The sequence below is a fragment of the Pseudoxanthobacter sp. M-2 genome (assembly GCF_046156265.1).
In the GTDB taxonomy this organism is placed as follows: domain Bacteria; phylum Pseudomonadota; class Alphaproteobacteria; order Rhizobiales; family Segnochrobactraceae; genus CAMDHY01.
Genome location: NZ_JAWDIR010000043.1, coordinates 56443 through 112092, shown reverse-complemented (window position 1 = coordinate 112092; position 55650 = coordinate 56443). Strand labels below are relative to the sequence as shown.

Below are 55650 nucleotides of genomic sequence, written 5' to 3'. Positions count from 1 at the left end.
AGGACCCGTTTGGCGGCACTTGCCGCCTCAGCCGCGATCGCCGGCCTTCTCGCCGGCGGCGCCCAGGCCGCCGACCCGATCAAGATCGGCGCCTCGCTGCCGCTCACCGGAAACTTCTCCGTCAGCGGCACGAAGCACCAGCAGGGCTACCAGCTTTGCGTTGATCTCATCAACGCGAAGGGCGGCGTCGACGGCCGCCAGCTCGATCTGATCGTCTCCGACAACCGCTCCGACACCGAGACGGCGATCAGCCAGTACGAGCGCTTCGTCAACGCCGACAAGGTCGACATCCTGTTCGGCACCTTCTCCTCGAAGCTGTCGTTCCCGGTCTCGTCGGTGCTCGAGAAGTACGGCATGGTTCACCCCGTCCCCGCCGGCGGCGCTCTGCGCATCTGGTCGCAGGGACACAAGAACATGTTCTACTTCCAGCAGGACGTCGCCGAGTTCATGGGCGGCTCACTGACGGAAATGATCGCCGAGCGCATCCCCGAAGACCAGCGCCCGAAGACGGCCGCCCTCGTCAAGGCTGATGACTTCTTCGCCAACGGTATCGCGGCTGGCCTCGCCGGTGGCACCGTGTCGAACCCCGGTGGCGGCGTCGTCGCCGACCTCGCGCCGGGCTTCCTGAAGGAGATCGGCGTCGAGCTCGTCATGGAAGAGACGTGGCCCGAGGAAGGCTTCTCCGACTGGCTGAACCTCGCCAACTCGATCAAGCAGGCGAACCCGGACCTCGTCATCGGTCTCACCGCCTCGGCGGAAGAGGCGGTGCAGCTGACGCGCGCCCTGCAGACCGTCAAGGCGCAGCCGAAGTACCTGTTCTTCAGCCAGGGCACGCAGTCGGAGTACAAGACCGGCACCGGCGCTGCGGCCGAAGGCGTGATGATGCCGACCTCCTGGCATCCGGCGGTGGCCTTCGTCGGCGAGCTCGCCGGCGAGACCTTCACCAACGGCGACTTCGTGGCTGCCTTCACCGAGAAGTTCGGCTTCGCGCCGGACGAGGACTCCGCCATTCCCTTCGCCGTCTGCCAGGGCATGGAGCAGGCGATGCGCGGTGCCGCATCGACCGACAACGCCAAGCTGTCGGAGTGGCTGCACGCCCGCACGAAGGCCGAGCCGGTCAAGACGGTTCTCGGGCCCTTCTCGTGGGACGAGCGCGGCGTGCCGGAGGACCGCTCGGTCCTCGTGGCGCAGTGGCAGGGCGACGACCTGAAGTTCATCTATCCGACGAACGAATTCGAAGGCGTTGCGGAAGTCATCTTCCCGAAGCCGCAGTGGTGAGCCGCTGACGCGCTGACAACCAGAAGACTACCGGTGCCGCCCGCGGGCGGCACCGGACGACGTGATCGGCCGCTCGGCGGCGAAGGATCGGCCCGAAGCGTCGCCAGGGGCGGCGCTGGCCAGGGCCAGACCGCCGTCGAGACGGCACAGACTTTATCCGACGCGCCACCGCTGGTGGCACTGGCTCTGCGATGACCGACGAGCGCCGGCGGCTGGACCGCCCGCGCCCGCTCTGGTGCGCGCATCAAGGGAGATTTCGATGCTCGAGGTGCGCAGCCTCTGCAAACACTTCGGCGGCATCCGCGCCGTCGACGAATGCTCGTTCACCGTCGAGCGGGGAAAGATCACCGCGCTGATCGGTCCGAACGGCGCGGGCAAGACGACGGCCTTCAACTGCATCTCGAAGACGCTGGCGCCAACCAGCGGCGAGGTGTGGCTCGAGGGCGAGCGCATCGACCACCTGCGCGCCCACGCAATCACCCGCCGCGGCCTCAGCCGCACCTTCCAGATCACCCGCAACCTCGAGGACCTGACGGTGCTCGAGAACCTCGCGGTGCAGTCGCGCGTAGTCGGCCTGAAGGCGCTGTTCGGCCCGGCGATCAGCCGGCAGGAGCGCGAGAAGGCGTTCGAGATCCTCGACTTCCTCGGCATCACGCGGCTCGCCCACGAGGAGACGCGCTCGCTCTCCTACGGGCAGAAGAAGCTGATGGACTTCGCCGCGCTGCTGATGAGCGACCCGAAGATCATCCTGCTCGACGAGCCCGCGGGCGGCGTCAACCCGCGCCTGCTCGAGGAGGTGGTCGGCCACATCCGCAAGCTCAACGAGCGCGGACTGACCGTGCTGATCGTCGAGCACAACATGGAACTGGTGATGAGCCTCTCCCACCATGTCGTGGTGATGGCGCATGGCCAGGTCATCGCCCAGGGCCCGCCGAGCGTCGTGCAGACCGACCCGCTGGTGCTCGAGGCCTATCTTGGCGGCGCTGCGCCGACCGCCACTCCGGAGGTGGCCCATGTCTGAGTTGCTCGAGGTTCGCGACGTCGTCGCCGGCTACGGCCGCGGCCCCGCCATCCTGACCGGCACGTCGCTGACGGTCCGTCCCGGCCAGGTGCAGTGCATCATCGGCCCGAATGGCGCCGGCAAGTCGACGCTGCTGAAGGCGATCTCCGGCCTTTTGCCGGTGCGCTCCGGCGAGATCCTCTTCGAGGGCGAGCGCATCGACGGGCTGCGCCCCGACCAGATCCTGCGCAAGGGCATCTGCTTCGTGCCACAGGAGCGCGCCCTCTTCCCGCGCATGAGCGTGCGGGAAAACCTGCGCATGGGCGGCTACGTCATCGACGACAAGAAGGTGCTGGAGAGCCGCATCGAGGAGGTGCTGCAGCAGTTCCCGATCCTGCGCGAGCGTGCCCACCAGCGCGCCGGCACGATGTCGGGCGGCCAGCAGCAGATGCTGGCGATGGCGCGCACGCTGATCGTCAAGCCGAAGATCGTCATGCTCGACGAGCCGTCGCTCGGCCTCGCCCCGAAGATCGTCCAGCAGATGTTCGAGATCATGCACATGCTGAAGGACCGCGGCATGACCGTGATCCTGGTCGAGCAGAACGCCATCATGGGCCTCAACAACTCGACCTGGGGCGCGGTGCTCGACCTCGGCAAGACGCTGTTCGAGGGCCCCGCCCCCGAGGTGCTCGCCGATCCGCGCATCAAGGAACTCTATCTCGGCAAGGCCAAGGCGGCCGCCTGAGGCCAAGTCCCGTCCGGACCGCCCTCGCCCACCCCGGCCTCCCGCAAGGAACCGACTTCCATGAGCAACGTCATCCAGATCGTCATCCTGGGCCTCGCCCTCGGTGGCGTCTATGCGCTGATGGCGTCCGGATTAACGCTGATCTTCGGCGTGATGCGGATCGTCAATCTCGCCCATCCCGTCCTGATCATCGCCGGCGCCTTCGTCACCTTCTGGCTGTTCCGCCTCTACGGCATCGACCCAATCCTGGCGATGCCGATCGCCGCCATCGCGCTCTTCTGCGTCGGCGTCATCCTCTACAAGCTGATCTTCGAGAAGGAGGCCGCCAGCGCCAAATACTCGGAGATGACGGTGCTTCTGACGTTCGCCGTCGCGATGATCTTTGACGGCCTGCTCGGCTGGCTGTTCACCAACACCCAGCGCGTTACGACGCCGAGCTACGGCACGGACGCGATCTTCATCGGTGACGTGTTCATCCCGACCGGGCAGCTCTATGCCGGCGTCGCCAGCCTCGTCGTCATCGGGCTGCTGCTCTTGTTCCTGCAGTACACCCGCTTCGGCTACGCCATCCGCGCCACCACGCAGAACCGTGCGGCGGCACAGCTGATGGGCGTCAATGTCGGCCTGGTGTCGCTCGTCACCTTCGGCATCGGCATCGGGCTTGCCGGCGCGGCGGGATCGCTCGTCAGCTTCATCTTCTCCTTCTTCCCGGCCAAGCACTGGGAGTGGATCGCCATCCTGATGTCGCTCGTCGTCCTCGGCGGCATGGGCAAGCTCGGCGGCGTCATCGCCGGCTCGCTGATCCTCTCCGTCATCGCCGCCTTCGTCGGCGCCTACATCGGCTCGACGTGGTCGACGATGACCTTCTTCCTCGCTTTGTTCGTCATCCTGCTGGTACGGCCCCAGGGCCTGTTCGGCGACAAGATCGAGGAGGCCTGACCGATGGCCGTGCAGCAACTCGACGTCGACAACGTCATCGAAGCCCGCCGGGAGTATAACGCGGGCCTCGCCTCCCTGGACAAGGGCAAGCGGGTCTGGCAGTTCCCCGTCCTGCTCCTCCTCGTCCTCGCGCTGTTCCCCATCCTGCAGGTGATGGACGGCTACAACTACGTCCTGCATCTGATGCTCTACACGTTCATGTACGTGGCGATGGCATCGAGCTGGAACATCCTCGGCGGCTACACGGGATACATCTCCCTCGGCCACAACGTCTTCTTCTGCATCGGCGGCTACTTTTCGGGGATGATCCTCGCCTATTTCGGCGTCTCGACGCTGATCACGGCGCCCCTGGCCGGTCTCGCGGCGGCAGCCGTGGGCTTCGTGATCGGCTGGATCACGCTGAAGATGCGCGGCCCGACCTTCATCATCTCGTCGATCGCACTGCTGATGGTCGCGCGCATCCTCTTCGACAACTGGCACTTCGTCGGCGGCTCGAACGGCATCACGCTGCCGCAGCTTGACCTGGACGCCCAGTGGATGAAGGTGCCGTACTACTACGCCTTCCTGATCATCGCCGCGCTGACGGTGTGGACCTCCTACAAGATCAAGCACTCGAAGTTCGGTCTCGGCCTGCGCGCCATCTCTCAGGACGAGGTGAAGGCGGAGAGCGCCGGCATCAACACCCGCCTCTACAAGGTCGCGGCCTTCGCCATCTCGGCCTTCTTCGTCGGCATGGCAGGCGCCGTGTGGGGCGAGTACCTCACCTACATCCGCCCCAACATCTTCCTGGTCATCCTGGTCGCCGCCAACCTGGTGCTGATGTGCATCCTCGGCGGCAAGGGCACGGTCGCCGGGCCGATCGTCGGCGCGATCCTGCTGATCGCCTTCAACGAGCTGTCGGTGGTCTATCTCGGCTCCTCCGAGCTCAACATCCTCGGCACCGGCGTCGTCATGCTGCTCGCGCTGATGTTCTTCCCGACCGGCATCATCGGAACGCTGGCCGCAAAGAAGAAGCTGCCGCGCTTCCTCGACTGGGACTGACCAGTCGCCGCAACACGAGCCGCCGGCGACCCGCCGGCGGCCGACCCGCCGGGACGAGACACCATCCATGCCCGAGTTCGTGCTCTACAACGCGCCGCAGTCGACCTGCAGCCAGCGCGTCCGCTTCGTGCTCAACGCCAAGGGCCTTCCCTTCGAGGAGCACAAGCTCGACCTCTTCGCCGGCGACCAATTGAAGCCGGAATACCTCGCGATCAATCCGAACGGCGTCGTTCCGGCGCTCGTCCACGAGGGCGTGCCGATCATCGATTCGGCCGTCATCATCGAGTACCTGGACGAGGTGAAGCCCGATGTGGCGCCGCTCCGGCCGAAGGGCCTGAAGGACATCGCGTCGATGCGCTCGCTGATGCGCTTCATCGACGAGGTGCCGACGCCGGCGATCCGCGTCCCGTCCTACAACCTCGCCTTCCTGCCGCACTTCCAGAAGATGACCGAGGCCGAGTTCCAGGCGCTGGCCGACTCGAAGCCGCTGCGCCGCGAGTTCCTGCTGACGATGGGCCGCACCGGCTTTCCGCAGGCGGAGATGGACGGCGCCATGGGCCGGCTTTCCCGCGGCGTCGCCCGCATGGACGAGACGATCCGGGCAAGCGGCGGCCCGTGGCTGATGGGGGACCAGATCACGCTCGCCGACGTGGCGGTGATGCCGGTGATCGTCCGCATGGACGACATCAACCTCGCCACGATGTGGGACGACAAGCCCGCGGTCGCCCGCTGGTTCGAGCTGATCCGCGCCGAGCCGGCCTACGGGCCGACCTACTATCCGGGCTCGCTCTTGACCGAGAAGTACCCGCATCTGCGCGAGCAGCTGAAGAAGGCGGGGTAAACGCCGCCCCGTCACCGTGAGGGCCTTATGGCCCTTGAAACGAAGAACGGCCGGGCGCGATGCCCGGCCGCTTCGATTCCGCAGCCTGGCTCGAAGCGAGCCGGCCGACCCGTCACTGCGCCTGGGCGCCCCCGCTCTGCAGCATCAGCTCGAGCAGCGGGCGGACCGCGTCGGCGCAGGCCTGCGTCGAATCCTCGTCGGCGCACTTGATCATGATGCGGCCCTCGCCAGGAGCGGTGAAGACGAAGCTCGCGCCCTTGCTCGGCCGCATCATCATGCCGTGATGGCCGTGCGGGCCGCCGCGCGGATGCATCTTCTTGCCTTCGCCGCGCATGCCCTCGCCGCGCTTGCCCTGGCCGCGCGCCCAGTCGGGGCGGCCGCGATCGCCGGCTGGGCCGGTGGCGTCAGGGGCTCCAGCCGAACCCTGCGCTGCGGCAGGCGGCGCGGCATCGCTCTGGCCGGGCGTCGAGGTGTCGGTCTGAGCGGCGGCCATGCCGGCCGAGAGCAGCACCGCTGCTGCAGTGATCGCGAGCGTCTTCATGGAGTGATCCTCGTATCTGGGGTCCATCGTGCTGGCTCGGACCCAGGCCCCTGCCCTGTTCCCGGAACGCCGCCGGCGCCATTCCCCTACGTCGGTCACACGCAGCCGCTTCCTTCCCCGGCAACGACGCGGCACACTCGGCCCATGAGCGACATCCTTCCAGGCCCTCGCGTCCACCCCTTCTCCATCGGCGCAGCGCCGGCCCTCGTCGTCTCCGACGGGCCGCTGACCCTCGCAGCACCCGCGGAGGAGTTCGACAACGCCCCGGCGGATGCCGTGACGGCGCTCGCCGGGCGCCACGGCCTTCCGCCCGATCGCCTGCCGCTTGCGCAGAATGCGCTCGTCGTCGTGCTGGACGGCCGGCCGATCCTGTTCGACACGGGAACAGGTCCCGAGCGCCCCTTCGGCCCGGACACCGGGTGCCTCATCGAGAGCCTCGCCCTCGCCGGCCTGCGGCCGGAAGACATCGCGGCGGTCGTGCTGACGCACATCCACTCAGACCACGCCTGGGGGCTCGTCGGTGCCGACGGGGGGCCGGCCTTCCCGAACGCCACGGTCCACGTCGCCGCGGAAGAGCTGGCGTTCGTGGCGTCTGCGCCCTCCACAGGTCCCTATATCGGCGTTCACCGGGCCGCCATCGCAGCCTGCAGCGGCCGCCTGCGCCCCTTCGACATCGGCGGCGAGATCCTGCCCGGGCTCACGGCGTTGCCGACACCCGGCCACACCATCGGCCACACGAGCTACCGCGTCGGCGAGGGCCGCGACGCCGTCGTCGTGTTCGGAGACCTCCTGCATCATCCGATGCTGGCGGAGCGGCCGGACCTCACCTACCGCTACGATCACGATCGCGATCGCACGGTGGTCTCCCGCCGCGCCCTGCTCGCGCGCTGCGCCGAGGCGGGCACGCGGGTCATCGGCTACCACTTCCCATGGCCGGGACTAGGTTCGATCGTGACCGCCGACGAAAGCTACGCGTTCGTGCCCGACTGACGGCCTCCGGACATGCGAACGCCGGCGGTGGGAGGGCCGCCGGCGTCGCGTCGTCGAGGCATCGACTGATCGTGGCGCGCCACCCGCGAGCGGCGCGCCGGGGTCCCTATTACTCGGGAACTTCGAGGCCCGTGGGGACCTTCACGCCTTCGCTCTCGAGCTTCAGCCCGGAGAGCAGCGCCTGTGTCTCGAGGAGGGCGGAGAAATCCTCCTCCAGATAGGCCTTCGGGTCGGCCTTCAGCGAGGCGGCGCCGAAGTGCGCCTGCAGCGCCTCGCGGGTCGTCGCCGTCACCGGCATCGGCACGCCGAGTTCGCGGCCGGCGGCGAGGCCGAGGTCGAGGTCCTTCTTCAGGAGCGCCGGCGTGAACGTCGTGGTCCAGTCGAGGTTGACCAGCGCGTTCGACTTGTAGCGCGTGAAGATCGAGCCCATCACCGAGTTATTCATGAAGTCGAGGAAGGCGTGGCGCGGCACGCCGGCCTTCTCGGCCAGGACGGTGATCTCGACGAGGTTCTGCGTGACGACGCCCAGCATGACGTTGTGGGCGATCTTGCAGATGCGGGCGAGTTCGCCCTCGCCGACATAGGACACGCCGTTGCCGGCGATCGTCTCGATGTAGGGCTTCACCACCTCGTAGACGTCGGCCGGGCCGGACACGACCGAGGAGAGCTTCCCGGCCTTGACGCACTTGCCGTTGCCGCTCACCGGCGACGCCATGAACTGCGCACCACGCTCGCCGAGCCGGCGGCGCATCTCGACGGACTGCTCGACGGCGATCGAGGAGCAGTCGACGAAGATCTTCGGAACCGGGCTGCCGGCACCGTTCAGGACGCCGTCCGCGCCGAAATAGACCTGCTCCAGGTCCTTGCCGGTGGAGACCATGGTGAACAGGATGTCGACCCCGGCGAGGTCGGACGGCTTGTCGACGATGGTGGCGCCCTTCTTGGCGAGCGGCTCCGCCTTCTCGCGCGTGCGGTTCCAGACGTGCACGTCGTGCCCGCCCTTCACCAGCCGCTCGGCCATCGGGTAGCCCATCCGGCCCATGCCGATCCAGCCGATCTTGTGCCTGTTCACCTGCATCACTTCCCTCCAGGGGCTCTAACGCTGCGCTTCCTCGACAATTTTATTGCCGACGGTCGCGGATGTGGTTCCGGTTCGCCGGGGTGCGGTGCGATCAGCCGCCGGCGGGTTTCTTGAGGCGACGGCGATCGTCCCGCTCGTCACCACTATGCAATCGTTTGCATTCCGATTTCAAGTGATTTTCCAAGCCGCCCGCGAGAATCTCGCAGGGCGGTCCGGTGCCGGGCGGGCGTCGGCCGATGGGCCGGCTCAGGCGAGCTCGGACGCCCAGTCGCGGGTCTCGATGACCTGCTTCAGCTTCGCGAGGAAGGCGGCCGAATAGGCGCCGTCGAAGGCGCGATGGTCGAACGACTGCGCCAGCATGCCGACTGGTCGGACGACGACCACATCGCTGCCGTCGACCTCGATCGCCACCGGCTTCTTCTTCACCGCGTCGGTCGAGAGAATCGCCACCTGCGGCGGATTGATGATCGGCGCCGTGAACAGCGTCCCGAACGAGCCGTTGTTGGAGATCGTGTAGGTGCCGCCGTTGTAGTCGTCCGGCGTCAGCTTGCCGGCCTTCGCCTTGTCGATCTGGCGCGCGAACGCCTTGACCAGGCCGACCACGGTGAGTTCGTCGGCGTTCTTCACCACCGGCACGACGAGACCGTTGTGCGACAGGTCGACGGCAATGCCGAGGTTGATCTCGTTCGGCACCTCGAGGCCATCGCCGTCGAAGCGGGCGTTGACGAGCGGGAAGTCGGCGATCGCGATGCAGACCGCCCGGGCGATGAACGGCAGGTAGGTGAGCGACAGGCCGTGGCGCTCCTTGAACGCCCCCTTCCTGGCGTTGCGCACCTTGTCGACGTTGGAGAAGTCCGCCTCAGTCGCCTGGAAGACGTGCGGGATCGTCGTCCACGACTGTGTGAGACGCGTTCCGGTCATCTTGCGCACGGTGTTGAAGGTCGTGCGCGTGCCGGGCTTCGCCGGCTCCGGCGCCCGTGCCGCGGCCGGGGCGGCCGACGGGGCAGGAGCGGAAACGGGGGCTGCGGTCGGCGCCTTCGCTGCGGCGGCGAGGACGTCGGCCTTGCCGATGCGGTCGCGGCCGGCCGCCTTGGCGGCGGCCGACAGCGTCGCGGCGTCGAGGCCCTGCTGGGCGGCGAGGCGGCGGGCGAGCGGCGTCATGCGGACACCGTTGGCGGTCGCCGCAGCCGGGCCGAAGCCGGTGGTCGGCGTCCGCACCTCGTTGAAGACGTCCATCGGCGCGGTCTTGATCGGATCGGCGGCGGGAGCCACCGGCATCGGCGTCGCAGGCGGCGCCGCGCCGTTGCTCTTTGCGGCTGCCGGAGCCGGTTCCGCCTTCGGCTTCGGGGCAACGACGTCGCCGCCGATCACGCACACCACGGTGCCGACCGGTACCGTCTCGCCAGCGGCGACGCGGATGTCGGACAGGACGCCGGCGCCGAGCGCCTGCACTTCCATCGTGACCTTGTCGGTCTCGATCTCGAACAGCGTCTCGCCTTCGGCGACGGTGTCGCCCAGGTTCTTGAACCAGCTGGCGATCTTGCCCTCGGCGACGGTCTCGCCGAGCTGCGGCATCACGACGTCCATGCTCTGCCTCTCCTCACGCCCCTGGACAGTTGCCTGAGACCTCGGGACTGGATTCCCTCCCCGTCACGCCCCGGCCTCGCCGGGGCGCCCGTCCGCAACGCAGGGTCCCGGGGGACCCTTGCGCCGCGGCGTCGGAGCCGCCCGGCCTGGCCGAGCGACGACGGACTGATCGACCTAGTTCGGCCTTACCACTCGACGGAGACGTACTGCGTCTCGAGGAACTCCATGAGGCCCTCGTGACCACCCTCGCGCCCGATGCCGCTCTGCTTGACGCCGCCGAACGGCGCCGCCGGATCGGAGACGAGGCCGCGATTGAGCCCGATCATGCCGAACTCGAGCTTCTCCGACAGCTTCAGCCCGCGCTTCACGTCCTTCGTGAAGAGATAGGCGACGAGGCCGTACTCGGTGGAGTTGGCACGCTCGACGACATCATCCTCGCTCGAGAAGCGCGTCAGCGCCGCCACCGGGCCGAAGATCTCCTCGTGGAAGCAGCGCGCATCGTCCGGCACGTTCGTCAGCACGGTCGGCGGGTAGAAGTAGCCCGGACCGTTCGGAAGGCTGCCGCCGGTCAGAACCTTGGCGCCGCGCGACACGGCGTCGTCGACGAGTTCGACCACCTTGTCGAGCGTCTCGCGATTGACGAGGGAGCCGACGTCGACGCCCTCCTCGAGGCCGTTGCCGACCTTCATCGCGCCCATCTTGGCGGCGAGCTTCTCGGCGAAGGCGTCGTGCACCTTGTCGTGCACGAAGAAGCGGTTCGCCGCCGTGCAGGCCTCGCCGAGATTGCGCATCTTGGCCAGCATGGCACCGCCCACGGCGGCATCCACATCGGCGTCCTCGCAGACGATGAAGGGGGCGTTGCCGCCGAGCTCCATCGCCGGGTTGACGACGCAATCCGCGGCCGACTTCAACAGCTTGCGGCCGACTTCCGTGGAACCGGTGAAGGAGATCACCCGCACCCGCGGATCGTGCAGCATGGCGTCGACGACGGCGCCGGAGCGCCGCGACGGCAGCACGTTGACGACACCCTTCGGCACGCCCGCCTGCTCGAGGATCGGGATCAGGGCGAGCATCGTCAGCGGCGTCTCGGAGGCGGGCTTCACCACCACCGGGCAGCCGGCGGCGAGCGCCGGGCCGATCTTGCGGGTGCCCATCGCCGCCGGGTAGTTCCACGGCGTGACGAGCACGCCGATGCCGGCCGGCTTGTGATGGACGAGGATGCGCGCACCGGAGGCGGGCGAGCGCATCACCTCGCCGACGTTGCGCACGGCCTCCTCGGCGAACCAGCGGAAGAACTCCGCCGCGTAGAGGATCTCGCCGCGCGAGTCCGGCAGCGCCTTGCCGTTCTCCAGCGTGATCAGCGCCGCGAAGCGCTCCTTGTCGGCGACAATCAGCTCATAGGCCTTGCGCAGGATCTCGCCGCGTTCGCGCGGCGAGCGCCCGGCCCAGTCGGCGAACGCCGCCTGGGCCGCGTCGACGGCCGCGATGGCGTCCTCGACCGTTCCGCTCGCCACCGTCGCCAGCGTCTCGCCCGTCGCCGGGTTCTCGACGGCGAAGCTCGCGCCGTCGGAGGCGTCGCGCCACTGGCCGCCGATATAGAGCTGCGTCGGTACGCCCTTCAGGATGTCTTCCGTCTTCATCATCAGGCTCCCAGCGTCCTGCGCACCCGCTCCGCGATCCGGTCCGGCGTCGGCAGGACGATGTCCTCCAGATTATCAGCAGCGGGCAACGGAATGTGAGGCGTGGTGATGCGGACGATCGGGCCGTCCAGGTCCCAGAAGCACTCGTCGGCGGCGATGGAGGCGATTTCGGCGCCCCAGCCGCAGAGCCGCGGGTTCTCCTCGACGGTGAACAGCCGGCCCGTCTTGACCAGCGAGCCGAGGATCGTCTGGGTATCGAGCGGCACCAGCGAGCGCACGTCGATCACCTCGGCGTCGATGCCGAACTCCTTCTGGAGCTTCTCGGCGGCGGCGAGCGCCCGCGGCACCATCAGCGCCAGAGCGACGATGGTCGCATCCTTGCCCGGCCGGACGATCTTCGCCTTGCCGAGCTGGTCGACGATCTCGCCGTCCGGCACCTCGCCCTTCGTCGCGTAGAGCGACTTGTGCTCGAAGAAGATCACCGGATCCTCGTCGCGGATCGAAGCGGCGAGCAGTCCGACGACGTCGAGCGGCGACGACGGGGCGACCACCTTGAGGCCGGGGATCATCATCGCCCAGTTCTCGACCGACTGGCTGTGCTGCGCGCCGAAACGCGAGCCGGCGCCGTTGCCGGTGCGCACGACGAGCGGGCACTTCACCTGGCCGTTCGTCATGTAGCGCGACTTCGGGAACTCGTTGGCGATGTAGTCGAAGCACACCGCCAGGAAGTCCGAGAACATGATCTCGGCGATCGGGCGGAGGCCCGTCATCGCCGCGCCCATGGCCGCGCCGAGGATCGCCTGCTCGGAGATCGGCGTGTCGCGCACGCGCTTCGGACCGAACTCCTCGTAGAGCCCGACGGTCGCCTTGAAGACACCGCCGGCCTTGGCCACGTCCTCGCCGAGGAACACGACGTTCTCGTCGCGTCGCATCTCCTGGGCGATGCCGCGCGCGACCGCGTCGCGATAAGTCAGTTCCGCCATGCCCAGCCCCCGTCGGCGTAAACGTCCGTCGTCATGATCTCGACCGGCGGGATCGGTGCGGCCTTGCACGCCTCCGTCGCTGTCTCGACCTTCTGCTTGGTCTGCTGATCGATCGCGTCCACGTCCGCCTGCGGCACGCCGAAATCGGCGAGGCGCTGCTTGTAGACCTTGATCGGGTCGCGCTTCATCCACTCCTCGAGCTCGCCCGGCGGGCGATACTTCGCCGGGTCGGCGCGCGAATGGCCGGAGTGGCGGTAGGTCATGCACTCGATCAGCGACGGCCCCTCGCCGGCCCGCGCCTTGGCGAAGGCAGCCTGCGCGACGCGGTAGACCGCATCGGCGTCGTTGCCGTCGACGATGATGCGCTCGAGGCCGTAGGCCGAGGCGCGGTCGGCGGCGGGATGCTCGACCGCCGTCACGTCGCCGATCGGCGTGTATTCCATGTACAGGTTGTTCTCGCAGACGAAGACGACCGGCAGCTTCCACACCACCGCGAAGTTCAGCGCCTCGTGGAAGGCACCGATGTTCGTCGTGCCGTCGCCGAAGAAGCACACCGACACGTCGTCCTGGCCGAGATACTGCGCCCGCCAGGCGGACCCGCAGGCGATCGGCAGGTGGGCGCCGATGATGGCGTAGGAGCCCATCACCCCGTGCTCGACGCTGGTCAGGTGCATCGACCCGCCCTTGCCGCGCATCAGGCCGTTGTCGCGCTGCATCAGTTCGCCGAGAACCTTCTCCATCTCGACGCCGCGGGCCAGCGTGTGGGCGTGGCCGCGATAGGTGCAGAACGACTTGTCACCCGGCTTCATCGCCACCGCGAAGCCCGCCGCAACCGCTTCCTGCCCGAGCGACAGATGGCTCGTCCCCTTCACGAGGTTCTGCAGGAACAGGTCGAAGGCGCGCTTCTCGAAATCGCGGATCTCGACCTGCACGCGATAGAGCTCCATCCGCGTGTCGAGGCCGATATCGTCGTTCTTGACCGGCTTGCCCGGTGCGTTCACGGCGGATCTCCCTTGTCCGTTCAGAGTCCGGTTTTCTTGGCGGGAGGACGATGCCTCCCGTTTGCGTCTCGTCGCGGCGACGCGGACCCCACCGGGGACCGATCAGCCACCGTCCGTTTCGGTGCCATCCGGACCGCTCGTCCGGAAGACCCCAAGAGCGCCGCGCGCGAAAGGCATTCGATAGCGCGACGCCTGGAGCGTGCATCCCCGGGGACGCGCCCGGGGATGACGGTCGAGAGGGCGACGGGGCGCCCTCCCCCGCTCAGTAGCGGTTGGCGATCGGCAGTTCCTCGGCGGGGAACAGGCTGATGACCTGGCAACCCTTGTCGGTCACGACGACCTCTTCCTCGATGCGGGCGGCCGAGTAGCCGTCCGTCGCGGGGCAGTAGGTCTCGAGCGCGAACACCATGCCGGTCTTGATCTCCATCGGCCGGTCCATCGAGACCAGCCGCGAGATGATCGGCCGCTCGTGCAGGGCAAGGCCGAGGCCGTGGCCGAACTGCAGGCCGAACGCCGCGAGCTCGTTCGGGAAGCCGAACTCCTCGGCCTTCGGCCAGACGGCCGCGACCTTGTCGGTGGAGACGCCCGGCTTGATCAGCTCGATCGCCTTGTCGAGCCACAGGCGCGCCTTCGAGTAGGCGTCGCGCTGGCAGTCGGTGGCGCGGCCGACGTTGAAGGTGCGGTAATAGCAGGTCCGGTAGCCCTGGTAGGACTGCAGGATGTCGAAGAACGCCTGGTCACCCGGGCGGATCAGGCGATCGGTGAAGTTGTGCGGGTGCGGATTGCAGCGCTCGCCGGAGATCGCGTTGATCGCCTCGACGTCGTCCGAGCCCATCTCGTAGAGCATCTTGTTGGCCTTCGCGACGATGTCGTTCTCGCGGACGCCAGGCTTCAGCTCTTCGTAGATCATGTGGTAGACGCCATCGACCATCGCCGCCGCTTGGTTGAGCAGCACGATCTCGTCGATGTTCTTGATCTCGCGGGCATCGAGCATGACCTGCTGGCCGTCGACCAGCTTCAGGCCGCAGTTCTGCAGCTCGAGCCACATGCCCGGCTCGACGAGGTCCACGCCGAGCGGCATGTCGGCGACGCCGGCCTCGACCAGCAGCGCCTTGATCTCTTCCGCGTGGCGCTTCATCAGGCCCGCCGCCGGCGGCACCGTGCCGCGCATGCCGAGCATGCCGGCGCGGAAGTTCTCCTGCGGCATCCAATCGCAATAGAGCTTGTGGTGGACGGCGGCCGAGCCGAAGTCCCACAGGATCGGCTCGTTGTCGCCGGCGAGCAGCGCGAAGCGGCAGAGCTTGTCGCGCTCCCACTCGCCGATCTTCGTCGACGTCACGTAGCGGATGTTGTTCACGTCGAACAGGAGCAGCGCGCCGAGGCCGGAGGCCTTCAGGGCCTGCTTCGCCCGCGTCATGCGGTAGCTGGTGAGCCGGCGGAAATCGACGCGCGTCTCGAAGTCGACGCCCGAGTGACCATGCGCGGGGATCGCGCGATCCCAGCGCCAGTGCGGCTCGAGCGCATGCTTCAGGGCCGTCTCGCCGTCGACCAGACGCGGCTTGAGAACCATCTCGTTCATCCGGGCATCTCCTCTTTCGTCTCCGGCCGCGCCACGGCGCTCGCCGGGCAGCGGTTCGCCCGCCAATGCAATCGTTTGCAAGTATCTCCCGGCGCATATGGAAGTCAAGCGTCGGTGCGTGCATTCCTCCGTCGCAGCGACCGACCTTTTCGCATGGCTCGCATCAGCTTGTCGCGTGCCTCAGCACCTCGGCGGCGAAGGCCTCGATCTCCGCGGCCGCCTTCGAGCCCGGCGCCGTCTCCATCACCGTGCGCCCTTCGCCCATGCTCGCCGCGAAGGCAACCCGGCTGCCGATGGCGACCGCAGCCGCCGGGTGACCGAGGTCCCGGATCGCCTTCACCATCTCGCCCGTGAGGGACGCCCGGCCGACCGCGCGATTGACGATGATGAGCGAGCGCGTGCCCTCCTTCTGCACCTGCTCCAGTGTCGGCCGTGTCGCCCAGAGGTCGACCGGTGTCGGCTGCACCGGCACGCAGACGAGATCAGCCGCTTCGATCGCCGGCCGCGATTCGGAGTCCGACTTCGGCGGCGTGTCGACGACGACGAAATCGTGATCACGCGCCAGCGACCGCGCCTCGCGACGGGCACCCCATCCGCTCGCAGTGCGGAAGACGAGGCCGGTCTCCCCCTCCCCCATCGACGCTTCGCGCCGCTCGAACCATTCCCCGAGGCTTCCCTGCGGGTCGACGTCGAGGATGGCGACGCTGTTGCCGGCGCGGAGCAGCGCCACCGCCAGATGGGCCGCCATCGTCGTCTTGCCGGAACCGCCCTTCTGCTGCGCGAACGTGATGATGCGTCCCATGGGAATCCGATCCTCCGTCGACGGTGGGCGAGCCTGCCATTCTCACAACAACAAAGGTGCTCAATCTGGACGAATGCAACCGGCTCGCATGCAAGTGGCCGGCCGGCCGCTTTGCAAGCGTTTGCGCCGCCTCTATACTCGTCACATGACTCGCAACGGCTCGGTGGAATGAAGAAGCGCGTTACCCTGAAGGATGTCGCCGAGGCCGTCGGCGTGCACGTCTCGACGGTCTCTCGGGCGCTCGACCCGAAGACGCGCCACCTCATCACCGCCGAGGTGGCGGAACAGATCCTCAAGGTCTCGACCGAGCTCGACTATCGCCAGAACGCCGCCGCCTATTCGCTCAAAACCAACCGCACGCGCACCATCGGCGTCGTCGTCCCCGACATCACCAATCCGGTGTTCCCGCCGATCATCCGCGGCATCGAGGACCGCCTCGCCGCGAGCGGTTATGTGGCGATCCTCGCCAACACCGACGGCAATCGCCGTCGCGAGGTGAGCATCACCCAGACCTTCCGCGCCCGTGGCGTCGACGGGCTCATCATGGCGAGCGTCGAGCGCGACGACGAGGCGATCTCGCGGCTTTCGCAGGACGGCCTGCCGATCGTCACGGTCAACCGCCAGGTGGACGATCCCGGCATCTCCTCCGTCGTCAACGACGAGGACGCCGGCATGAAGCTGATCCTCGGCCACGTCGCCGGGCTCGGCCACCAGCACGTCGCCAACATCGCCGGCCCGCAGGCGCTGTCGACCGGCGCGACGCGCCTGAGGGCGTTCGAGCACCACCGCGACCTGCTGGGCCTCGACGACGATCCGCGCCTGATCGCGGTCGCCAATGCCTTCAACGACGAGGAAGGCGTGCGCTGCGCAGAAGAACTGCTCTCCCGCGGCGTGCCGTTCACCGCCATCGTCTGCTCGAACGATCGCCTCGCCATCGGCGCCATCGCGGCGCTGCGCCGGCGCGGGCTGTCCTGCCCGGACGACATCTCGGTGACCGGTTACAACGACATGCCGATGGTGGACCGGCTGTTCCCGGCGCTCACGACCATCCGCGTGCAGCAGTACGACGCCGGCCACGAGGCGGCCGACATCCTGCTCGAGACGATCGAGACGCCGCCGGAGCAGCGCCGGCGACGGCACGTCGTGCTGCCGGTCGACCTCGTGGTGCGCGAATCGACCGCCGCCCCGTCGAAGGCGCGCGCCCGGGTGCGCCGCGCCCGCACCGCGGCGCGTGCGGCCATGCCGGACCCGGCCGCGATGCCGGCGGCCGAGTAGACGCCGCGATCACTCCGGCCCGCGGCCGTCGACGTCGGCGCGCGGGTCCCGCTCGATCTTCGCCGCAAACGGCTCGAAGGCCCGGTCCGACAGGGCCGCCGGCAATAGCCGCGACAACCGGGCGCCGAGCGCCAGCAGGAACGGAAACGCGACGACGGCGCGCCTGCCGGCGATCCCGCGGGCGATGATCCGCGCCGCCTTCTCCACCGGCATCTCGAAGGGCTTCGAGCCCTTGTGACGGGCCGACATCGGCGACGTCACGAAGCCGGGGCACACGACTGTGACCGATACCCCCGACGGGCGCAGCCAGCCGCGGATGGCCTCGCCATAGGCAATCAGCGCCGCCTTCGTCGCCGAATAGGTCGGCATTGCCGGATACCCGCGCAGCCCGGCGACGGAGGCGACGATGACGATCTGTCCGCGCCGGCGGGCGCGCATCACCTCGACCAGGCCGGAGACGGTGTCGATGGCACCGATGAGGTTCACCTCGACGAGCCGGCGAACGTCCTCGTTCGTCTCACGGGACTTCCTCGGCCCGAGGCCGGCTGACACGCCGGCATTGGCGATCAGCACATCAACCTCCCCGCCAGCGTCCACCGCGGCGAGCCAGGCGTGCAGACCGGCGCGGTCGCGCACGTCGACCAGCGCCGTCTCGACGACAGCCCCCCTCGTCCGGCAGGCCGTGGCGACCTCCTCGAGACGGGCCGCCTCGCGCCCGGCCAGCGCCAGGCGAACACCGGGACCCGCGAGTTCCGCGGCAAGCGCCGCGCCGATGCCGCTCGAGGCGCCGGTCAGCGCGATGGTGCGCAGCGGCGTCCCGGCCGCCGGCAGCGCGGCGCCCAAGGCTTCGCTCACCCGCGGTCCCTGAGGATGCGGGCCTTGTCGCGGTTCCACGTCCGCTCCTTGTCGGCCTCGCGCTTGTCGTGCAGCTTCTTGCCCTTGGCGAGCCCGAGTTCGACCTTCGCCCGGCCCTTTTCGTTGAAGTAGAGCTTGAGCGGCACGACGGTCATGCCCTCGCGCTGGACCGCGCCGGCGAGCTTGTTCACCTGGCGGCGGTGCACGAGCAGCTTCCGCGGCCGCCGCGTCTCGTGGTTGAACTGGTTCGCCTGCAGATATTCCGGGATGTAGGCGTTGTAGAGGAAGAGCTCGCCACGATGCTCGGCCGCATAGGCGTCGGCAATGGTGCTCTTGCCGGCGCGCAGCGACTTCACCTCGGTGCCGGTCAGCATGATGCCGGCCTCGAGGGTGTCGAGGATCTCATAGTTGAAGCGCGCCTTGCGATTGTCGGCGACGACCTTGATCGGGCCGGTCGGCCCGCGGGGTGCATTCATCGCCGGTCCATCCTCAATGCAATCCGGCGTGCTGCATCGCCGCGCGGACCTCGCCCTCCGCAGCCGCAGTGAGCGGCAACATCGGCAGGCGCAATTCGTTCCTGACCTTGCCCAACACCGACAGGCCGTACTTGGCTCCCGCCGGGCTCGGCTCGAGGAACATCGCCCGATGCAGCGGCGTCAGCTTGTCGTTGAGTTCGAGCGCGGCCGCGTAGTTGCCCTGCAGGCAGGCCGACTGGAAGCGCGAGCACAGCCCCGGCGCGACGTTCGACGACACCGAGATGCAGCCGTGGCCGCCGTGCGCCATGTAGCCGAGCGCCGTGCCGTCCTCGCCGGAGAGCTGGATGAAGTCCGGCCCCATGGCGTGGCGCTGCAGGCTGACGCGGTCGATCTTCGCCGTCGCGTCCTTCACGCCCTTGATGTTGCGGCCGTCCTCGTAGAGGCGAGCCATCGTCTCGACGCTCATGTCGACGATCGAGCGCGGCGGGATGTTGTAGATGATGATCGGGATGCCGATAGCGGCGTCGATCGCCATGTAGTGGCGATACATGCCCTCCTGGCTCGGCTTGTTGTAGTAGGGCGTGACGACGAGCACGCCCTGCGCGCCCGCCGCCTCGGCATGGCGGGCGAGGTCGATCGCCTCGGCGGTGTTGTTGGAGCCGGCGCCGGCGATCACCGGCACGCGCCCGTTCGCCGCCTCGATGCACAGCGTCACGACGCGCTTGTGCTCGTCGTGGCTCAGCGTCGGCGATTCGCCGGTGGTACCGACCGGCACGAGGCCGTGCGTTCCCTCGGCGATCTGCCACTCGACGAAATCGGAGAACGCTTTCTCGTCCACCTTGCCGTCGCGCATGGGCGTGACGAGCGCGGTGATCGAACCCTTGAACATGGCGTTTCTCCCGAGGGGCATTCGTGCCGGCGCTCTGGCCGGAAGCGGCGCGACAATAGTCGCGGCGCCTCGCCGCTTCAAGGACGCCCGCAGACGCTGCAGAGGGGTGTTACCGGCGCTTGCGCGAGAGCGTCCGTCGGACAGGCGGCGACCGAACTGTGACACACGCCACAGCGCCCGAGGGCTCGCGGCGAGATTGTAGCGTCATGCCCGCCGCAGGATGTGCGGAGAGGCCCAGGTCGGGAGATTTCCATGAACAAGTCCATTGCCATGCTGATTGTCGCCGCGGCTTCGCTGCCAATGACGTCCAATGCATCCCTCGCTGCGGCGCTCGGCCAGGGCGGCAAGCAGGCAACGCTCGAGTCCGCTCCAACCGCGAAGGGGGAGAAGAGCTTCTTCAAGAACGTCGAGCTGGAGTGCGGTGGGCCGAACTGCTCAGGGACGTTCAAGGGCAAGGCCGGGCGTCTCACGACGATCACCGAGATTCAGTGCGCCGTCGGTTCGGACGGCCAGGCCCAGGGCGGCCAGGTCTCCATTGAGGCGGTGTTCCTGGAACTCCTGCCGATCGCATCGCGGTCGACCGACGGCGCGACCGAGATCGCCATCGTTAAGACGCCGACGAACTTCGTCGTCGAGGGGGCCAAGACGGCCGTCATCAGCTTCTTCTTCTTCGGCACCGCGAACCTCGCCACCTGCATCGTCAAGGGCACGTCGAAGCCGTCGTGAGGCGCGCAGCCGAATGCCCGGAGAACGGAGTGCCGTTCACGATCGCGTGGCCCGCCAGACCCGTCCCGCTTCATCGTTGCGAGCCCCTTACTGCGCCGGCTACTTATGCACCGCGGGGTTGAAACGCTGGCATAACTGGGGCTGGGAATATGAAGAGAGCAATGGGATTGGCCGCGCTGGTGGCGACGGCCTTGGGCTGCGGCGCGGCCACAGCGGCGACCGAGGTTCCCGTCTTCGACGGCATCGCCAAGGTGACGGCGGTCAACAACGTCTGCATCGACGACGGCTGGGCTGTCGGAGCGGAGTTCCGGCTGATCTTCCGCTCCGCCGTGCGTCCGAGCAACAACCGGGGTGGCGGCCTGCAACTGATGGAGCAGCGCTACGGCTACACCTTCCTGATGCCCGACGGTAAGGCGCTGCCGGGCGGCAGCCGGAAGGGCACCTTCAACGCCACGGGCCTGTCCGGCCAGGTCGGTGCCTTCTCGTTCAGTTCGAAGTTCAGCCTCGCCATCACGCCGGACAAGATCCGCGCCGATACGCCGGTCGTCACCATCGACGGCACGCTCGGAAACTTCGGCGGCACCGAGGGGTGCACGGTCACGATCTTCGCGGTCGCGACCCCGAGGCTCTGAGCCTCGCTCCGGGCGGTGGCGGTGGCGATTGAGGCTCACCGCGCCGCCCCGGAGGCCGGCCGCTTCATCGGCGGGCGGGGCGAGGATCGAGCTGTCTCTGCCTCAACGCCCTCGGCACCGAAACGCTTTGTTCACCCTGACATGGTCACAATTGCGCGGTTCGGCTGTTCCCGCGCCGTTGTGATCGGTTCGCGTGGTCGCACCCGGCGGCGTGTCGCGCTATATAGCAGCGTGGGACGGGCTGAACTGGAGTGATGACGCGGACGGCATCGCCGGTACGCGCTAACGACGAGAGTTGTGATGCGACCCACGATGCGACGCCTGCGCCTACCCGTTTCGACGATCGCCGCGCTGGCGGCGGCGAGCACCGTCTGGTCGCCCGTCTTCGCCGAGACATCGGCGCTGGTGCCGCTGCCGAAGTCGCGCCCGTTCCAGGCCGCAACCGGTGCGGCACCGGTCGATCTCGCCACCGCCTACGCGCCCTCGACCACGGACGTCGAAGCCCTGATGGCGCCGTCGACGCCGGTCGCGCCGGGCACCGGCACCGGCCGGGCGATGCCGACGGACGTCGCCGCCGGCGACCTCAAGGCGGCGATCAAGGCGGCGGATGCCGGCGATGGCCGCCGCGCCTACGCTATCCGCAACGGCCTGTCGAACGGCACCGACCGGCGCATCGTCGACTGGCTGCTGATCCGCTCCGACAGCCCGTTCATGACGTCGAGCGCGATCACCGCGTTCGCCCGCGAGGCACCGGGCTGGCCCAGCCCCGAGACCATGCGCGCCCGCTCCGAATCGGCGCTGCTGCGCGAGAACCCGCCGGCCGGCACGGTCGTCGCGCTCTTCCGCTCTTCGCCCCCCGTGTCGATCGACGGCGCCCGGGTCTATGCCCGGGCTCTCGTCGCCTCCGGCAATCGCGCCGCCGCGGCTGAAGTCATCCGCCGCGCCTGGCTGACCGAGAAGATGTCGGACGCGCAGCAGGACGCGACGCTGAAGGAGTTCGGCAACCTCCTCACCCAGGCCGACCATCGCCGCCGCGCTGAGATGCTGCTGTTCGACGACCGCTCGCGCCAGGCCGCCAAGCTGAAGCCGCTGCTGTCGGCCGGCGAGCGCGCCTATGTCGACGCCCACATCGCCACGAACCAGAAGTCGAAGGGCGTCGCTGCGGCGTTGAACGCCGTTCCGGCCAACGTGCGGGGCCTCGCGAGCTACAAGTTCATCCAGGCCCAGCATCTGCGCCGGCAGGAGAAGTATGCCGAGGCCGCACAGGTTCTCCTGTCCGCCTCGCGCGACCCGGCGGTGCTGATCGACCCGGACGCGTGGTGGATCGAGCGCCGGCTCGTCTCGCGCGAGCTCCTCGACAAGGGCGACGCCTCCACCGCCTACAAGCTCGCGGCCACCCACTCGGCCACGGGCAACGTGCAGTTCATGGACGCCGAGTTCCATGCCGGCTGGTACGCCCTGCGCTTCCTGAAGGACCCGGCCCGGGCGATGGCGCACTTCAAGCGGCTCGACCAGGTGGCCAAGACGCCGATCTCGAGCGCCCGCGCCGAATACTGGATGGGCCGTGCCGCCGAGGCCCAGGGCTCGGGCATGGCAGCGACCTACTACAAGCAGGCCGCCGCCTACGGAATGACCTACTACGGCCAGCTCGCCCGCCAGAAGCTCGGCGCTGCGTCCGCCGGCGTCGGCGGGCCGGCGAAACCCTCCGGTTCCGATGCCGCAGCCTTCGAGGCGAACGACGTCGTGAAGGCGATCAAGCGGCTGATCGCCATCGGCGAGATGAACCGCACCTGGCCACTGTTCAAGTACCTCGCGGAAACCCTGCCGACGCCGGGCCAGGTCGCCCTTCTCGCCCAGCTCGCCGAGCGCAACGGCTACCACCACTTCGCGCTGAACGTCGCCAAGGAGGCGCAGAACCGCGGCCTTCCGGTCGCCGGTCTGGCCTTCCCGACGGCGGGCATCCCCTCGGCCGCCCGCGTTCCGGGCGGCATCGAGCGCCCGCTCGTCTACGCCATCGCCCGGCAGGAGAGCACCTTCAACGCCGGTGCCACCTCGCCGGTCGGCGCCCGCGGCCTGATGCAGATGATGCCGGCGACGGCGGCGGCGACCGCCAAGAAGTATGGCATCCCCTACGCCCCGGGGAAGATGAACGACGCCACCTACAACGCCACCCTCGGCGCCGCCCATCTCGACGAGCTCGTGAAGAAGTTCGACGGCTCCTACGTCAAGATCTTCGTCGCCTACAACGCCGGCCCGGGCCGGGTGAACCAGTGGGTGCAGCGCTACGGCGATCCGGCCGATCCGCGCGTCGACGTCGTCGACTGGGTCGAGCGCATCCCGTTCAGCGAGACGCGCAACTACGTGCAGCGCGTCATGGAGAACGTCACCGTCTACCGCGAGCGCCTCGGCACCGGCCGCCTCGCCGTCGAGCACGACCTGCGCGGCCGCCCAAACGGGTGACCGCACAGCCGGGAGCACGTGCGGCACCCTCGCCGCCTGCGATCATCGTGTCGGCCTTACTCTCACCGTGAAGCTCGGGCACGGCGGCGCGCGGCTTGCGTCGCCGCCCTGCTTGCGCCACACCGTGGCGCCGCTGCACGAGTGATCCGATGACCGAGACCGCCCTCGCCTCCCCGCCCGCCGCCGACGTTCTCGCGGGGGCGGCACCGAAGATCAGCTTCGTCAGCCTCGGCTGCCCGAAGGCGCTGGTCGATTCCGAGCGCATCCTGACGCAGCTCCGGGCCGAGGGCTACGAGATCACCAAAAGCCACTCGGGTGCCGACGTCGTCGTCGTCAACACCTGTGGCTTCCTCGACAGCGCCAAGGCGGAATCGCTGGACGCCATCGGCTCGGCGCTGGCCGAGAACGGCCGCGTCATCGTCACCGGCTGCATGGGCGCTAAGCCCGAGGACATCACTGCGGCCCACCCCGGCGTGCTCGCCGTCACTGGTCCGCAGCAATACGAGAGCGTGGTGGAGGCCGTGCACCGGGCCGTGCCGCCGGCGCACGACCCCTTCCTCGACCTGGTGCCGCCCCAGGGCATCAAGCTGACGCCGCGCCACTACGCCTATCTCAAGATCTCCGAGGGCTGCTCCAACCGCTGCTCGTTCTGCATCATCCCGTCGCTGCGCGGCGACCTGAAGAGCCGGCCGATCGCCGACGTGCTGCGCGAGGCGGAGAAGCTCGTGAAGGCGGGGGTGAAGGAACTCCTCGTCATCAGCCAGGACACCTCGGCCTACGGCGTCGACATCCGTTACGCGACGAGCGTCTGGAAGGAGCGCGAGGTCCGCGCCAAGTTCCTCGACCTCGCCCGCGAGCTCGGCGAGTTCGGCGTCTGGGTGCGCCTCCACTACGTCTACCCCTACCCGCACGTCGACGAGGTCATCCCGCTGATGGCGGAGGGCAAGGTGCTGCCCTATCTCGACATCCCCTTCCAGCACGCCGCCCCGTCGGTGCTGAAGGCGATGCGCCGGCCGGCGCACCAGGAAAAGACGCTCGCCCGCATCCGCCGCTGGCGCGAGATGGCGCCGGACCTCGCCATCCGCTCGACCTTCATCGTCGGCTTCCCCGGCGAGACCGACGCGGACTTCGAGGAACTGCTCGGCTTCCTCGACGAGGCGTCGCTCGACCGCGTCGGCTGCTTCAAGTACGAGGCCGTCGCCGGCGCCACCGCAAACGCGCTGCCGGGCGCGGTGCCGGAGGAGGTCAAGGCCGAGCGCTGGCACCGCTTCATGGCGCGCCAGCAGGCCGTCAGCGCCCGCCGCCTGAAGGGGCGCGTCGGCCGCCGGGTGAAGGTGCTGGTCGACAGCTCGGCCGGCCTCACCGCCACCGGCCGCGGCCCCTGGGACGCGCCCGAAATCGACGGCACCATCCGCCTCACCGCCCGCCGCCCGATCCGCGCCGGCGAGTTTGTCACCGCGAAGATCGATCGCGCCGACGCCTATGACCTTTATGGGACGGTCGTCGGGTGAGGTGACGTCGGCTCACTGCCGACATAAACGTCACCGCCGCAGCAGCAACTCCCCCAGCGTCAGCGCCACGACCTTCGTCGCCGCCTGAAGATCGGAGAGCTCGAGGTGCTCGTCGGCGCCGTGGGCGTTGGCTTCGAGGATCGAGCGCGGGCCGGCGCCGTAGAGGACGGTCGGAATGCCGGCGGCGGCGTAGTGGCGGGCGTCGGTGTAGAGCGGAACGCCCGTTGGGTGGACCGGCACGCCGAGGATGGCGGCGGCGTTGCGGGTGAGCGGCTCGACGAGGCGCTCGACGCCCGGCAACGGCTTCAGCGGCTCGGCCAGCATGATCCGCCGGCACTCCACCTCGGCGCCCGTGGCCGGCGCCGCCGCCTCGATCAGCGCGATCAGCGCGGCCTCCACCGCTTCCCCGTTCTCTTCCGGGATCAGCCGCCGGTCGAGGCGAAGCGACACGCGGTCCGGCACGACGTTGGTGTTGATGCCGCCGGAGATCAGCCCGACGGTGATCTGCGGCGAGCCGATGCCGGGCTCAGAGCTGACGATGCCGGAAAGGCGCTTCCGCTCGCCATAGAGCGCCGCCAGGATCGGCACCGTCGCCTCGAGCGCGTCGATGCCAGTGTGCGGCATCGCCGCGTGGGCCTGCCGGCCGCGCACGACGACCTCGAGGTGCAGGCAGCCGTTATGGGCGACGGTGACGGCGTAGGAGAAGCCCGCCGACAGCGCGAGGTCGGGCTTCGAGACGCCCTGCATCAGCAGCCACTGCGGCCCGACGAAGCCGCCGGCCTCCTCGTCGTAGGTGAGGTGCAATTCCACCGTGCCGGACAGCGCCGCCCCCCGCTCCTCCGCCGCCATCAACGCCTTGAGGGCGAAGGCGTAGGTGGCGAAGTCGGATTTCGAGACCGCGGCACCGCGGCCGTAGAGGGCGCCGCCGCGGATGATGGCGCCGTAGGGGTCGACGCTCCAGCCGTCGCCCGGCGGCACCACGTCGCCATGGGCATTGAGGGCGATCGTCGGGCCCGCGCCATCGCCGAAGCGGTGGCGGACGACGAGGTTGACGACGCTCTTCATGCCGTAGGGCCGGAGGAACGCCTCGGGCACCGGGTGGCGCTCGACCGTGAAGCCGAGGTCCTCCAGCAGGCTCGCCGCCGCCTCGCCGGCCTCCGCGCAGTCACCGGGCGGGTTGTCGGTCGGCAGCCGGACGATCTCCTGCAGGAACGCCACCTCCGCCTCGAACGACGCGTCGATCGCGGCGAGGATGGCCTCGTCCAGGACGACGCTCGGCAGGTCCTCGTGCGGGTGGGTCATCGGCGTTCCCTCTCCTTCTCGGCGAGCCCTTCCACCGCGCGCACAAGTGCTGCGACGGCGAGCCCGATATCCTCCGGCGAGGCATATTCCGCCGGGTTGTGACTGACGCCACCGCGGCAGCGCACGAAGATCATGCCGATGTCCGTCAGCATCGCCATCGCCTGGCCGTCGTGGCCGGCGCCCGACATCAACCGGCGCGGCGGCAGGCCGAGCGCGGCGACGGCGTCGGACAAAACGTCGACGATCGCCGGCGTACACGGCGCGGTGTCGCGGTCGTGGGTGACGGCGATGTCGATGCCGACGCCGCGGCGCGAGGCGATCTCGGCGGCCGCCGCCCGGATCGCCGCCATCGCGTCGCCGCGCGGCGCATCGGACGAGGCCCGCACGTCGAGACTGAGTTCCACAGCACCCGGCACGACGTTGACGGCCCCCGGCCGTACCACCATGCGCCCGACGGTAGCGACGAGATCGCTCGCAGCACCGGCATGGCCGATGCGCTCGACGGCGAGCACCAGTTCGCTCGCCGCCGCCAGCGCGTCACTGCGCAGGCCCATCGGCACCGTGCCGGCGTGGCCGGCCTCGCCGCTGACGGTGACGACCGCCCGCGTCGCCCCGGCGATCGCCGTGACGACGCCGAGCGGCATCCCTTCGCGCTCCAGCACGGGCCCCTGCTCGATGTGGACCTCGAGGTAGCCGACGGCATCCTCCGCAGCGATACGCGCCGCGGCGGCCGCCTCGAGATCGCAGCCGTAGGTGGCGAGTGCCGCCCGCACGCTGACGTCATAGGCGTCCGTGCGATCGAGATCGGCGGGATCGAGGTTGCCGGCGACGGCCGAAGAGCCGAGGAGCGTCGTCGGGAAGCGCACGCCCTCCTCGTCGCCGAAGGCACAGACTTCCACGGCGAACGGCAGCACTGCGCCGCTGCGACGAAGCGTGTCCGCGGCAACGATCGCCGCCACCACACCGAGAGCGCCGTCATAGCGGCCGGCGTCGATGACGGTGTCGATGTGTGAACCGAGGATCAGCGTCCGCGCCGTGCCGCTCCCCACCTCGAGGCGGCCGCGCACGGTGGCGAGCGCGTCCTCGCGGACGGCGAGGCCCGAGGCGAGCATCCAGGCGGCCACGAGATCGGCGGCGCGGCGGTGCTCCGGCGTCAGGTAGAGCCGCGTCAGCCGGTCGGGCTCGGCGCTGATCGCGGCGAGTTCCATCAGCATGGCGTCCGCACGGGCGCCCAGGGCGACTGGGTCGAGCGGGATCACGGCTGCACCCGGTCTTCCAGGCGGAAGCGGAAGATGCGCTTGACCTGGGCGAGCGCCGTCGCGCGCTCGGTCTCCGGCGCGTTGCCGATGCGGGCCTCGAAGGCAGCGAGAATATCGTGCTTGGTCGCCCCCTTCACGGCCAGGATGAAGGGATGCCCGAAGCGCGCCTTGTAGCGGTCGTTCAGGTCGAGGAAGCGGGAGTGTTCATCGGCCGTCAGCCGGTCGAGGCCGGCGCCGGCCTGCTCGCGCTTCGAATCGTCGGCGATCGCTCCGGCGATGGCGGCGCGCCCCGCGAGGTCGGGATGGGCGTTCAGGAGCGCCAACTGCTTCTCGGCCCCGGCCGCGTCGACGGCGGCGCCGAAGGCGGCGAACATCGCCTCGCGGTCGGCGAACGGACGCATCGCCGCCGCCCGCTCGGCCACCCACGGCGAGTGCTCGGCGACGTCGCCGAAGCGCGCAAGGAAGGCGGCGCCGTCCAGCGCGTTGACGGCGGCGAGCGGTAAGCGGCCGTCGGCGGCGGGCGGCGCGTGAGGGGAAGGGTCGGCCAAAACTCGGTTTCCGTCGATCGGGTTGCGGCCGGACCTTACTGCGCCGCGATCCAGGCGCCCAGTTCCTGCCGTTCCGCCGGCGTCATGCCGGTCTCGTTGCCGAGGGGCATGGCGTTGGAATGGACGGCCTGGGCGTCCACCGCCTGGGCGTAGCGCCGGAGATCGGCGACGTCGTCCAATACCACGCCCTTCGGCGGCTCCGTAAAGCCCTCGTGCGCCGGATGGGCGGCGTGGCAGACGGTGCAGTGCTTGGCGACGATCGCCATCGCCTGCGCGTCGGTGACCGCGGCGCCGTCGGTGGCGGCACTGCGCGGCGCCGTCACCACGACGAGGGCGACGAGCGCCACCACCGCGACCGGCAGCACCCAGGCGATCTTCGCGAAGTGATCGCCGGCCTCGTGGCGGTTGATGAAGTGGCGGATCGAGCCGCCGGCGACGACGACGAGGGCGACGACGATCCAGGCGTGCGGGTGGCCGGTCAGCAGCGGATAATGGTTCGACACCATCATCAGCAGCACCGGCAGCGTCAGGTAGTTGTTGTGCAGCGAGCGCTGCTTGCCGGTCTGGCCGAGGGCCGGGTCAGGCGCCTCGCCGGCGATCAGCGAGGCGACGATCTTGCGCTGGTTCGGGATGATCACCCCGAAGACGTTGATCGCCATGATCGTGCCGATGAAGGCGCCGACGTGCAGCAAGGCCGCGCGGCCCGAGAACACATGGCTGTAGAGGGTGGCGGCCGCGAGGATCAGGGCGAACACGGCGAGCGCCAGCAGCGCCGTATGGCGGACGAGCCAGGAGCGGCAGAGGCGGTCGTAGATCAGCCAGCCGCCGGCGAGCGAGAACATCGAGATCAGCACCGCCTCGCCTGGGGTCATCTCCATGACGGCCGGGTCGATCAGGTACTGGCGGGCGTTCCAGTAGTACTGCACCACCATCAAAGCGAGGCCAGTCAGCAGCGTCAGGTAGGCGTCCCAGCGGTACCAGATCAGCTCCGGCGGCAGCGTCTTCGGGGCGACGAGGTATTTCTCGACCTGGTAGAAGCCGCCGCCGTGCACCTGCCAGGCGGTGCCGTAGACTCCCTCCGCCATGCCCTCGCGCTTGTGCAGCTTGAAGTCGAGGGCGACGAAATAGAACGACGTGCCGATCCAGCCGATGCCGACGATGAGGTGCGCCCAGCGGGCGAGCAGGTTCAGCCAGTCGGCGAGAAAGGCGGTCATCGGCGGGTCCGGCGCGGGCCGCGGGCGGCGGCGGGTGTGGTGAGCTCGTAGGTCGGCGCAAGCGGAGCGGTGGCGGGCAGCGCGCCGTGGCGCACGTCCTCGTCGGCGACGAGAAGCTCGGCTACGGTCATCGCGGCGATTGCGGCGGGCTCCTTCGACGTCACCCCGCCGATTGCGCCGATCGGGCAGACGAGCGCGGCGATCGCCGCCTCGGCGTGACCGGCGGCGCGCAGCTGGCTCTCGAAGCGGGCGCGCTTGGTGGCGCTGCCGATGACGCCGACATAGGGGAAATGCCCGGCCTTCAGGGCGGCGGCGACGACGGCGAGGTCGAGCGGATGCGAATGCGTCATCGCCAGCACGAAGGCCCCGTCGGGAGCAGCCGTCAGCACGGCCTCTGGATCGGCCTCGCCGGAGAGCGTGACGGTGCCGGGCACATGTCGGGGGAACGCCTCCGGCCGCGCGTCGACCCATGTGACCGCGAACGGCAGCGGCGCCAGCGCCATCACCAGCGCCCGCCCGACATGGCCGGCGCCGAAGAGGACGAGCGGCCGCCGGTCGTCGCCGAAGCGTTCGCGGATCGTGCCGTCGGGGGAAGTGGAGAGGGTGGCGGGGGAGGTAAAGAGGGATTCGTCTCCCGGCTTCGTCGAGGCGGGAACGGCGGCGGACGGGTTCGTCCCTCCCCCCTTGTGGGGGAGGTGGCCCGGCGCAGCCGGGTCGGAGGGGGCCCGGCCGCGCACGCGGCCGGGTGCCACGAGCGGAGCGTCGAGTTCGGATTGACGGGCCCCACCCTGCCGCGCTGCGCGCGGCGTCCCTCCCCCTGTCAGGGGAGGGAAAGGCGTCGCGCTTGCGGCGACGGCTTCATCCATAGAGGCTGCGCCCGATAAACTGACATTCTCGGATCGGACTGCGACGTGTCGCACCACCCGCCCGTCGGCACCGACGGGCCCGACCGTCTCGAATACCCCCACCGCCTCCCGCCCGGCCAGCGCGGCCACCGTCTCCCGGTCGCCCCCGTCGAACGTCTCGAACAACAGCTCCACCCGGCCGCCGCAGCACTGGCCGAGCTCCGGCCCGAGGGCGAAGGGCCGGCGCACGCCGCGCACTGTCCCGCCGCGCGCGAGCTCCGCCGTCGCCTCGGCGATCGCCCGCCATTCGAGCGTGCCACCGCCGATGGTGCCCGTGAAACGTCCGTCGGGCCTCACGACGAGCCGCGCGCCGGCCTCCCGCGGGGCGGAGCCGCGGACGTCGGCGACGGTGACGAGCGCGCACCGCCCCGCCGCCTCGATCGCCTCCGCTACCGCCCGCCACACCCGCATTGCCGCCGCCTCAGCCCGTCAGCGCCAGCACGGCGCGGCGGATCGCCTCCGGCGTCGCCGGCGCGTCGAGGGGCGGCACCACGCCCGGCTTCAGGCTCGCCAGCGCCCGGGTGATCGCCGAGAACACCGACACCGGCAGCATCAGCGGCGGCTCGCCGACCGCCTTCGACTTGAAGATGGTGTCCTCCGGATTTCCGCCGCCCTCATAGAGCGCGACGCGGAAGTCGGCCGGCACGTCGGTGGCGGTCGGGATCTTGTAGGTCGAGGGCGCGTGCGTGCGCAGGCGGCCGGCCTTGTCGAAGACGAGCTCCTCGGCCGTCAGCCAGCCCATGCCCTGGACGAAGCCGCCCTCGATCTGGCCGATGTCGATCGCCGGGTTGAGCGAGGCGCCGCAGTCGTGCAGCACGTCGACGCGGTCAACGCGCATCTCGCCGGTCAGCGTGTCGATCGTCACCTCCGAGCAGGCGGCGCCGTAGGCGAAATAGAGGAACGGCCGGCCGGTGGCGTTGGCGCGGTCCCAGTGAATCTTCGGCGTCGCGTAGAAGCCCGACGAGGACAGCGACACGCGGGCGAGGTTGGCGAGGCGGGCGAGGTCGCCGAAGCGGACGCGCTCGTTGCCGGCGACGACGTGGCCGTCCTCGAAGCGCACCGCCTCCGGCGTGCCACCCCAGGTCTCGGCGGCGAAGGCGGCGAGGCGGCTGCGGATCGTCTCGGCGGCGATCTTGGCGGCCATGCCGTTGAGGTCGGTGCCGGAGGAGGCCGCCGTTGGCGCGGTGTTCGGCACCTTGGCCGTCGTGGTGGCGGTGACGCGCACCTGGTCGAGCGCCACGCCGAACACCTCGGCCACCACCTGCGCCACCTTCACGAACAGCCCCTGCCCCATCTCGGTGCCGCCGTGATTGAGATGGATCGAGCCGTCCAGATAGACGTGCACCAGCGCGCCGGCCTGGTTGAGGTGGATGAGGGTGAACGAGATGCCGAACTTCACCGGCGTCAGCGCGATCCCCTTCTTCAGGATCGGGCTCTCGGCGTTGAAGGCGTCGATGTCGCGAACGCGGGCGCGGTAGTCGGAGGACGCCTCGAGCTCGGCGATCAGCTCCGGCAGGATGTTGTGCTCGACGGTCTGGCCGTAGGGCGTCACGTCGCGGCCGTCGCCGTAGAGGTTGGAAAGGCGGACGTCGAGCGGGTCGCGGCCGGTGGCGATGGCGATCGCATCCATCACCCGCTCGACGCCGACGACGCCCTGCGGCCCGCCGAAGCCGCGGAAGGCGGTGTTGGAGACGGTGTCGGTCCTGAGCCGGCGGCTGGCGATGCGCACCACCGGCAGGAAATAGGCGTTGTCGGCATGGAACATCGCCCGGTCGCAGATGCCGAGCGACAGGTCGCGCGAGTGGCCGCAGCGGGCGTACTGGTCCATCGCGATGGCGGTGAGCCGCCCGTTGGCGTCGACGGCGGCGCGCCAGTCGATGCGGAAGTCATGGCGCTTGCCGGTCATCATCATGTCGTCGTCGCGGTCGAGCCGAAGCTTCGCCGGCCGGCCGGTGACGTGGGCGGCGAGGGCTGCGAGCGCCGCCCACTGCGTCGCCTGGCTCTCCTTGCCGCCGAAGCCGCCGCCCATCCGCCGCACCTCGGCGACGACGTAGGCTGCCGGCAGGCCCAGCACCTGGGCGACGAGCTGCTGCACCTCCGTCGGGTGCTGGGTGGAGGTCAGCACGGTGATCTCACCGCCCTCCCCCGGCGTCGCCAGCGCCACCTGGCCCTCGAGGTAGAAGTGCTCCTGCCCGCCGATGCGGATCGAGCCGGCGACCACCTCCGGCGCCGCCGCCAGGTCGGCGTCGACGTCGCCACGCACGAACTGGTAGGGCGGCAGCACGTCGTCGCGGCCGCTCGCGAGCGCCTCGTCGATGGTGACGATCGGCGTCTCCTCCGCCACCTCGATGACGCCGAGGCGGGCGGCGCGGCGGGCCGCCTCGCGGGTCTCGGCGACGACGGCGAACACCGGTTGGCCGTGGAAGCGGATGACGCCGTCCGCCAGCACCGGCTCGTCGTGGGAGTGCGCCGGCGAGACGTCGTTGAGGCCCGGTACGTCGTCCTTCGTCAGCACCGCGACGACGCCCGGCGCGGCGCGGACGGCGGCGAGGTCGACGGACAGGATCGTTCCGCGCGCGGCCTTCGCGTATCCGGGCACGACGTGCAGCGTGCCGGCGGGTTCGCGCACATCGTCGATGTAGAGTGCGGCGCCGGCGACGTGCTTCTCGGCGCTGTCGTGCGGCGCCGGACGGCGGGCAACCTTCAGCGGCGGCGTCACGGCCGCGGCCTCATCAACGGGATCAGGCAGCGGGCGCAACGGCGGCCTCCCTGAGACCGAAGACGCGCGTGGCGGACGTCGGCGTCCCCGCCACCTCGATCAGCGCCTTCTCGACGAGCGAGCCGGCAACGTCGAGACGGTAGGCGGCGGACGCGCGCATGTCGTCGAGCGGCTGGAAGTCCTCCGCGAGGGCCGCACGGACCGAGCGCGGAAGCGCCTGATCACCAAGACGCGCACCCGCCAGCACCGCCTCGGCCGCGGTGGCCCGCTTCGGCACGCCGGCCATGCCGCCGAAGGCCACGCGGGCGGCCGCGATGCGGTCGCCGTCGAGCGTCAGCCGGATCGCCGCCATCACTGCGGAGATGTCCTGGTCGAAGCGCTTGGAGATCTTGTAGCAGCGGAAGACGTCGGCCGGCCCGAGCCGCGGTACCTCGACGGCGACGACGACCTCGCCGGGCGCGCGGTCCTGGCGGCCGTAGGCGAGGAAGAAGTCCTCCAGCGGCAGACGGCGGACGGTGTCGCCATGGCGCAGTTCCAGCGTCGCGCCCAAGGCGATCAGCGCCGGCGGCGTGTCGCCGATCGGCGAGCCGTTGGCGATGTTGCCGCCGACGGTGCCGGACACGCGCACCTGCTTAGAGCCGATGCGGCGCCAGAGGTTTCCGAGATCGGGATCGATCGCCGCGACGGCGGCTGCCGCCGCGTCGTAGGTGGCGGCGGCGCCGATGCGGATGCCGGTCTCGGTCTCGTCGATCGCATCGAGGCCGGCGACGCGGCCGAGCCAGACGATCTTCGGCAGGTCGCGCAGCTGCTTCGTCACCCACAGGCCGACGTCGGTTGCGCCCGCGACGATCGTCGCGTCCGGATGCTCGGCGAGCAGACGGCAGAGCGCGTCGAGCGAGGCCGGCGCGGCGAAGAAGCGGGTCGCGTCGCCGACGATGAGATCGGCGCCGTCGGCGAGCGCATTCAGGCGGGCGGCGGTCTCGGTGGCGCGCGCGGCGAAGCCGTCCGCCGGTGCGCCGGCGCAGCTCGCAAGCGCCGCCTCGACGATCGGCCGGTAGCCGGTGCAGCGACAAAGATTGCCGGCGATCCAGTCGCAGACGGTGTCGCGGTCGGCGGCGACGCCGGACTGGTAGAGCGTGAACAGTGACATCACGAAGCCCGGCGTGCAGAATCCGCACTGCGAGCCGTGCAGGTCGACCATCGCCCTTTGTACGGGATGAAGCGAGCCGCCGTCCGCGAGGTCCTCGACCGTGACGACCTCGGCGCCGTCGACCATGCCGAGCAGCTGGATGCAGGCGTTCACCGGCTCGTAGGCGAGCCGGCCATCGCGCACGCGCCCGAGGGCCACCGTGCAGGCGCCGCAGTCGCCCTCGTTGCATCCCTCCTTGGTGCCGACGCTGCCCTCGGCGAGGCGGAGGTGGTCGAGGAGAGTCGTCGTCGGACCGACGTCACCGAGCTCGACGACCCGGCCTTTCCTGATGAACTGTATGGCCTTGCGCGTCATCGTTCAGCTGCCACGATAAGTCGAGTAGCCGAACGGCGAGAGCAGCAGCGGCACGTGATAGTGGCTGTCCTCGGAAATGCCGAAGCGGATCGCGATCTGGTCGAGGAACAACGGATCGGGCAACGTGGCCGTTGCGGAGGCGCGGAGGTAACTGCCGGCCTGGAAGACGAACTCGTAGGTGCCGGCGCGAAAGGCCTCGCCCTCGAGCGCCGGACGGTCGAGGCGGCCGTCGGCGTTGGTGACGGCGGTCGCCAGGTGCTCGCGACCGCCGGCCCCGATCCGCCAGAGTTCCACCGTCAATCCGGCCGCCGGCTTTCCCAGCGCCGTATCGAGAACGTGCGTCGTCAGACGACCCAAGGGCGACCTCCGCTTCGCGACTCCGGCATGGCCGGAACGGTGAAGCTTTGAGCATGGCGCCCGACTATGCAATGCGGCGAAGAGGGTGGCTAGGCCGGCGCAGTGCCGGCCTAACCCCAAGCGATCCTCAGGCGGCCGGGGCCGCCGCCTGCACTGGCTTCTTCGCCCAGTACTCCTCGGACGCCTTGGTGGCGGAGAGTGCGTCCGCCGTCTCGTAGCCCGGCGCCATCGAGGCGGTCGTGCCTGCCATCACCTGATGATGGTCGATATTGAGGAGCCGCAGCCAGCTCTGCTGACCGAGCGTCAGGCCGATCATGCAGCCGAGCTCGACGAGCTCCGGCTCGCTGAAGTGGCTGTGCAGCCGCGCCCAGAAGGCATCGTCGGTGTCGGTGTGCCAGGTGATCGCCTCGGCATAGGCGAGCGCCGCCTTCTGGCGCTCGTCGTAGCGGGTGGAGCGCTCGAAGTTGATGAGGTCCATGACGTCGTCCTCGATGAGGGCGCCGCTCGTCGTCGCCCGCACCGAGCGCTGGTTGCCGCAGTACTCGCATTGCACCGAGCGCGACACGTAGAGCCGGCAGAGCTCCTTGATGGCGTGGTCGCAGACGCCCGTGCGGAACAGGTCGCGCCACGAGTTGGCGAAGAACCAGAAGGCCGCCGGAACGTGGGCGCGCACCGCCGAACTCTCCGGCCGCGGCGTGCCTTCGCGCTGGCAGCGACGCATCTCCTCCTGCATCTCGGGGTCCATCTGCTCGACGGGAACGTAGCTGATGCGCTGCTGGCTCATGGTTTCCTCCTGGTGATTTCTGGTTTTTCGGATCGAGGTCGGCGCCCTCAGGCGGCGAGCGCCGGCAGGCGCCGTGGGGTAGCGAGCCGCGGGGTCAGCAGACGGCGCAGCGTCACGCCGCCGCTGCTGAGGGCGTCCTTCAGCAGGCGCCGCGCCCGGTGCAGGCGCGTCTTCACCGTCTGCGGCTTCAGAGAGAGACGACGGGCGATGTCATCGATGCTGAGGTCGTCGACATTGCGCAGCACGAAGACGCAGCGGAACGGCTCCGGCAGGTCGTGCACGGCCTTGTCGAGCAGGTCCCGGAGCTGGCGCTCCTCCAGCATCGCCTCCGGCGTCGGCGGCGGGCGGCCGAACGGCAGCAGGGCGACGGCGTCCTCGTCACGCACGACGTCGAGGTCCTCGCGCACCGCCACCATCGCCGAAGACCGGCGCCGCACCCGCCCCATCGCCTCGTTGAGCGTGATGCGTGTGAGCCAGGTCGACAGGCTGGAAGCGCCGCGGAAGGAGGCGAGATGGGAGAAGGCCCGCAGATAGGCCTCCTGGACGACGTCCTCCGCCTCCGCCTGGTCGCGCACGACAGAGCGGGCGACCCGGTGCAGGCGACTGTTGTGGCGCCGGACGATGGCGCGAATGGCGGCCTGGTTTCCCTCGAGGGCGAGCGCGATAAGCGCCGCCTCGTCGTGCGTGCCCGTCTCCGGCATGTCCAACCCCGCCGATCATCGTTGTCGGTCGCCCTGCCCTCGGCCGGCGCGCGGAACGACCTCTTTGGGGTGTTGGATGCACTCTCGACGAAAAGGTTCCCAACGAAATCGTCGGGCGCCCGCAGCAGCGGCTTCGAAGCGTCAGACGCTGACGGCAAAAACCTGGCGCAGGCGATCGGCGACGGCGCGCAGCTCGCCGGCAGAGGCATGGGTACCGGAGCTCTGCCAGTTGGCGACGGCCCAGTCGCGAACCTCACCTTCGCCGCGCGGGGTGATCCTCACGTCGACGACGTCCTCGGTGGCCGGAAGGTTCTGGGCGGCGGCGATCAGGATGCGCTGCAGCTCGGGAACGGACAATGTGGGCTTCTCGGACATGGCGACCTCCGTTTTGCGAGGTCGCCCATCGTCATCGCCTCTCGCGGCGGTGATGCGTCACAAACGTGGCGATGCTGCGAAAATCTGGCCGGTCACGAGGCTGTGACGGCGGGACCCTCAGGGAATGAGCACCGTCGCCCCCGACGTGCGGCGGCCCTCGAGGGCCCGGTGCGCCTCAGCGACGTCAGCGAGCGGCAGTTCCTGCCGCGCCGTGACCGTGACCGCACCGGAGCGGACGACGTCGAACAGGTCCTGTGCCGTCTGCTCTAGGTCGGCGCGCGTGGCGATGTAGGCGAAGATCGTCGGCCGGGTCGCGTAGAGGGAGCCCTTCTGTGACAACAGGCTGATCTGGAACGGCGGCACCGGGCCGGACGCGTTCCCGAACGACACCCACAGCCCGCGCGGCCTGAGGCAGTCGAGGGAGCCGGGGAACGTGTCCTTGCCGACCGAATCGTAGGCGACGTCGACGCCGCGTCCGCCGGTGATGTCCTTGACGCGGGCGACGAAGTCCTCCGAGCGGTAGTCGATGACGTGGGTGTAGCCGTTCGCCGCCGCGAGGGCCGCCTTCTCCGGCCCGCCGACCGTGCCGATGATCGTGCCGACACCGAGATGGCGCGCCCACTGCCCCATCAGCAGGCCGACACCACCGGCGGCGGCATGCACCAGCATCACCGTCTCCGGGCGGACGGGATAGGTCGCCCGCAGCAGGAAGCGCACGGTCATGCCCTTCAGGACCATTGCCGCGGCGTCGCGATCGGCGATGTCGTCCGGCAGGCGGACGAGGCGGTCGGCGGCGATCAGGCGGGCGTCGGAGTAGGCGCCGAGCGTGACGACGTAGGCGACCCGGTCGCCCGGGGCGACGGTGGTGACGCCGTGGCCGACGGCCTCGACGATTCCCGCCGCCTCGGCGCCCGGAACGAAGGGCATCGCGGGCGCCGGGTAGAGGCCGGAGCGGAAGTAGGTGTCGATGAAGTTGACGCCGATCGCCGTGTGGCGGACGAGCGCCTCACCGGGACCCGGATCACCGAGATCGATCTCCTCGAGGCGCAGGACCTCCGGTCCCCCGGTCTCGTGAACGCGGACGGCGCGGGTCATGGCTCTCGCTCCTCGACTTCGGGGACCGATGCCTTGATAGCCGCGCCCCGCCGCCCGGCCAAGGGCCTGCGGCGGCGGGGCCCGCCGCGTCAATGGGTGGTGGCGCCGCCACCCCCTTTGGCGCGCTTGCCGCGCGCCAGGATGTTGATGATCTCCACCCCCGCGGCGAACGCCATCGAGAAGTAGATGTAGCCGCGCGGGATGTGGAAGCCGAGGCCGTCGGCGATCAGCGCGACGCCGATCAGGAGCAGGAAGGCGAGCGCCAGCATCTTGGTGGTGGGGTGGCGGTGAATGAAGTCGGCCACCGGCCCCGACGCGACGTACATCACGCCCATCGAGATGATCACCGCGGCGATCATGATCTCGACGTGCTCGGCCATGCCGATCGCCGTGATGATCGAGTCGATCGAGAAGACGAGGTCGATCATCAGGATCTGCCCGATGACGAGGCCAAAGCTCGCTTCCTTCACCGTCGCCGCGCCTTCGTGGACGCCCTCGATGCCGTTGTGGATCTCCAGCGTGCCCTTGACGAGCAGGAACAGTCCGCCGCCGATCAGGATGAGGTCGCGCCACGACACGGCATGATCGAAGACGGTGAAGACCGGCGCGGTCAGGCCGATGATCCAGGTGATCGCCAGCAGGAAGATGATGCGGAAGACGAGGGCGAGGCCGAGGCCGATCTGGCGGGCGCGCTTGCGCGTCACCGGGTCCTTGAGCTTGCTGGTAATGACCGACAGGAAGACGATGTTGTCAATGCCCAGCACGATCTCCATGATCGTGAGGGTGAGGAAGCTCGCGAGGGTGGCGGGCTGGAACAGCCAGTCGTACATCGTACGCTCCAGGGCGCGAGAGGTGGCGGGCGTCGACGGGGCGCCGGCTCATCGGGGGAAGTGACGGTGTGGCCACGCCGAAATCAATCGCGGCGGCGGCAACGGCCGGCCACGAACGCGTGAGCGCGAGTTTGGTTGCTCGGCCGCCGCGACGCTCAGTCGAAGACGCTCAGTCGAACAGGTCGTAGGCGTAGATCGAGCCGCCGCCCTTGGCGCCCGCGGCGCTGGTCGCGCCGTAGAGGCGGCGGCCGTTGGCGCTAACGATCGGCCCGTCCAGCGGGGCGTTGCCCGACTTCGCGGTGAAGTTGTGAAGGACCTTGAACCGGGTTCCGTTGGTCCGCAGCTGGAAGAGCACGCCGCCACCGTCTTCGCCACCCTGCGCGGCCGTGCCGTAGAGGGTCAGCCCGTCGAAGCCCTGCGCCACCGAACCTGGGACAGAGCCGGACGAGCCGGCGAAGTCGTGCAGGACCCTGTAGGCGGTCCCGTCGGAGCGGATGCGGAAGATGATGCCCTGGTCGCCGCGCCCACCGGACGGCGTGGTGCCGAACAGTTGCTCGCTGCGATAGCTGAAGATCAGAGCGGCGTCCTGCGGAGAGGCGCCGTCCTGCTTGCCGCCTTCGAACGCGTGAAGGGTAGCGAAGCGACTGCCGTCGGTGCGGATCGAGAAGATCGTGCCGAGGCCCTTGCCGCCACCGTCGCGCGTCGTGCCGAACAGCGTCTTGCCGTCACGCGAGAGCACGAGCCCGGCCATCGGTGTCGAGCCGTCGGTCTTGCGCTTGCCGAAGTGGTGGAGCACCACGAACGATGAGCCGTTCGCGGCGACCCGCCAGAGCGTGCCGCCGCCGTAGCGACCGCCCGTGCTAGCCGTCCCGAACAGCGTCTTGCCGTTCTGCGACAGCACCGGTGCGCCGAGCGGCGTCTCGCCGTCGCGGCCGCCGAAGCTCGCCAGCACGGTGAAACTGCGCCCGTCCGCCCGGACCGAGAAGATCGTGCCCACGCCGTTGTCGCCGCCGTCCCGGGTGACGCCCAGCAGCGTCGCCTTGCTCGGATGCACGGCCACCTGTCCGACCGCCGGACCACCGACGGCGGGGTCGAACCTGTGGAGCACGCCGAAGCGCTCGCCGTTCGGCTGCAGCCGCACCAGCGTGCCGGCTCCCATGGTTCCGCCGGCGGAAGGCAGCGCGAACAGGAAGTTGTCCCTCGAATCATAGGCAAGGCGGCCAGCGATGGCCTTGCCCTGCCCGCCGCCGAGCGATTGCAGGATGCGGAACCGGCTCGACTTCTGCGGCTCGATCGTCTGCGCCTCGACGGGCAGCATGGCGAGGAGGAGCAAGGCGACGGCACAGGCGACGAGTTTCCGCACGGCATCCTCCCCAACCGCCGCATGGAGTGCAGCCGGCGGGCGAGTGTTGCCGCAGCCGGCGCCTCGTTACAAGGCCGCACCCGAGTGCGACGATCGGCCGGCCGCCGCGGCTGGCGGACGGGTGCCGGCCGCTCCATGTTTGACGGCGAGACGGGCAGACGAGGCAGAGATGGACGAAGACCGCGAGCATTTCGACGTGGCGGTGATCGGCGGCGGGCCGACCGGCATGACGGCTGCCCTGGCGCTGGCGGCCGCCGGGCTGCAGGTCGCGCTGGTGGCGCCCCCTGCCGGTGCCGATCCGCGCACGACGGCGCTGCTCGGCGGGTCGGTCGACCTCCTGTCGTCGCTGGGTGTCTGGCAACGGGCCGAGGCGGCCGCAGCACCGCTGCGCACGATGCGGATCGTCGATGACACCGGGCGGCTGGTGCGTGCGCCGGAGGCCGTCTTCGACGCCGCCGAGGCGGGTGCCGAGACCTTCGGCTTCAACATTCCGAACGACGCCTTGAACGCGACACTCTCACAAGCCGTCGACCAGGCCGCCAACCTGGCCCGCGTGCCGGCGAAGGCGGACGCGGTGGTGCCGGGGGCGGCGCGCGTCACCATCGATGCCGGACCGTGGCGCCTGGCGGCCCGCCTCGTCGTCGCCGCCGACGGCGCGGCATCGGCCACGCGCGAGGCGGCGGGAATCGCTGTGCGCAGCTGGCAGTACCGGCAGACGGCGCTCGTCACGACGCTGTCGCACGGGGCATCGCACCACGACGCTTCAACCGAATTCCACACGCCGGCCGGCCCGTTCACGCTCGTTCCCCTTCCCGGCCGCCGCTCCAGCCTCGTCTGGGTCGAGCGGCCGGAGGCGGCGGAACGGCTCGCCGCATTGGACGATGCGGCCCTGTCGGCGGCGATCGAGCGGCAGGCGCATTCGATTCTCGGGGCAATGTCCGTGGACGGCCCGCGCGGCCTGCTGCCGCTCGGCGGCCACGTCGCGACGCGCTTCGCCGACCGGCGCGTGGCGCTGGTGGGCGAAGCGGCCCACCGCTTTCCGCCGATCGGCGCGCAGGGCCTCAATCTCGGCCTGCGCGACGTCGCGGTGCTGGCGCGCACCGTGGCGCGCGCGCGCGCCGGCGACCCGGGTGACGCGGCCCTGCTCGCCACCTACGACCGCGCGCGGCGCGGCGACGTGACGATGCGGACGGCGGCGGTGGACCTGTTCGACCGCTCGCTGCTGACGGGCTTCCTGCCGGTGCAGGTCGCCCGCGCCGCCGGGCTCTATCTCGCCGGCCGCGTCGGGCCGATCCGCCGCTTCGCCATGCGCCAGGGCCTCGGCCCGGCGACGCCGCTGGTCGGCTGGCGCTGACCGGCGGTCAGTTGAGCAGTGGCAGCAGGTCCTCGGTGATGAGGTAGAGCGTCAGCGTCACGGTGAGGACGGACGCGGCGGTGCCGAACAGCACCGCGCCGGAAGCGCGCTCCACGTAGACGCGGTACTGGCTCGCCAGCACGAACGCGTTGGCGGCCGGCGGCAGCGAGGCCATCAGCACCGCCGTCTCGACCCAGGACGACGAGAACCCTCCGATCAGCAGCATCAGCGCGAACACCATCAGCGGGTGCAGCACCAGCTTGACCAGAAGCAGGAACGGCAGTTCCCACGGCACGCCGGGCACGGGCCGCAGCGCCGCCGTCACGCCCATCGCGAACAGGGCGCACGGTGCCGCGGCTGAGCGCAGATAGGTCAGCAACTGGTCGAGGGCCTGCGGCGGGCGGAACTCGAGGGCCGCCGCGGCGACGCCCGCGATGGTGGCGAGGATGAAGGGGTGCGTGAAGATGCGCTTCAGGCACACCTTCACCGTCGCCCAGACACCACCGCCCTCGGTGCCACCGATCGCCATCAGCACCGGCACGAGCGTGAACAGCAGCATCGAATCGAAGCAGAAGATCAGCGCCGCCGGCACCGTCGCGGTCGGTCCGAGCGCCGCCAGCGTCAGGCCCGGCCCCATGTAGCCGACGTTGGCGTAGCCGCCGACGATGCCCTGGATGGTCGCCTCGGGGATGCGGCCGCGGGTCGCCAGCATGCCGATGCCGAAGGCGATGGCGAAGGCGGCGGCGGTGGCCGTGGTGGTGGCGGCGACAAAGCGCCAGTTCGCCAGCTCCTCGATCGGCGTCTGCGACAGCATCTGGAAGAACAGCGCCGGCAGCGCGAGGTAGACGACGAAGAACTGCAGCCAGGCGAGGCCGACGTCCGGCAGCCGGACGATCTTGCCGGAACCGTAGCCGAGGAAGATCAGCCCGAAGAAGGGCAGCGCCAGCGACAGGACCTCGGCCATCTCGCGCCCGTTTTCGCCGGAGGGGGAGCTTCGGCCGCGGCGGGATTGCGCGTCGGCGCCGCGGTCGGTATCCACCGTCGCCTATCGGGCTTCGCCACGCCGGTCAACGCGACCTTGGACGATGAGCCGCCCGCAGCCCGATCGGCCGATGGACGAGCGACACATCAAGCCACCGCCTTCGATCGTCACCCGCGCCCTGCGGCGGCTCGAGTTCGGGCTCCTGATGGTGGCGACGGGCGCGGTTCGGGCGGTGCCGGTCGCGGTCGCCTCCGATGCGATGGCGGCGATGTGGCGGGCGATCGCGCCGCTCTTGCCGCGCCACGCCCGTGCCCTCGACCATCTCGAGCACGCCTTCCCGGAGCTGCCCGCCGAGAAGCGCCGCTGGATCGCCCGCGAGATGTGGGGCAACCTCGGGCGCGTCACCGCCGAGACGATCCAGCTCGACCGGCTGGTCGCCGACCCCTCCCGCTTCGAGGTGACGCCTGCCGGCCTCGAGACGCTGTCCCGCGGCCGCGACGGCGCGGTGCTCGTGTCGCTGCACATGGGCAACTGGGAGGTCGTCATCCAGGCGGCCAATGCGGCGAAGCTGTCGTCGACAGGCGTCTACCAGACGCTGCGCAACCCATTGGTGGACGACTGGCTGCAGGCGCTCCGCGCGCCGCTCTATCCCGGCGGCCTGCTGCCGAAGGGCTCCGCTACCGCCCGCCAGATGCTCGGCCGGGTGAAGCGCGGCCAGGTGGTCGCCGTGCTGGGGGACCTGCGCGAATCGGCCGGCATCCAGGTGCCGTTCTTCGGCCGGCCGGCCTATGCCAACCCGTTCCCGGCGATGGCCGCGCGCATCGGCGGGGTGCCGATGATCGCCGGCCGCGTCCGCCGCCTCGAGGGCACGCGCTTCGTCATCGACGCGGTCGAGGTGCCGGTCAGCCACACTGACGACCGCATCGCCGATGTCCACGCCACCACCGCCGCCATGCACGCCCAGTTCGAAAGCTGGATCCGCGAGGCGCCGGAACAGTGGATGTGGGCGCACCGCAAGTGGGAGACCAAGCAGGCCGGACGGCGATCGCGGCGCATCGCGGCGGCCGAGGCGCGAGCCGACGCCTCACACATCGGGCCTTCGGAGGGGTAGCCTGAGATGGACGATCTGTTCCCGCAGATTCCCTACTTCAACCAGTCCTCTGCCGACGCACCGCGCGTGCGCGTTGGTTCGATCGGCGTCGAGGTGGTCGAGCGGCTGCCGCCGACAGCGACCGGCGGCGCGTTCTCGATCATCGAGACGACCAACCAGCCGGGCTTCGGCCCGCCGCTGCACCGGCACCATGAGACGGAGATCTTCCGGGTTCTGGAGGGTAGCTACCTCTACCGGATCGACGAGCGCACGTTCCACGCGTCGGAGGGCGACCTCGTGGTGACGCCCGGAAATGCCGTGCACGCCTTCCGCAACATCACCGATCGCCCGGCGCGCCAGCTCGTCATGATCGTGCCGGGGTGGGACTCGCTCGCGCTCTTCTCGGAGCTCGACGCCGCCTTCGTCGACGGCGTGCTCGATCCTGCGCTCCGCAACGCCTGGTGCCGGAAGTGGCGCTGCGACCTCCTCGGCCCGCCGCTCGGGCCGGAGGGCTGAGGCCGCTGCGGCGTCCCGCCGATCTTGTGCGGGTGCGAAGGATCGGCCACGCTCCGCAGGCAACGAGGGGGACCGTCCGATGAAGACACCGCGCGCCTTCTACCAGCCGCTCGCCATCGGCGCGCCGATGCCGCTCCGCGAGTTGCCGGTGCGGGTCGAGCGGATGATCCACTTCGTGCCGCCGCATCTCGACAAGCTGCGCGCCAAGGTGCCGGACCTCGCCCGCCAGGTCGACGTGGTCCTCGGCAACCTCGAGGACGCCATTCCCGCCGACCAGAAGCTCGCCGCCCGCCGCGGCTTCATCGAAATGGCGAAGGCGACCGACTTCGGCGACACCGGCTTGTGGACGCGCATCAACGCCCTCGACAGCCCGTGGATGCTGGACGACGTCGTCGAGATCGTCGGCGCCATCGGCGACAAGCTCGACGTCGTCATGGTCCCGAAGGTGCAGGGTCCCTGGGACATCCACTATGTCGACCAGCTGCTCGCGCAGCTGGAAGCCAAGGGTGGCGTCAGGAAGCCGATCCTCATCCACGCCATTCTCGAGACGGCCGAGGGGGTGAAGAACGTCGAGGCGATCGCGACCGCGAGCCCGCGCATGCACGGCATGAGCCTCGGCCCGGCCGACCTCGCCGCCTCCCGCGGCATGAAGACGACGCGGGTCGGCGGCGGCCATCCCGATTATGTCGTGCTCGCCGACGCCGCGGGTGACGCACCGCGCGCGGCCTTCCAGCAGGACCTCTGGCACTACACGGTCGCGAAGATGGTCGACGCCTGCATGGCCGCCGGGATCAAGCCGTTCTACGGGCCGTTCGGCGACTTCTCGGACGGTGCCGCCTGCGAGGCGCAGTTCCGCAACGCCTTCCTGATGGGCTGCGTCGGCGCCTGGTCGCTGCACCCGAGTCAGATCGACATCGCCAAGCGCGTCTTCAGCCCGCGCCCGGAAGAGGTGGCAATGGCGAAGCGCATCCTCGACGCCATGCCGGACGGCACCGGTGCGGTGATGATCGACGGCAAGATGCAGGACGACGCCACCTGGAAGCAGGCGAAGGTGATCGTCGACCTCGCGCGACAGGTGGCGGCGCGGGATGGTGAGACCCCGCATGGACTCTAATGTACGCCCTCGCCTCGTACCAGAGTTACTTTGCCGGGACGTTCAGGCGAGTCTCGCATTTTACCGGAACATCATTGGATTCGAGGTCTTGTACGAAAGACCAGAGGAAGGATTTGCCTACCTTAGCCTCTCCGGGGCCGAGCTGATGCTGGAACAGGAGAACGACCACTGGACCACCGGACAACGCGAGCCACCGTTCGGCCGCGGTGTGAACTTCCAGATCGAAGTCGATGATGCGGACGAAGTCGTCTCCCGGTTGGTGGAGGCCGGTGTGACGCTGTTTCGGCCAATTGAAGACTCCTGGTACCGAGCGGGTCAGGACGAACTTGGCAACAGGCAGTTTCTCGTCCAGGATCCGGACGGTTATCTACTGCGTTTTTTCCACGACCTGGGACGTCGGAAGTTGTTTCTCGACTAGCGGCCGACCGAACTGCCTGCACCCTCGGCATTGGCGAAGTCCCGGCCCGTCCAGATGCGCGGCTCGATCGCGGCGAGACCGTCCTCGATGCGGATGTAGTTGTAGGCGTTCGGCTCGCCGCGCAGCCGCGTCGACGTCGCCGAGGCCGCCTGCACGACCAGCAGCGAGCGCGTCGCCGCCCGCTCGGGCGCCCGCGCCTTGACGTCGGCAATGTGTCCGCCCGACAGGACCGGCTCGAGAAACCGGGCATAACCAAGATGGAGATGGCCGGACAATGTCAGCTTGACGCCGGCCCGCTCGAAGCGATCAAGCGCCTCTGCCGCGCGTCCGACCGTGCGCACGGTCGGTTCGTCCATCGGCGGCAGGAAGGGATGGTGGGCGACGACGATGCGAAAGAGCGGCGAGGGCATCGCCGCGAAGCGCTCCTCGGCACGCTCCATCTGCGATCGCTTCAGACTGCCGTGCGCCCAATTGAGCTCGAGCATCATCGCCCGTGCGCTGTTGATGCCGACGAGCCCGATCTCCTCGTCCTGAAACACCGGCTCGGTCACCGGGTGGATGAACCGGCGGAAACGAGCGAACGGATCGAAGAAGCGCTGCACGAGGTGGTACGGGCTGATGTCGTGATTGCCAGGCACCGCGATCCACGGCGAAACGAGACGATCCAAAAACTGGCGCGCCGCCCGGAACTCGCCGCTCCGCGCCGACTGCGTGAGGTCGCCACTCACCACCACGAGGTCGGGCCGCTCCGAATTGAGTTCGGCGACAAGCGCCTCCACCACCCGCTCGTCGGTGCGGCCGAAATGGAGATCGGAAATGTGAGCGAGGCGCCTCATCGTGCGGCTCGCGCCCGAGCTTCCGTGAGCGATCCGCCGGTCAAGCCGCGAGACCCGCGTTAGCCGGCGCACGGCCCGTGGCCGCCGGAAGCGCGGCGTCGCCGGAAGCGGGCGCGGTCGTTGCGTCGCCCGGCGCCTCGAGCCGGGGCGGCACGATCACCCTCAAGGCGCCGCGCCGGATGCGATAGGCCAGCGGCGGGGCGAGCAGCAGGATTTCGCCGTCGTTCATCACGCGCACGGATTTGCGCCGGCTGCGAATGGTGAAGGCATCCGCCTCGAAGCGTTCGAGGTCGGCGGCGTCGCGCCAGCGGCCGAACGCCATGCGCACCCCCAGCACCACCGCCCGCCACGGCGTCAGCGACGCCGCGACGTAGAGGACGAGGCGGCCGTCATCGAGGGCGGAGCGAGAGAACATGCGCCCGAACCCCTCCTCGTAGTCGCCGTCGACGACGGTCAGCGCGCGGGTGCGCAGCACCCGCTTGCGGCCGTTCGCCTCGAGCTCCAGACGCATCGCGGGATAGCGCACGAGCCCGCGCCAGGCGGACACCAGAAACGCCCACCAGTCACGCACCCGGAAAGAGCCGCGGAAGCGCTCCCGACGCTTCGCCAGTCGCGAGGCAAGGCCGAGGACGGAGTTGCAGACGAAGACGTGGCCGTTGACCTCGCCGACGTCGATGTCGCGCGCATTGCCGCCCGCGATCGCCTCCACCGCGGCGCCGATGTCATCGAGGGGCATGCCGAGGTCGCGGGCGAACAGGTTTGCGGTGCCGAGGGGCAGAACGGCGAGCGCCACGCCCGTGCCGGCGAGCCGCTGCACGGCACAGGCGATGGTCCCGTCACCGCCGCCCACCACCACGGCGTCTGCGCCGTGGGCCACCGCAGCGTCCATCCGGTCGTTAAGCTCACGGCCGTCATCGGGCTCGAACGTAGCGTCGAAACCGCGGACGGCGAAGGCCTCCGCGATTGCGGCCTCCGCGTCGTCGACGCCGAGCAGGCTGCCCGCCGACGTATTCAGAACTACCGCGACCCGCATCGAACACTCCCTCGCTCGACCCGCAACGCTGGTAACCCGTCCCGGGTTGCCTTCTCGGCGATTGCCGGAGGGGCGCGCATTGCCGCAGCCGCGGCAGCTTCCGCTTGACTTGTCTCCATATGGGCAGGCATCACGGCGGACGGGCGATCAACCGGGGGCGCGCGGCCGCGGCCCGTCGACGCGCCGTGGATTCCAATGCACAGCTACCGCACTGCCAAGTACGGGATCGGACAGGTGGTCCGCCACCGCTTCTATCCGTTCCGCGGCGTCGTCTTCGACGTCGATCCGAGCTTCAGCAACAGCGAAGAATGGTGGCTTTCGATCCCCGAGGAGATCCGTCCCTCGAAGGACCAGCCCTATTATCACCTGTTCGCCGAGAACTCGGAGACCGAGTACGTCGCCTACGTCTCCGAGCAGAACCTTCTGCCGGACGAATCGGGCGAACCGGTGCGGCACCCGCAGGTGGACGAGATCTTCGACAGCCTGCAGGACGGACGCTACCGCGAGCGCGGCACCCGCCGCCACTGACGCGGATCCACCCAGCGCCGGCCGGGGGGGCCGGATCTCTCCGGAAGCGGTAGTCAACGCCATGCCAGCGCAGCCGTCCTTCATCGCCGACGTCGCGGAGGCGGAGGCATTCCTTGCCGCGCATCCCGAGATCGTTCAGTTCGAGGCCTTCATCACCGATCCCTCCGGCGTGCAGCGCGGCAAGATCCTGCGCCGGCCGGAGCTCCTCGGCGCCTACCGCAACGGCCGCCCCCTGCCCTGCTCGATCCTGTCGCTCGACATCCGCGGCGCCGACGTCGAGGAGACCGGGCTCGTCTGGGAGGAAGGCGACAGCGACCGCGTCTGCCGGCCGATCGCGGGAACGCTCTGCCCGGTGCCGTGGCGCGACAGCCCGACGGCGCAGTTGCTGCTCACCTCCTACGAGCGCGACGGCCGACCGACCGAGGCCGACCCGCGCCACGCGCTCGCCAGCGTCGTCGAGGCCTGCAAGGCGCGCGGCCTGCATCCGGTCACCGCGGTCGAGCTCGAGTTCTATCTCCTCGACGGCGAGGCGGCCGCGGAGCTGAGAGCCGAGCCGCCGACGGCGCCGAACGGCTTCCGCCAGGCCGACCTGCAGGCATACCTGATGCAGGACCTCTCCGATTTCTCCGGCTTCCTCGATGGCCTCTACGAGGCCGCCGAGGCCACCGGCCTGCCGGCGCGGACACTGATCTCCGAATACTCCCCCGGCCAGCTCGAAGTGGTTCTGGAGCACCGCACCGATGCGCTCCGGGCCTGCGACGACGCCATCCTGTGGAAGCGCCTCGTCAAGGCGGTGGCGGAGAATCACGGCTACGCCGCGACCTTCATGGCGAAGCCCTATGGCGACCGCGCCGGTTCCGGCATGCACCTGCACGTCTCGTTCGCCGACGCGGATGGCAAAAATCTCTTCGCCGGCGACGAGCCGGAGGGCAACGCGCTGCTGCGCGCCTCGATCGCCGGCCTCGAGGCGACGATGGCGGAGGGCATGGCGCTGTTCGCCCCCAACGCCAACAGCTACCGCCGCTTCCGGGCAAACTCCTACGCGCCTGTCGGGCCGGCCTGGGCGATCGACAACCGCTCGGTGCCGATCCGCGTGACCGCCGGGCCCCCGGCCGCGCGCCATCTCGAGCACCGCGTCTGCGGCGCCGACGCCAACCCCTATGTGGCGCTCGCCGCCGTCCTCGCCGGCATGCTGGAGGGCGTCGAGGCGGGGCTCGAGCCGTCCGTGCCGATCACCGGCAACGGCTACGCCCAGATCGCGCCGAGCCTGCCCCGCCACTGGCCGGAGGCGCTGGCTCGCGCTCGTCGGGGCGAGGTCCTGAAGCGCCGGCTCGGGGAGCGCTTCCACGACGTCTTCCTGACAGTGAAGGAAGCCGAGTGCGACCGCTTCTTCGCGGAGGTGAGTGATCGCGACTATGCCTGGTACCTGCGGCTGGCCTGATTGAGGGAGATCCGGGGCAGTGCGACCGCCGCCGCCCCGCCGCGACATCGCGCGCTCAGACTTGTGGACGCCGCCATCGTCACACCCTTGCAATGCGCCGACGATGCGGCTATCTCGATCCCGCCGCGGCGCTCCGCAAGGACCCGCCGCCGGCCACGCGCCCGTAGCTCAGCTGGATAGAGCACCAGACTACGAATCTGGGGGTCGGACGTTCGAATCGTTCCGGGCGCGCCATTTCACTAACCACCGAGACTGATCCCCTGCGGCTGCTCGTCGAGTGCTCGAGATGAGTCCCGGCTCAGCCGTTCGGCGATCGCGTCGAAGACCAGTCGCACGCGCTTGCTCGTGTGCAGCTCGCGGTGCGTGACGAGCCAGATCGGTACTTGGATCCCGGGCCAATCCGGCAGCAGCCGCACCAGGCCGGGCGTGCGCTCGGCGATCTCGCGCAACATCATGCCGACGCCGAGCCCCCGCCGCAGCATCTCCCACAGGACGACGGCGTTGGCCGAGACGAGACGGCACTGATCGGCCGTCACGGCGATGCCGACCCCGGCGAGATGCGCGACGAACTGCTCGACCGGATCGAAAGCGAGCAGGTCGACGCCGCCGAGGTCAGCCACCTTTCGCGGCAGGCCGTTCCGGGCGATCCACGTTTCCGCCGCGTAGAAGTGCGCGGGCATTTCCGAGACCAGCCGGCCGATCAGCTCCGGCTCCGTCGGGCGGACGTGGCGTATGGCGATGTCGGCCTCTCGACGCCTGAGGTCGCTGATCGAATCGGTGGAGATCACGACGAGGGTCAGCTGCGGGGCGAGCTCCCGGATGTGCTCGAGGATGTCGGGGAGCAGATAGGCGGAGATCGCATCGGTGGCGGAGATCACGACGCGCCCGGTGATGTCCTCCGACCTGCCAGCGGCGGCGAGCGCCAACGCCTCCGCGGCCGCGGCCATCGCCCGTGCGTGCTCGAGGAGGCCGCGCCCGGTGTCCGTCAGCACCAGGCGCTTGCCCACGCGCTCGAACAGGGTGACGCCGAGGCTGGCCTCCAGTGCCGCGACCTGACGCGACAGCGTCGGCTGCGTCAGGCCGAGCCTCTGCGCCGCCGCAGACAGCGAGCCGGTATCCGCCGTGGCGCAGAAGGCTCGCGCGAGGTTCCAGTCCAACCCACTCATACGTTTACGTATATCGATCGTGCAGTGTTCGGCAATTCTCGGCATAAGCGCATGTGCTAATCCCTCGGGCGAGGGAGATGCCCATGCTTCGAGACACCCGTGACGCCGCCTTCTGGGACCGGATCGCCCGCAAGTATGCGAACGACGCGATCAAGGATATGGCCGGTTACGAGCGCACCATCGAGCGGACGCGCACGCTGGTGCAGGGCGCCGATGCGGTGCTCGAAATCGGCTGCGGCACCGGCACCAGCGCCCTGAGGATCGCGCCCGTCGTCGGCCGGATGGTCGGCACCGACGTCGCGGGTGAAATGGTCGCCATCGCCCGCGAGAAGGCAGGCGCGCAGGCGTGTGCAAACGTCGACTTCGAGGTTGCCGCCGCCGACCGAACCGCGGGGACGGCCGGCTCCTTTGACGCCGTGCTGGCGTTCAACGTCCTGCATCTCGTCACCGACAGGGCGGCCACCTTGCGGCACGCCCGCCACCTGCTGAAGCCGGGTGGCCTGTTCATCTCCAAGACACCCTGCCTGTCCGAGATGAGCCCTCTCCTGCGGCTCGCCGTGCCGGTGGCGCAGGCCTTCGGCAAGGCGCCCCACGTTTCGTTCTTTGCCGCACTCGACCTCGAGAGCGAGATCGAGTGCGCCGGCTTTACGATCATCGAGCAGGCCCGCCACGGCTCGGGCCGCAAGGACCCGCGGATCTTCATCGTCGCGCGTGCACCGGATTTCGAATCGGCGCAGGGCCGCGTCGACGATGAGGAGCGACGAGTGAGAGAGGCGCTGTAGGGGTTCGCCCCCCGGCCCGCCGCCGGTCGCCCGCCCGGGCTGGACGCGCCGGGCGAAAGGGCCGAGACTCGTGAACTGGCGGATCACGGGTCGCGCGACGATGCCCCTGCCCTTCTTCGACTCTTCCCGTCGCGCGCACCTGCCGCCGCGTGTCGAGCGTGCGCTCCTCGCCGAGCAGGACCGGGGCGAGCGCATCATCGGCTGGGTGCAGCTCGGCATCGTCGCGCTGTTTGCGACGCTCTACTTCGTCTCGCGTCCGGCCGAGGGCCAGATGCCCGACGCCGGGCACTGGATCTTCTCCGCCGGCGTGCCGGAATGGCTGCGGATGGTCGTGCTCCACATCGCGGGGCGCCCGGTGCCGTGGGCGCTCGCCGTCTATTTCGCCGTCACGGTCGTCCGCCTCGTCTGGTCCTATCGCGGCCGCCTGCCCCCATGGGCGCTGCTCGCCTCGATCCTGATCGACGTCACGCTGCTGATGGGGCTGATCTGGAGCTTCCACATCCAGTACGGCCAGCCGGCCGCCTTCTATCTGAAGGCGCCGACGGTGCTCTACGTCTTCATCTTCATCGGCTTGAGGGCGCTTCGCTTCGACGAGCGCTATGTGCTCGCCACCGGCCTCGTCGCCGCCGCCGGCTGGGTGGTGCTCGTGGTCTACGCCGCCCTGTCCGACCCGAGCGGGATGCCGGCGACACGCAACTACATCGAGTACATGACCTCGCCGAAGATCCTGTTCGGCGCCGAGATCGACAAGATCGTCACAATCATCGTCGTCAGCTTGCTGTTGTGGCTGGCGATCCGCAACGCCCGCCGGCTGCTGCAGCGCGCCGTCGTCGAAGGCGAGGCGGCGCAGGACCTGAAGCGCTTCTTCTCCCCCGCCATCGCCGCCCGGATCACCGGGGCGGACGAGCCGATCCAGTCGGGCGAAGGCAGGCTGTGCGAGGCGGCGGCGCTGTTCGTCGACCTGCGCGGCTTCACCGCCCTGACCCGCAGCCTGCCACCAAGTGAGACGGTCGCCCTCCTCGCCGATTACCAGGCCCGCATGGTGCCGGTGATCCAGGCGCACGGCGGCACCATCGACAAGTTCCTCGGCGACGGCATCATGGCGAGCTTCGGCTGCACGCAGCCTTCCGACACCTACGCCCGGGACGCGCTCGTGGCCGCCGATGCGGTGATCGCGGCGGCCCACGACTGGTACACCGCCCGCGAGGCCGCCGGCCGGCCCGTCGCCCGCGTCGGCGTCGGGGTCGCGAGCGGACGGATGCTGTTCGGTGCCGTCGGCGATGCAAGCCGACTCGAGTACACCGTCATCGGCGACGCGGTGAACCTCGCCGCCAAGCTCGAGAAGCACACCAAGGCCGAGGGCGTGCAGGCCCTGACGGACGGGCCGACATTCGATCTCGCGGTGATGCAGGGGTACGAGGGCACCGCGCCGGTTCGCCGGCTGGCGACCGTCGCCGGCGTCGACACGCCGGTCGAGGTGGTGGTGCTGGCATAGGCACCTCGGCGCGACGAGTGACAGCGAGGGGAAGGTATGGGCCGGACTGCCACCACGACTGCGCCAGTCTCCGTCTTCCTGCAGTTCCACCGCTTCATCTGGGCGCTGCCTCTCGCCTACGCGATCCACATTCCCGAGGAGTACTTCGCCGGCTTCACCGGCTGGATGGGCCAGCACCTGCACAGCCGCATGACCGATCAGGGCTTTCTGCTCAACAACGCGGCCTTCATGATCATCCTGCTGTCGCTCACCCTGTGGGCGAGCCGCAGCCGCTCGTCGCTCTCGGCGTTCGTCTTCCTCGGCTGGGCGAGCGGCAACCTGTTCTGGAACTTCGTCTTCCACCTCGTGACGACGATCTACGTCGACAGCTACTCGCCGGGCCTGGTGACCGCGTCGCTGCTCTACTACCCGATCGCCATCTGGGCGGCCGTGCTGGCGGTACGCTGCGGTCGCCTCGGCGTCAGCGGTGCCGTCGGGGCGTTCGCCATCGGGGCGGGGCTGATGCTGTTCGTGATCTGGGCGGGGCTTCTCAGCTTCGAACTGCCTTTCGCCTGACGGATGCGCGCGGCGGGCAGCGCTACTCTCCGCGGCCCTCGTCGGTGAAGGTGACGTAGCCCCAGCGCCAGCGCAGCACGGTGCCGACGGCGCAGAGCGCCGCAAAGGCCCACGCAATCGTCGGAAAATGGTCGGGCAGCAGGCACATCAGCACGAAGACGAGGATCGTCTCGGCGCCCTCGGCGAGGCCGCCGAGATAGTAGAGGCCCTTCTGCGGGAATGCCGTCGACATCAGGCCGCGCCGCTCGGCGATGGCGGCGAAGGCGAGGAAGCTGCTGCCTGTCCCGACGAAGGAGACGACGAGGGCCGCGGCGGCGAGGCCGTTCTCCGCGGGGTCGTGGATCGCGAAGCCCAGCGGCACGAGGGCGTAGAAGACGAAGTCGAGCGAGAGATCCAGGAAAGCGCCGCGGTCGGTCGGACCGTTGAGGCGGGCGATTTCGCCATCGAGACCGTCGAGCAGACGGTTGGCTAGGATGAGGCCAAGGGCGAGGCCGAACTGTCCCATCGCGATGAGTGCCACGCCGCCGAGGCCGAGGCCGAAGCCAACCAGGCTGACGGCATCGGCCGTGACGCCGGCCGCGGCAATGCGCCGGGCGAGCGGGTGCAGCAGCCGGCGCTGGAGGGGCAGGAGGTGACGGTCGAACATTGCGCGCGCCCAGCCGCCCGTTAGCCGCCGCCGGCCTTGCGCCGCTTCCACGCCCGGTAGCCGGCAGGGATGAGGGCGACGATGCCCAGAAGCAGGAAGGCGAGGAACATCTTCATCGAAAAGAGGTCACCGACGCTCGAAATGGTGCCGAGCTCGCGGCCGAGGTTCGCGTAGACGAAGGTGCCCGGGATGATCCCGACCAGCGTCGCGAGCACGAAGGTGCGCAGCCGCACGTCGAACAGCGCCGGCAGGATGTTGACGAGGAAGAACGGGAACAGCGGCACGATGCGCAGGAACAGCAGGTACTCGAAGGCATTCTCCCGCATGCCCGCCGCCACCCGCTCATAGAGCGGCCCGGCCTTGCGCCGCAGGCCCTCGCCGAAGGCGGTGCGGGCGACGAGGAAGACGACGGTCGCCCCCGCTGTTCCCGCGACGACGACGAGGAGCGTGCCCAGCGCGGGGCCGAACAGGAAGCCGCCGAGCAGTGTCGCGACCACGGCGACTGGCAGCGACAGCGAGACGATGAGGACATAGACGAAGACGAAGGCGATCGGCGCGATGACGGGATGGGCCGCGACGAGGGCGAGGAGGTCCTTGCGGCGCTCCTTGACGCTCTCGAGGCTGAGGACGTCAGTCACGCCCGACAGGTGGGCGGCGACCGCCGCAGCCACCAGCACGATGAGGACGATCCAGCCGCGCTTGCCCATCGCCCTTCGCCTTCGGGTCAGAGGGCCGGCAGCTTGGCCAGCCACCGGACCAGCCAGCGGGTCCGGTCGCTGAACAGCGACGGCTTGTACCACGCGCCGGCCGCCTGCTTGCCGATCTCCGAATAGGTCGGATAGGGCAGCACGAGCCCGGCGAGGTGGCGCAGCTTCAGGCGCCGGTCGATCGCGAGCCCCCAGAGACCGATCAGTTCGCCGGCGCCCGGCCCGACGATCGAGCAGCCGAGCACCCGGCCTCCCTTTTCGGCGACCACCTTGATCAGGCCTTCGGTCCGCCGCTCGGCGACGGCACGGTCGAGCCCGGTAAACGGCAGCATCAGCGACTGTGCGGCGTCGCCGTAACGGGCCCGGGCCTCGGCGAGCGTCAGCCCGACATGAGCGAGTTCCGGGTCGGTGTAGGTCACCCACGGCAGCGCCCGGTAGTCGACACGCGCCGGCAGACGGAAAGCGATGTTCCGCACCACGATGCCGGCGTGATAGCCGGCGATGTGGGTGAACTGGGGCCCGCCGGCGGCGTCGCCGATGGCGTAGACGCGCCGGTTGCTGGTGCGAAGGCGCGCATCGACCGTGATGCCCTTGGGGCCGTAGGCGACGCCGGCCTTGTCGAGATCGAGGCCCTCGACCGTCGCCTTGCGTCCTGTCGCGACGAGGACGTGCGAGGCCGCGAGGCTACGTTCACTGCCGCCGCCGATCGCGACCGCGACGGACGTCCCGTCAGCTTCGTGCGCGAGCGACGCGACCTGGGCGTGTTCCAGGATGTCGATCCCCTCCCCCACCAGGGTCCGCCGAACGACCTCGACGAGCTCCGGCTCGTCCTTCGGCAGGATGGTGTTCGTCTCGACGACGGTGACGCGGCTGCCGAGGCGCCGGTGCGCCTGTGCCATCTCGATGCCGATCGGCCCGCCGCCGATGACGACGAGATGCTCCGGGACGACGTCGAGATAGAAGATCGTCTCGTTGGTGAGCACGCGGGCGGGATCGAGGCCGGGGATCGACGGAATCGCCGGCATCGAGCCGGTGGCGACGACGAAGGTCTTCGCCGCGATGATCTCCCCGCCGGCCTGCAGCCGTCCGCCGTCCAGGAAGCGGGCATGGGCCTTGATGACGTGGACGCCGAGGCCCTCGAAGCGCTCGACGGAATCGT

At 69.7% G+C, this 55650-nt stretch carries 54 protein-coding genes and 1 tRNA gene (2 of these 55 cut by a window edge); 23 read left to right on the top strand and 32 right to left on the bottom strand.

The window, feature by feature from the left end; genetic code table 11:
- From RUR49_RS18190 to RUR49_RS18165, 6 genes are all read left to right on the top strand, one after another.
- On the top strand, positions 1–1278 hold the 3' portion of the coding sequence (locus RUR49_RS18190; protein ID WP_409147821.1) for an amino acid ABC transporter substrate-binding protein. The gene continues 12 nt to the left of window position 1, outside the view; the window shows 1278 of its 1290 coding nt (coding positions 13–1290); the start codon falls outside the window, past its left edge; its stop codon occupies positions 1276–1278.
- 259 nt (positions 1279–1537) lie between these two features.
- Positions 1538–2299 carry an ABC transporter ATP-binding protein gene (locus tag RUR49_RS18185; protein ID WP_409147820.1) on the top strand — a complete coding sequence of 254 codons (762 nt, stop codon included), beginning with the start codon at positions 1538–1540 and terminating at the stop codon, positions 2297–2299.
- Entirely contained in the window at positions 2292–3023 is a 732-nt protein-coding gene (locus RUR49_RS18180) for an ABC transporter ATP-binding protein (protein WP_409147819.1), read from the top strand. Before RUR49_RS18185 ends, RUR49_RS18180 begins: the two co-directional genes overlap by 8 nt.
- A 60-nt stretch (positions 3024–3083) precedes the next feature.
- Positions 3084–3962: a branched-chain amino acid ABC transporter permease gene (locus tag RUR49_RS18175; RefSeq protein ID WP_409147818.1), complete on the top strand. Its 879-nt coding sequence runs from the start codon at positions 3084–3086 to the stop codon at positions 3960–3962.
- Between the two features lie 3 nt (positions 3963–3965).
- Complete coding sequence (locus RUR49_RS18170; RefSeq protein ID WP_409147817.1) at positions 3966–5003, top strand: branched-chain amino acid ABC transporter permease; 1038 nt, start codon at positions 3966–3968, stop codon at positions 5001–5003.
- Positions 5004–5070: 67 nt separating this feature from the next.
- Entirely contained in the window at positions 5071–5844 is a 774-nt protein-coding gene (locus RUR49_RS18165) for a glutathione S-transferase family protein (protein ID WP_409147816.1), read from the top strand.
- Positions 5845–5956: 112 nt separating this feature from the next.
- On the opposite strand, the gene RUR49_RS18160 is transcribed toward RUR49_RS18165, so the two are convergent.
- Complete coding sequence (locus RUR49_RS18160; protein ID WP_409147815.1) at positions 5957–6385, bottom strand: hypothetical protein; 429 nt, start codon at positions 6383–6385, stop codon at positions 5957–5959.
- Between the two features lie 144 nt (positions 6386–6529).
- On the opposite strand from RUR49_RS18160, the gene RUR49_RS18155 reads away from it, so the two are divergent.
- The gene (locus RUR49_RS18155; RefSeq protein ID WP_409147814.1) at positions 6530–7375 is read left to right on the top strand and encodes an MBL fold metallo-hydrolase; all 846 of its coding nucleotides are present in this window, start codon (positions 6530–6532) and stop codon (positions 7373–7375) included.
- Positions 7376–7484: 109 nt separating this feature from the next.
- Here RUR49_RS18155 and RUR49_RS18150 read toward each other — a convergent pair whose 3' ends face one another.
- The 7 genes from RUR49_RS18150 to parA all read right to left on the bottom strand — a co-directional run bounded on the left by RUR49_RS18150 (position 7485) and on the right by parA (position 16048).
- Complete coding sequence (locus RUR49_RS18150) at positions 7485–8453, bottom strand: NAD(P)-dependent oxidoreductase (RefSeq protein ID WP_409147813.1); 969 nt, start codon at positions 8451–8453, stop codon at positions 7485–7487.
- Positions 8454–8702: 249 nt separating this feature from the next.
- On the bottom strand, positions 8703–10043 hold the full coding sequence (locus RUR49_RS18145; protein ID WP_409147812.1) for a dihydrolipoamide acetyltransferase family protein: 1341 nt from the start codon (positions 10041–10043) through the stop codon (positions 8703–8705).
- Positions 10044–10228: 185 nt separating this feature from the next.
- The gene (locus RUR49_RS18140; protein WP_409147811.1) at positions 10229–11683 is read right to left on the bottom strand and encodes an NAD-dependent succinate-semialdehyde dehydrogenase; all 1455 of its coding nucleotides are present in this window, start codon (positions 11681–11683) and stop codon (positions 10229–10231) included.
- 2 nt (positions 11684–11685) lie between these two features.
- On the bottom strand, positions 11686–12666 hold the full coding sequence (locus tag RUR49_RS18135; RefSeq protein ID WP_409147810.1) for an alpha-ketoacid dehydrogenase subunit beta: 981 nt from the start codon (positions 12664–12666) through the stop codon (positions 11686–11688).
- Complete coding sequence (locus tag RUR49_RS18130) at positions 12654–13667, bottom strand: thiamine pyrophosphate-dependent dehydrogenase E1 component subunit alpha (protein ID WP_409147809.1); 1014 nt, start codon at positions 13665–13667, stop codon at positions 12654–12656. The genes RUR49_RS18135 and RUR49_RS18130 overlap by 13 nt, the downstream gene beginning before the upstream one ends.
- 262 nt (positions 13668–13929) lie before the next feature.
- Positions 13930–15246, bottom strand: a complete 1317-nt coding sequence (locus tag RUR49_RS18125) for a M24 family metallopeptidase (protein WP_409147808.1) — start codon at positions 15244–15246, stop codon at positions 13930–13932.
- 163 nt (positions 15247–15409) lie between these two features.
- A complete protein-coding gene (parA, locus tag RUR49_RS18120) occupies positions 15410–16048 on the bottom strand; it encodes a ParA family partition ATPase (protein ID WP_409147807.1) in 639 nt (212 codons plus the stop codon).
- Between the two features lie 168 nt (positions 16049–16216).
- Here parA and RUR49_RS18115 point away from each other — a divergent pair, with 168 nt between their 5' ends.
- A complete protein-coding gene (locus RUR49_RS18115) occupies positions 16217–17323 on the top strand; it encodes a LacI family DNA-binding transcriptional regulator (RefSeq protein ID WP_409147806.1) in 1107 nt (368 codons plus the stop codon).
- Between the two features lie 9 nt (positions 17324–17332).
- On the opposite strand, the gene RUR49_RS18110 is transcribed toward RUR49_RS18115, so the two are convergent.
- Genes RUR49_RS18110 through dapA form a run of 3 tightly spaced genes read right to left on the bottom strand, consistent with a single transcriptional unit; the run spans position 17333 to position 19543 of the window.
- The gene (locus RUR49_RS18110) at positions 17333–18178 is read right to left on the bottom strand and encodes an SDR family NAD(P)-dependent oxidoreductase (RefSeq protein ID WP_409147805.1); all 846 of its coding nucleotides are present in this window, start codon (positions 18176–18178) and stop codon (positions 17333–17335) included.
- Positions 18175–18654, bottom strand: a complete 480-nt coding sequence (gene smpB / locus RUR49_RS18105) for an SsrA-binding protein SmpB (RefSeq protein ID WP_409147804.1) — start codon at positions 18652–18654, stop codon at positions 18175–18177. Before smpB ends, RUR49_RS18110 begins: the two co-directional genes overlap by 4 nt.
- A gap of 13 nt (positions 18655–18667) precedes the next feature.
- Positions 18668–19543, bottom strand: a complete 876-nt coding sequence (gene dapA, locus RUR49_RS18100; RefSeq protein WP_409147803.1) for a 4-hydroxy-tetrahydrodipicolinate synthase — start codon at positions 19541–19543, stop codon at positions 18668–18670.
- A gap of 252 nt (positions 19544–19795) precedes the next feature.
- On the opposite strand from dapA, the gene RUR49_RS18095 reads away from it, so the two are divergent.
- From RUR49_RS18095 to rimO, 4 genes are all read left to right on the top strand, one after another.
- Positions 19796–20269, top strand: coding sequence for a hypothetical protein (locus tag RUR49_RS18095; protein WP_409147802.1), 474 nt, complete (start codon positions 19796–19798; stop codon positions 20267–20269).
- Positions 20270–20430: 161 nt separating this feature from the next.
- Complete coding sequence (locus tag RUR49_RS18090) at positions 20431–20901, top strand: hypothetical protein (RefSeq protein ID WP_409147801.1); 471 nt, start codon at positions 20431–20433, stop codon at positions 20899–20901.
- 300 nt (positions 20902–21201) lie between these two features.
- On the top strand, positions 21202–23361 hold the full coding sequence (locus RUR49_RS18085; RefSeq protein ID WP_409147800.1) for a transglycosylase SLT domain-containing protein: 2160 nt from the start codon (positions 21202–21204) through the stop codon (positions 23359–23361).
- Positions 23362–23510: 149 nt separating this feature from the next.
- Complete coding sequence (gene rimO / locus RUR49_RS18080) at positions 23511–24872, top strand: 30S ribosomal protein S12 methylthiotransferase RimO (RefSeq protein ID WP_409147799.1); 1362 nt, start codon at positions 23511–23513, stop codon at positions 24870–24872.
- 30 nt (positions 24873–24902) lie between these two features.
- Here rimO and RUR49_RS18075 read toward each other — a convergent pair whose 3' ends face one another.
- From RUR49_RS18075 to RUR49_RS18010, 14 genes are all read right to left on the bottom strand, one after another.
- Positions 24903–26174, bottom strand: coding sequence for a M20/M25/M40 family metallo-hydrolase (locus tag RUR49_RS18075; RefSeq protein WP_409147798.1), 1272 nt, complete (start codon positions 26172–26174; stop codon positions 24903–24905).
- Positions 26171–27433 carry an allantoate amidohydrolase gene (locus RUR49_RS18070; RefSeq protein WP_409147797.1) on the bottom strand — a complete coding sequence of 421 codons (1263 nt, stop codon included), beginning with the start codon at positions 27431–27433 and terminating at the stop codon, positions 26171–26173. The genes RUR49_RS18075 and RUR49_RS18070 overlap by 4 nt, the downstream gene beginning before the upstream one ends.
- Positions 27430–27981, bottom strand: a complete 552-nt coding sequence (gene uraD, locus RUR49_RS18065) for a 2-oxo-4-hydroxy-4-carboxy-5-ureidoimidazoline decarboxylase (RefSeq protein ID WP_409147796.1) — start codon at positions 27979–27981, stop codon at positions 27430–27432. Before uraD ends, RUR49_RS18070 begins: the two co-directional genes overlap by 4 nt.
- Before the next feature lie 35 nt (positions 27982–28016).
- Entirely contained in the window at positions 28017–29195 is a 1179-nt protein-coding gene (locus RUR49_RS18060) for a urate hydroxylase PuuD (RefSeq protein ID WP_409147795.1), read from the bottom strand.
- Entirely contained in the window at positions 29192–30511 is a 1320-nt protein-coding gene (xdhC, locus tag RUR49_RS18055) for a xanthine dehydrogenase accessory protein XdhC (protein ID WP_409147794.1), read from the bottom strand. The genes RUR49_RS18060 and xdhC overlap by 4 nt, the downstream gene beginning before the upstream one ends.
- A 10-nt stretch (positions 30512–30521) precedes the next feature.
- On the bottom strand, positions 30522–32819 hold the full coding sequence (gene xdhB, locus RUR49_RS18050; protein WP_409148126.1) for a xanthine dehydrogenase molybdopterin binding subunit: 2298 nt from the start codon (positions 32817–32819) through the stop codon (positions 30522–30524).
- A gap of 22 nt (positions 32820–32841) precedes the next feature.
- Positions 32842–34323, bottom strand: coding sequence for a xanthine dehydrogenase small subunit (gene xdhA, locus RUR49_RS18045; RefSeq protein ID WP_409147793.1), 1482 nt, complete (start codon positions 34321–34323; stop codon positions 32842–32844).
- A gap of 3 nt (positions 34324–34326) precedes the next feature.
- Positions 34327–34680, bottom strand: coding sequence for a hydroxyisourate hydrolase (gene uraH / locus RUR49_RS18040; protein WP_409147792.1), 354 nt, complete (start codon positions 34678–34680; stop codon positions 34327–34329).
- A gap of 127 nt (positions 34681–34807) precedes the next feature.
- Positions 34808–35464, bottom strand: coding sequence for a carboxymuconolactone decarboxylase family protein (locus RUR49_RS18035; protein WP_409147791.1), 657 nt, complete (start codon positions 35462–35464; stop codon positions 34808–34810).
- Positions 35465–35511: 47 nt separating this feature from the next.
- A complete protein-coding gene (locus RUR49_RS18030; RefSeq protein WP_409147790.1) occupies positions 35512–36165 on the bottom strand; it encodes an RNA polymerase sigma factor in 654 nt (217 codons plus the stop codon).
- A gap of 141 nt (positions 36166–36306) precedes the next feature.
- The gene (locus tag RUR49_RS18025; RefSeq protein ID WP_409147789.1) at positions 36307–36540 is read right to left on the bottom strand and encodes a hypothetical protein; all 234 of its coding nucleotides are present in this window, start codon (positions 36538–36540) and stop codon (positions 36307–36309) included.
- 117 nt (positions 36541–36657) lie between these two features.
- The gene (locus RUR49_RS18020; protein WP_409147788.1) at positions 36658–37635 is read right to left on the bottom strand and encodes a quinone oxidoreductase family protein; all 978 of its coding nucleotides are present in this window, start codon (positions 37633–37635) and stop codon (positions 36658–36660) included.
- Between the two features lie 89 nt (positions 37636–37724).
- On the bottom strand, positions 37725–38465 hold the full coding sequence (locus RUR49_RS18015) for a TerC family protein (protein WP_409147787.1): 741 nt from the start codon (positions 38463–38465) through the stop codon (positions 37725–37727).
- 169 nt (positions 38466–38634) lie between these two features.
- Complete coding sequence (locus RUR49_RS18010; protein WP_409147786.1) at positions 38635–39828, bottom strand: TolB family protein; 1194 nt, start codon at positions 39826–39828, stop codon at positions 38635–38637.
- 169 nt (positions 39829–39997) lie between these two features.
- Between RUR49_RS18010 and RUR49_RS18005 the strand changes: the two genes are divergently transcribed.
- The gene (locus tag RUR49_RS18005) at positions 39998–41182 is read left to right on the top strand and encodes a UbiH/UbiF family hydroxylase (protein ID WP_409147785.1); all 1185 of its coding nucleotides are present in this window, start codon (positions 39998–40000) and stop codon (positions 41180–41182) included.
- Between the two features lie 7 nt (positions 41183–41189).
- Here the strand turns inward: RUR49_RS18005 and RUR49_RS18000 are convergent, their stop codons facing one another.
- Positions 41190–42146: an AEC family transporter gene (locus RUR49_RS18000; RefSeq protein ID WP_409147784.1), complete on the bottom strand. Its 957-nt coding sequence runs from the start codon at positions 42144–42146 to the stop codon at positions 41190–41192.
- A gap of 148 nt (positions 42147–42294) precedes the next feature.
- Between RUR49_RS18000 and RUR49_RS17995 the strand changes: the two genes are divergently transcribed.
- The 4 genes from RUR49_RS17995 to RUR49_RS17980 all read left to right on the top strand — a co-directional run bounded on the left by RUR49_RS17995 (position 42295) and on the right by RUR49_RS17980 (position 45302).
- Positions 42295–43275: a lysophospholipid acyltransferase family protein gene (locus RUR49_RS17995; protein ID WP_409147783.1), complete on the top strand. Its 981-nt coding sequence runs from the start codon at positions 42295–42297 to the stop codon at positions 43273–43275.
- Between the two features lie 6 nt (positions 43276–43281).
- Positions 43282–43770 (top strand): cupin domain-containing protein, encoded by a 489-nt coding sequence (locus tag RUR49_RS17990; RefSeq protein ID WP_409147782.1) that lies wholly within the window; start codon positions 43282–43284, stop codon positions 43768–43770.
- 79 nt (positions 43771–43849) lie between these two features.
- Complete coding sequence (locus RUR49_RS17985) at positions 43850–44884, top strand: HpcH/HpaI aldolase/citrate lyase family protein (protein ID WP_409147781.1); 1035 nt, start codon at positions 43850–43852, stop codon at positions 44882–44884.
- Positions 44874–45302: a bleomycin resistance protein gene (locus tag RUR49_RS17980; protein WP_409147780.1), complete on the top strand. Its 429-nt coding sequence runs from the start codon at positions 44874–44876 to the stop codon at positions 45300–45302. The genes RUR49_RS17985 and RUR49_RS17980 overlap by 11 nt, the downstream gene beginning before the upstream one ends.
- Here RUR49_RS17980 and RUR49_RS17975 read toward each other — a convergent pair.
- Both RUR49_RS17975 and RUR49_RS17970 read right to left on the bottom strand, forming a co-directional pair.
- Positions 45299–46138 (bottom strand): metallophosphoesterase family protein, encoded by an 840-nt coding sequence (locus RUR49_RS17975; protein ID WP_409147779.1) that lies wholly within the window; start codon positions 46136–46138, stop codon positions 45299–45301. The genes RUR49_RS17980 and RUR49_RS17975 overlap by 4 nt on opposite strands.
- A gap of 40 nt (positions 46139–46178) precedes the next feature.
- Positions 46179–47171 (bottom strand): diacylglycerol/lipid kinase family protein, encoded by a 993-nt coding sequence (locus RUR49_RS17970; protein WP_409147778.1) that lies wholly within the window; start codon positions 47169–47171, stop codon positions 46179–46181.
- Positions 47172–47366: 195 nt separating this feature from the next.
- Here RUR49_RS17970 and hspQ point away from each other — a divergent pair, with 195 nt between their 5' ends.
- The 3 genes from hspQ to RUR49_RS17955 all read left to right on the top strand — a co-directional run bounded on the left by hspQ (position 47367) and on the right by RUR49_RS17955 (position 49374).
- Complete coding sequence (gene hspQ, locus RUR49_RS17965; protein WP_409147777.1) at positions 47367–47699, top strand: heat shock protein HspQ; 333 nt, start codon at positions 47367–47369, stop codon at positions 47697–47699.
- 61 nt (positions 47700–47760) lie between these two features.
- Positions 47761–49140 (top strand): glutamine synthetase family protein, encoded by a 1380-nt coding sequence (locus tag RUR49_RS17960; RefSeq protein ID WP_409147776.1) that lies wholly within the window; start codon positions 47761–47763, stop codon positions 49138–49140.
- A gap of 157 nt (positions 49141–49297) precedes the next feature.
- A tRNA-Arg gene (locus RUR49_RS17955) sits at positions 49298–49374 on the top strand.
- Positions 49375–49379: 5 nt separating this feature from the next.
- Here RUR49_RS17955 and RUR49_RS17950 read toward each other — a convergent pair.
- Positions 49380–50351 carry a LysR family transcriptional regulator gene (locus tag RUR49_RS17950; protein ID WP_409147775.1) on the bottom strand — a complete coding sequence of 324 codons (972 nt, stop codon included), beginning with the start codon at positions 50349–50351 and terminating at the stop codon, positions 49380–49382.
- Positions 50352–50389: 38 nt separating this feature from the next.
- Here RUR49_RS17950 and RUR49_RS17945 point away from each other — a divergent pair, with 38 nt between their 5' ends.
- From RUR49_RS17945 to RUR49_RS17935, 3 genes are all read left to right on the top strand, one after another.
- A complete protein-coding gene (locus RUR49_RS17945) occupies positions 50390–51088 on the top strand; it encodes a class I SAM-dependent methyltransferase (RefSeq protein WP_409147774.1) in 699 nt (232 codons plus the stop codon).
- 100 nt (positions 51089–51188) lie between these two features.
- Positions 51189–52583 (top strand): adenylate/guanylate cyclase domain-containing protein, encoded by a 1395-nt coding sequence (locus tag RUR49_RS17940; protein ID WP_409147773.1) that lies wholly within the window; start codon positions 51189–51191, stop codon positions 52581–52583.
- Between the two features lie 36 nt (positions 52584–52619).
- On the top strand, positions 52620–53138 hold the full coding sequence (locus RUR49_RS17935; RefSeq protein ID WP_409147772.1) for an HXXEE domain-containing protein: 519 nt from the start codon (positions 52620–52622) through the stop codon (positions 53136–53138).
- A 22-nt stretch (positions 53139–53160) separates the two neighbouring features.
- On the opposite strand, the gene RUR49_RS17930 is transcribed toward RUR49_RS17935, so the two are convergent.
- The 3 genes in view from RUR49_RS17930 to RUR49_RS17920 are tightly spaced (at most 20 nt apart) and all read right to left on the bottom strand, a layout consistent with a single transcriptional unit that may run on beyond the window.
- Positions 53161–53784, bottom strand: coding sequence for a CDP-alcohol phosphatidyltransferase family protein (locus tag RUR49_RS17930; protein WP_409147771.1), 624 nt, complete (start codon positions 53782–53784; stop codon positions 53161–53163).
- A gap of 20 nt (positions 53785–53804) precedes the next feature.
- Complete coding sequence (locus RUR49_RS17925) at positions 53805–54491, bottom strand: TVP38/TMEM64 family protein (protein WP_409147770.1); 687 nt, start codon at positions 54489–54491, stop codon at positions 53805–53807.
- Between the two features lie 17 nt (positions 54492–54508).
- On the bottom strand, positions 54509–55650 hold the 3' portion of the coding sequence (locus RUR49_RS17920; protein ID WP_409147769.1) for a dihydrolipoyl dehydrogenase family protein. The gene runs 295 nt beyond the window's last position; the window shows 1142 of its 1437 coding nt (coding positions 296–1437); the start codon falls outside the window, past its right edge; the stop codon is at positions 54509–54511.

Bases quoted from the DNA above. Each gene is read 5' to 3' on its own strand.
- dapA (WP_409147803.1), bottom strand. From the start codon at position 19,543: ATGTTCAAGGGTTCGATCACCGCGCTCGTCACGCCCATGCGCGACGGC.
- RUR49_RS18140 (WP_409147811.1), bottom strand. From the start codon at position 11,683: ATGAAGACGGAAGACATCCTGAAGGGCGTACCGACGCAGCTCTATATC.
- RUR49_RS18170 (WP_409147817.1), top strand. From the start codon at position 3,966: ATGGCCGTGCAGCAACTCGACGTCGACAACGTCATCGAAGCCCGCCGG.
- RUR49_RS17960 (WP_409147776.1), top strand. From the start codon at position 47,761: ATGCCAGCGCAGCCGTCCTTCATCGCCGACGTCGCGGAGGCGGAGGCA.
- RUR49_RS18035 (WP_409147791.1), bottom strand. From the start codon at position 35,464: ATGAGCCAGCAGCGCATCAGCTACGTTCCCGTCGAGCAGATGGACCCC.
- rimO (WP_409147799.1), top strand. From the start codon at position 23,511: ATGACCGAGACCGCCCTCGCCTCCCCGCCCGCCGCCGACGTTCTCGCG.
- RUR49_RS18165 (WP_409147816.1), top strand. From the start codon at position 5,071: ATGCCCGAGTTCGTGCTCTACAACGCGCCGCAGTCGACCTGCAGCCAG.
- RUR49_RS18145 (WP_409147812.1), bottom strand. From the start codon at position 10,043: ATGGACGTCGTGATGCCGCAGCTCGGCGAGACCGTCGCCGAGGGCAAG.
- RUR49_RS17985 (WP_409147781.1), top strand. From the start codon at position 43,850: ATGAAGACACCGCGCGCCTTCTACCAGCCGCTCGCCATCGGCGCGCCG.
- RUR49_RS18180 (WP_409147819.1), top strand. From the start codon at position 2,292: ATGTCTGAGTTGCTCGAGGTTCGCGACGTCGTCGCCGGCTACGGCCGC.
- RUR49_RS18025 (WP_409147789.1), bottom strand. From the start codon at position 36,540: ATGTCCGAGAAGCCCACATTGTCCGTTCCCGAGCTGCAGCGCATCCTG.
- RUR49_RS18185 (WP_409147820.1), top strand. From the start codon at position 1,538: ATGCTCGAGGTGCGCAGCCTCTGCAAACACTTCGGCGGCATCCGCGCC.
- RUR49_RS17995 (WP_409147783.1), top strand. From the start codon at position 42,295: ATGGACGAGCGACACATCAAGCCACCGCCTTCGATCGTCACCCGCGCC.
- RUR49_RS17940 (WP_409147773.1), top strand. From the start codon at position 51,189: ATGCCCCTGCCCTTCTTCGACTCTTCCCGTCGCGCGCACCTGCCGCCG.
- smpB (WP_409147804.1), bottom strand. From the start codon at position 18,654: ATGAATGCACCCCGCGGGCCGACCGGCCCGATCAAGGTCGTCGCCGAC.
- RUR49_RS18005 (WP_409147785.1), top strand. From the start codon at position 39,998: ATGGACGAAGACCGCGAGCATTTCGACGTGGCGGTGATCGGCGGCGGG.
- RUR49_RS18085 (WP_409147800.1), top strand. From the start codon at position 21,202: ATGCGACCCACGATGCGACGCCTGCGCCTACCCGTTTCGACGATCGCC.
- RUR49_RS18075 (WP_409147798.1), bottom strand. From the start codon at position 26,174: ATGACCCACCCGCACGAGGACCTGCCGAGCGTCGTCCTGGACGAGGCC.
- xdhA (WP_409147793.1), bottom strand. From the start codon at position 34,323: ATGACGCGCAAGGCCATACAGTTCATCAGGAAAGGCCGGGTCGTCGAG.
- RUR49_RS18150 (WP_409147813.1), bottom strand. From the start codon at position 8,453: ATGCAGGTGAACAGGCACAAGATCGGCTGGATCGGCATGGGCCGGATG.
- RUR49_RS18155 (WP_409147814.1), top strand. From the start codon at position 6,530: ATGAGCGACATCCTTCCAGGCCCTCGCGTCCACCCCTTCTCCATCGGC.
- RUR49_RS17950 (WP_409147775.1), bottom strand. From the start codon at position 50,351: ATGCCGAGAATTGCCGAACACTGCACGATCGATATACGTAAACGTATG.
- RUR49_RS18060 (WP_409147795.1), bottom strand. From the start codon at position 29,195: ATGACCGCCTTTCTCGCCGACTGGCTGAACCTGCTCGCCCGCTGGGCG.
- RUR49_RS18125 (WP_409147808.1), bottom strand. From the start codon at position 15,246: ATGAACGAGATGGTTCTCAAGCCGCGTCTGGTCGACGGCGAGACGGCC.
- RUR49_RS18095 (WP_409147802.1), top strand. From the start codon at position 19,796: ATGAACAAGTCCATTGCCATGCTGATTGTCGCCGCGGCTTCGCTGCCA.
- RUR49_RS18175 (WP_409147818.1), top strand. From the start codon at position 3,084: ATGAGCAACGTCATCCAGATCGTCATCCTGGGCCTCGCCCTCGGTGGC.
- RUR49_RS17975 (WP_409147779.1), bottom strand. From the start codon at position 46,138: ATGAGGCGCCTCGCTCACATTTCCGATCTCCATTTCGGCCGCACCGAC.
- hspQ (WP_409147777.1), top strand. From the start codon at position 47,367: ATGCACAGCTACCGCACTGCCAAGTACGGGATCGGACAGGTGGTCCGC.
- parA (WP_409147807.1), bottom strand. From the start codon at position 16,048: ATGGGACGCATCATCACGTTCGCGCAGCAGAAGGGCGGTTCCGGCAAG.
- RUR49_RS17930 (WP_409147771.1), bottom strand. From the start codon at position 53,784: ATGTTCGACCGTCACCTCCTGCCCCTCCAGCGCCGGCTGCTGCACCCG.
- RUR49_RS18030 (WP_409147790.1), bottom strand. From the start codon at position 36,165: ATGCCGGAGACGGGCACGCACGACGAGGCGGCGCTTATCGCGCTCGCC.
- xdhC (WP_409147794.1), bottom strand. From the start codon at position 30,511: ATGCGGGTGTGGCGGGCGGTAGCGGAGGCGATCGAGGCGGCGGGGCGG.
- RUR49_RS18000 (WP_409147784.1), bottom strand. From the start codon at position 42,146: ATGGCCGAGGTCCTGTCGCTGGCGCTGCCCTTCTTCGGGCTGATCTTC.
- RUR49_RS18135 (WP_409147810.1), bottom strand. From the start codon at position 12,666: ATGGCGGAACTGACTTATCGCGACGCGGTCGCGCGCGGCATCGCCCAG.
- RUR49_RS17980 (WP_409147780.1), top strand. From the start codon at position 44,874: ATGGACTCTAATGTACGCCCTCGCCTCGTACCAGAGTTACTTTGCCGG.
- RUR49_RS17970 (WP_409147778.1), bottom strand. From the start codon at position 47,171: ATGCGGGTCGCGGTAGTTCTGAATACGTCGGCGGGCAGCCTGCTCGGC.
- RUR49_RS18160 (WP_409147815.1), bottom strand. From the start codon at position 6,385: ATGAAGACGCTCGCGATCACTGCAGCAGCGGTGCTGCTCTCGGCCGGC.
- RUR49_RS18020 (WP_409147788.1), bottom strand. From the start codon at position 37,635: ATGACCCGCGCCGTCCGCGTTCACGAGACCGGGGGACCGGAGGTCCTG.
- RUR49_RS18090 (WP_409147801.1), top strand. From the start codon at position 20,431: ATGGGATTGGCCGCGCTGGTGGCGACGGCCTTGGGCTGCGGCGCGGCC.
- RUR49_RS17925 (WP_409147770.1), bottom strand. From the start codon at position 54,491: ATGGGCAAGCGCGGCTGGATCGTCCTCATCGTGCTGGTGGCTGCGGCG.
- RUR49_RS17935 (WP_409147772.1), top strand. From the start codon at position 52,620: ATGGGCCGGACTGCCACCACGACTGCGCCAGTCTCCGTCTTCCTGCAG.
- RUR49_RS17990 (WP_409147782.1), top strand. From the start codon at position 43,282: ATGGACGATCTGTTCCCGCAGATTCCCTACTTCAACCAGTCCTCTGCC.
- RUR49_RS17945 (WP_409147774.1), top strand. From the start codon at position 50,390: ATGCTTCGAGACACCCGTGACGCCGCCTTCTGGGACCGGATCGCCCGC.
- RUR49_RS18015 (WP_409147787.1), bottom strand. From the start codon at position 38,465: ATGTACGACTGGCTGTTCCAGCCCGCCACCCTCGCGAGCTTCCTCACC.
- RUR49_RS18115 (WP_409147806.1), top strand. From the start codon at position 16,217: ATGAAGAAGCGCGTTACCCTGAAGGATGTCGCCGAGGCCGTCGGCGTG.